Annotated in this window: 47 protein-coding genes; 24 read left to right on the top strand and 23 right to left on the bottom strand. The window is 62.2% G+C overall.

Annotated elements, in window-relative coordinates; translation table 11 throughout:
- Both uvrA and VMR39_RS14325 read left to right on the top strand, forming a co-directional pair.
- On the top strand, positions 1-1,988 hold a 1,988-nt coding region (uvrA, locus tag VMR39_RS14330), incomplete at its 5' end, for an excinuclease ABC subunit UvrA (RefSeq protein ID WP_325416663.1).
- A 45-nt stretch (positions 1,989-2,033) separates the two neighbouring features.
- Positions 2,034-3,284, top strand: coding sequence for a hypothetical protein (locus VMR39_RS14325; protein ID WP_325416662.1), 1,251 nt, complete (start codon positions 2,034-2,036; stop codon positions 3,282-3,284).
- A 58-nt stretch (positions 3,285-3,342) separates the two neighbouring features.
- Here VMR39_RS14325 and VMR39_RS14320 read toward each other — a convergent pair whose 3' ends face one another.
- The gene (locus VMR39_RS14320) at positions 3,343-3,666 is read right to left on the bottom strand and encodes a DUF5615 family PIN-like protein (RefSeq protein ID WP_325416661.1); all 324 of its coding nucleotides are present in this window, start codon (positions 3,664-3,666) and stop codon (positions 3,343-3,345) included.
- The gene (locus tag VMR39_RS14315) at positions 3,663-3,917 is read right to left on the bottom strand and encodes a DUF433 domain-containing protein (RefSeq protein WP_325416660.1); all 255 of its coding nucleotides are present in this window, start codon (positions 3,915-3,917) and stop codon (positions 3,663-3,665) included. Before VMR39_RS14315 ends, VMR39_RS14320 begins: the two co-directional genes overlap by 4 nt.
- Before the next feature lie 25 nt (positions 3,918-3,942).
- Here VMR39_RS14315 and VMR39_RS14310 point away from each other — a divergent pair, with 25 nt between their 5' ends.
- The 7 genes from VMR39_RS14310 to VMR39_RS14280 all read left to right on the top strand — a co-directional run bounded on the left by VMR39_RS14310 (position 3,943) and on the right by VMR39_RS14280 (position 7,745).
- Positions 3,943-4,164 (top strand): addiction module antitoxin, encoded by a 222-nt coding sequence (locus VMR39_RS14310; RefSeq protein WP_325416659.1) that lies wholly within the window; start codon positions 3,943-3,945, stop codon positions 4,162-4,164.
- Complete coding sequence (locus tag VMR39_RS14305) at positions 4,161-4,712, top strand: hypothetical protein (RefSeq protein WP_325416658.1); 552 nt, start codon at positions 4,161-4,163, stop codon at positions 4,710-4,712. Before VMR39_RS14310 ends, VMR39_RS14305 begins: the two co-directional genes overlap by 4 nt.
- Positions 4,713-4,725: 13 nt before the next feature.
- Complete coding sequence (locus VMR39_RS14300; protein ID WP_325416669.1) at positions 4,726-4,881, top strand: hypothetical protein; 156 nt, start codon at positions 4,726-4,728, stop codon at positions 4,879-4,881.
- A gap of 120 nt (positions 4,882-5,001) precedes the next feature.
- Complete coding sequence (locus VMR39_RS14295) at positions 5,002-5,505, top strand: hypothetical protein (protein ID WP_325416657.1); 504 nt, start codon at positions 5,002-5,004, stop codon at positions 5,503-5,505.
- Positions 5,506-5,596: 91 nt separating this feature from the next.
- Positions 5,597-6,652, top strand: a complete 1,056-nt coding sequence (locus VMR39_RS14290) for a hypothetical protein (protein WP_325416656.1) — start codon at positions 5,597-5,599, stop codon at positions 6,650-6,652.
- A 134-nt stretch (positions 6,653-6,786) separates the two neighbouring features.
- A complete protein-coding gene (locus VMR39_RS14285) occupies positions 6,787-7,008 on the top strand; it encodes a hypothetical protein (protein ID WP_325416655.1) in 222 nt (73 codons plus the stop codon).
- A gap of 380 nt (positions 7,009-7,388) precedes the next feature.
- Positions 7,389-7,745: a glycine zipper 2TM domain-containing protein gene (locus VMR39_RS14280; protein ID WP_325416654.1), complete on the top strand. Its 357-nt coding sequence runs from the start codon at positions 7,389-7,391 to the stop codon at positions 7,743-7,745.
- A 66-nt stretch (positions 7,746-7,811) separates the two neighbouring features.
- Here VMR39_RS14280 and VMR39_RS14275 read toward each other — a convergent pair whose 3' ends face one another.
- The 4 genes from VMR39_RS14275 to VMR39_RS14260 form a co-directional block, all read right to left on the bottom strand.
- Positions 7,812-8,744 (bottom strand): electron transfer flavoprotein subunit alpha/FixB family protein, encoded by a 933-nt coding sequence (locus VMR39_RS14275; RefSeq protein ID WP_325416653.1) that lies wholly within the window; start codon positions 8,742-8,744, stop codon positions 7,812-7,814.
- Positions 8,741-9,490: an electron transfer flavoprotein subunit beta/FixA family protein gene (locus VMR39_RS14270; RefSeq protein WP_325416652.1), complete on the bottom strand. Its 750-nt coding sequence runs from the start codon at positions 9,488-9,490 to the stop codon at positions 8,741-8,743. The genes VMR39_RS14275 and VMR39_RS14270 overlap by 4 nt, the downstream gene beginning before the upstream one ends.
- Positions 9,491-9,586: 96 nt before the next feature.
- A complete protein-coding gene (sucC, locus tag VMR39_RS14265) occupies positions 9,587-10,786 on the bottom strand; it encodes an ADP-forming succinate--CoA ligase subunit beta (protein WP_325416651.1) in 1,200 nt (399 codons plus the stop codon).
- A 145-nt stretch (positions 10,787-10,931) separates the two neighbouring features.
- A complete protein-coding gene (locus VMR39_RS14260; RefSeq protein ID WP_325416650.1) occupies positions 10,932-11,258 on the bottom strand; it encodes a hypothetical protein in 327 nt (108 codons plus the stop codon).
- Positions 11,259-11,320: 62 nt separating this feature from the next.
- On the opposite strand from VMR39_RS14260, the gene VMR39_RS14255 reads away from it, so the two are divergent.
- Complete coding sequence (locus VMR39_RS14255; protein ID WP_325416649.1) at positions 11,321-11,719, top strand: low affinity iron permease family protein; 399 nt, start codon at positions 11,321-11,323, stop codon at positions 11,717-11,719.
- 13 nt (positions 11,720-11,732) lie between these two features.
- Here VMR39_RS14255 and VMR39_RS14250 read toward each other — a convergent pair whose 3' ends face one another.
- Positions 11,733-11,912 (bottom strand): hypothetical protein, encoded by a 180-nt coding sequence (locus VMR39_RS14250; protein WP_325416668.1) that lies wholly within the window; start codon positions 11,910-11,912, stop codon positions 11,733-11,735.
- A 115-nt stretch (positions 11,913-12,027) separates the two neighbouring features.
- Positions 12,028-13,233 (bottom strand): Na+/H+ antiporter NhaA, encoded by a 1,206-nt coding sequence (gene nhaA / locus VMR39_RS14245; RefSeq protein ID WP_325416648.1) that lies wholly within the window; start codon positions 13,231-13,233, stop codon positions 12,028-12,030.
- Positions 13,234-13,345: 112 nt separating this feature from the next.
- Here nhaA and VMR39_RS14240 point away from each other — a divergent pair, with 112 nt between their 5' ends.
- From VMR39_RS14240 to VMR39_RS14225, 4 genes are read left to right on the top strand one after another with little or no spacing between them, the layout of a single operon-like run.
- Positions 13,346-14,734: a glycosyl transferase family protein gene (locus VMR39_RS14240; RefSeq protein WP_414712519.1), complete on the top strand. Its 1,389-nt coding sequence runs from the start codon at positions 13,346-13,348 to the stop codon at positions 14,732-14,734.
- Positions 14,731-15,804: a hypothetical protein gene (locus tag VMR39_RS14235; RefSeq protein ID WP_325416646.1), complete on the top strand. Its 1,074-nt coding sequence runs from the start codon at positions 14,731-14,733 to the stop codon at positions 15,802-15,804. Before VMR39_RS14240 ends, VMR39_RS14235 begins: the two co-directional genes overlap by 4 nt.
- 59 nt (positions 15,805-15,863) lie before the next feature.
- The gene (locus VMR39_RS14230; RefSeq protein ID WP_325416645.1) at positions 15,864-16,778 is read left to right on the top strand and encodes a sulfite exporter TauE/SafE family protein; all 915 of its coding nucleotides are present in this window, start codon (positions 15,864-15,866) and stop codon (positions 16,776-16,778) included.
- Entirely contained in the window at positions 16,778-17,530 is a 753-nt protein-coding gene (locus VMR39_RS14225) for a TIGR02186 family protein (protein WP_325416644.1), read from the top strand. The genes VMR39_RS14230 and VMR39_RS14225 overlap by 1 nt, the downstream gene beginning before the upstream one ends.
- On the opposite strand, the gene VMR39_RS14220 is transcribed toward VMR39_RS14225, so the two are convergent.
- The 5 genes from VMR39_RS14220 to VMR39_RS14200 form a co-directional block, all read right to left on the bottom strand.
- Positions 17,527-19,089 (bottom strand): sulfotransferase, encoded by a 1,563-nt coding sequence (locus VMR39_RS14220; RefSeq protein ID WP_325416643.1) that lies wholly within the window; start codon positions 19,087-19,089, stop codon positions 17,527-17,529. The two genes, VMR39_RS14225 and VMR39_RS14220, sit on opposite strands and share 4 nt — an antisense overlap.
- Positions 19,086-20,108: a HupE/UreJ family protein gene (locus tag VMR39_RS14215; protein ID WP_325416642.1), complete on the bottom strand. Its 1,023-nt coding sequence runs from the start codon at positions 20,106-20,108 to the stop codon at positions 19,086-19,088. The genes VMR39_RS14220 and VMR39_RS14215 overlap by 4 nt, the downstream gene beginning before the upstream one ends.
- Positions 20,089-20,880, bottom strand: coding sequence for a peptidylprolyl isomerase (locus VMR39_RS14210; protein WP_325416641.1), 792 nt, complete (start codon positions 20,878-20,880; stop codon positions 20,089-20,091). The genes VMR39_RS14215 and VMR39_RS14210 overlap by 20 nt, the downstream gene beginning before the upstream one ends.
- Before the next feature lie 271 nt (positions 20,881-21,151).
- Entirely contained in the window at positions 21,152-23,293 is a 2,142-nt protein-coding gene (locus VMR39_RS14205) for a TonB-dependent siderophore receptor (protein WP_414712517.1), read from the bottom strand.
- Positions 23,294-23,468: 175 nt separating this feature from the next.
- Positions 23,469-23,774, bottom strand: a complete 306-nt coding sequence (locus VMR39_RS14200) for a plasmid stabilization protein (RefSeq protein WP_325416640.1) — start codon at positions 23,772-23,774, stop codon at positions 23,469-23,471.
- A 117-nt stretch (positions 23,775-23,891) separates the two neighbouring features.
- Between VMR39_RS14200 and VMR39_RS14195 the strand changes: the two genes are divergently transcribed.
- The 5 genes from VMR39_RS14195 (at position 23,892) to VMR39_RS14175 (ending at position 27,447) form a co-directional block, all read left to right on the top strand.
- Positions 23,892-24,224, top strand: coding sequence for a hypothetical protein (locus tag VMR39_RS14195; RefSeq protein WP_325416639.1), 333 nt, complete (start codon positions 23,892-23,894; stop codon positions 24,222-24,224).
- Complete coding sequence (locus VMR39_RS14190; RefSeq protein ID WP_325416638.1) at positions 24,221-24,454, top strand: hypothetical protein; 234 nt, start codon at positions 24,221-24,223, stop codon at positions 24,452-24,454. The genes VMR39_RS14195 and VMR39_RS14190 overlap by 4 nt, the downstream gene beginning before the upstream one ends.
- 163 nt (positions 24,455-24,617) lie before the next feature.
- A complete protein-coding gene (locus tag VMR39_RS14185; protein ID WP_325416637.1) occupies positions 24,618-25,547 on the top strand; it encodes a DUF808 domain-containing protein in 930 nt (309 codons plus the stop codon).
- 177 nt (positions 25,548-25,724) lie between these two features.
- A complete protein-coding gene (locus VMR39_RS14180) occupies positions 25,725-27,035 on the top strand; it encodes an MATE family efflux transporter (RefSeq protein WP_325416666.1) in 1,311 nt (436 codons plus the stop codon).
- 91 nt (positions 27,036-27,126) lie between these two features.
- Entirely contained in the window at positions 27,127-27,447 is a 321-nt protein-coding gene (locus tag VMR39_RS14175; RefSeq protein ID WP_325416636.1) for a hypothetical protein, read from the top strand.
- Between the two features lie 72 nt (positions 27,448-27,519).
- On the opposite strand, the gene VMR39_RS14170 is transcribed toward VMR39_RS14175, so the two are convergent.
- The gene (locus tag VMR39_RS14170) at positions 27,520-28,290 is read right to left on the bottom strand and encodes an ABC transporter permease (protein WP_325416635.1); all 771 of its coding nucleotides are present in this window, start codon (positions 28,288-28,290) and stop codon (positions 27,520-27,522) included.
- Positions 28,287-29,219: an ABC transporter ATP-binding protein gene (locus tag VMR39_RS14165; RefSeq protein WP_325416634.1), complete on the bottom strand. Its 933-nt coding sequence runs from the start codon at positions 29,217-29,219 to the stop codon at positions 28,287-28,289. Before VMR39_RS14165 ends, VMR39_RS14170 begins: the two co-directional genes overlap by 4 nt.
- Positions 29,220-29,347: 128 nt before the next feature.
- On the opposite strand from VMR39_RS14165, the gene VMR39_RS14160 reads away from it, so the two are divergent.
- Positions 29,348-29,878, top strand: coding sequence for an RcnB family protein (locus tag VMR39_RS14160; protein WP_325416633.1), 531 nt, complete (start codon positions 29,348-29,350; stop codon positions 29,876-29,878).
- A gap of 50 nt (positions 29,879-29,928) precedes the next feature.
- On the opposite strand, the gene VMR39_RS14155 is transcribed toward VMR39_RS14160, so the two are convergent.
- Entirely contained in the window at positions 29,929-30,558 is a 630-nt protein-coding gene (locus VMR39_RS14155; RefSeq protein ID WP_325416632.1) for a class I SAM-dependent methyltransferase, read from the bottom strand.
- A 96-nt stretch (positions 30,559-30,654) separates the two neighbouring features.
- Positions 30,655-31,557 carry a LysR family transcriptional regulator gene (locus VMR39_RS14150; protein ID WP_325416631.1) on the bottom strand — a complete coding sequence of 301 codons (903 nt, stop codon included), beginning with the start codon at positions 31,555-31,557 and terminating at the stop codon, positions 30,655-30,657.
- 119 nt (positions 31,558-31,676) lie between these two features.
- On the opposite strand from VMR39_RS14150, the gene VMR39_RS14145 reads away from it, so the two are divergent.
- Positions 31,677-33,176, top strand: coding sequence for a CoA-acylating methylmalonate-semialdehyde dehydrogenase (locus VMR39_RS14145; RefSeq protein WP_325416665.1), 1,500 nt, complete (start codon positions 31,677-31,679; stop codon positions 33,174-33,176).
- 112 nt (positions 33,177-33,288) lie between these two features.
- Here VMR39_RS14145 and VMR39_RS14140 read toward each other — a convergent pair whose 3' ends face one another.
- Positions 33,289-33,591, bottom strand: a complete 303-nt coding sequence (locus tag VMR39_RS14140) for a GIY-YIG nuclease family protein (protein WP_325416664.1) — start codon at positions 33,589-33,591, stop codon at positions 33,289-33,291.
- A gap of 147 nt (positions 33,592-33,738) precedes the next feature.
- Between VMR39_RS14140 and VMR39_RS14135 the strand changes: the two genes are divergently transcribed.
- The 3 genes from VMR39_RS14135 (at position 33,739) to mmsB (ending at position 37,068) form a co-directional block, all read left to right on the top strand.
- On the top strand, positions 33,739-34,881 hold the full coding sequence (locus VMR39_RS14135; protein WP_325416630.1) for an acyl-CoA dehydrogenase family protein: 1,143 nt from the start codon (positions 33,739-33,741) through the stop codon (positions 34,879-34,881).
- Between the two features lie 31 nt (positions 34,882-34,912).
- Positions 34,913-35,977 carry an enoyl-CoA hydratase/isomerase family protein gene (locus tag VMR39_RS14130; protein ID WP_325416629.1) on the top strand — a complete coding sequence of 355 codons (1,065 nt, stop codon included), beginning with the start codon at positions 34,913-34,915 and terminating at the stop codon, positions 35,975-35,977.
- A gap of 206 nt (positions 35,978-36,183) precedes the next feature.
- Complete coding sequence (gene mmsB, locus VMR39_RS14125; protein WP_325416628.1) at positions 36,184-37,068, top strand: 3-hydroxyisobutyrate dehydrogenase; 885 nt, start codon at positions 36,184-36,186, stop codon at positions 37,066-37,068.
- Between the two features lie 91 nt (positions 37,069-37,159).
- On the opposite strand, the gene VMR39_RS14120 is transcribed toward mmsB, so the two are convergent.
- The 5 genes from VMR39_RS14120 to VMR39_RS14100 all read right to left on the bottom strand — a co-directional run.
- Entirely contained in the window at positions 37,160-38,389 is a 1,230-nt protein-coding gene (locus VMR39_RS14120) for a dipeptidase (RefSeq protein WP_325416627.1), read from the bottom strand.
- Entirely contained in the window at positions 38,389-40,773 is a 2,385-nt protein-coding gene (locus tag VMR39_RS14115) for a TonB-dependent receptor (protein ID WP_325416626.1), read from the bottom strand. Before VMR39_RS14115 ends, VMR39_RS14120 begins: the two co-directional genes overlap by 1 nt.
- A gap of 229 nt (positions 40,774-41,002) precedes the next feature.
- The gene (locus tag VMR39_RS14110) at positions 41,003-41,782 is read right to left on the bottom strand and encodes an enoyl-CoA hydratase-related protein (protein WP_325416625.1); all 780 of its coding nucleotides are present in this window, start codon (positions 41,780-41,782) and stop codon (positions 41,003-41,005) included.
- Between the two features lie 146 nt (positions 41,783-41,928).
- Complete coding sequence (locus VMR39_RS14105) at positions 41,929-42,768, bottom strand: SDR family oxidoreductase (RefSeq protein WP_325416624.1); 840 nt, start codon at positions 42,766-42,768, stop codon at positions 41,929-41,931.
- Positions 42,765-42,951, bottom strand: a 187-nt coding sequence (locus tag VMR39_RS14100) for a GTP cyclohydrolase I (RefSeq protein ID WP_325416623.1), incomplete at its 5' end; no start/stop codon positions are given. The genes VMR39_RS14105 and VMR39_RS14100, both read right to left, overlap by 4 nt.

Raw genomic sequence — 42,951 nt, 5'->3', positions numbered from 1 at the left:
TCGACCCCGACCTCGTCGTCCCCAACGAAAGCCTCAGCATCAAGAAGGGCGCCGTCGTCCCCTGGGCCAAGTCCAACCCGCCCAGCCCCTATTATATGCAGGTGCTCGGCTCCCTCGCGAAGGAGTTCGGCTTCTCCCTCGAAACCCCGTGGACCGACCTCCCCGGCGAGGTGAAGCTCATCATCCTCCACGGCACCGGCGGCAAGCCCGTCACCCTGCGCTTCCAGGACGGCAAGAAGAGCTACGAGGTCAAGAAAGCGTTCGAGGGCGTCATCGGCAACCTCAACCGCCGCCTGCTCCAGACCGACAGCGCCTGGATGCGCGAGGAACTGGCCAAGTATCAGACCGCCATGCCGTGCGAGACCTGCCACGGCGCCCGCCTCAAGCCCGAGGCGCTCGCGGTCAAGATCGCGGGCGAGGACATCTCCCTCTCCACCCGCCGCTCGGTGGTGGACGCGCTCGCCTTCTTCACCGCGATGCCGGACGCGCTCAACGACCAGCAGAACCAGATCGCCCGCGCCATCCTCAAGGAAATCGTGGAGCGCCTCGGCTTCCTCAACAATGTCGGCCTCGACTATCTGAACCTCGACCGCACCAGCGGCACCCTGTCGGGCGGCGAGTCCCAGCGCATCCGCCTCGCCTCGCAGATCGGCAGCGGCCTGTCGGGCGTCCTCTACGTCCTCGACGAACCCTCGATCGGCCTGCACCAGCGCGACAATGACCGGCTGCTCGTCACCCTCAAACGCCTGCGCGACCTCGGCAACAGCGTCATCGTCGTGGAGCATGACGAGGATGCGATCCGCGCCGCCGACTATATCGTCGACATGGGGCCGGGCGCGGGCGTCCATGGCGGCACCATCGTCGCGCAGGGCACCCTGCCCGACATCCTGAAACACAAGGACAGTCTGACCGCCGATTATCTGAACGGCACCCGCCGCATCGAAGTCCCCGCGAAACGCCGCAAGGGATCGGGCAAGAAGCTCACCGTCCACAATGCCCGCGCCAACAACCTGACCGGCGTCACCGCGTCGATCCCGCTCGGCACCTTCACCTGCATCACCGGCGTCAGCGGATCGGGCAAATCCAGCTTCACGATAGACACCCTCTATGCGGCATCGGCGCGCGCCCTGAACGGAGCCAGAATCGTCGCGGGGCCGCATGACAAGGTGACGGGTCTCGAACATTGCGACAAGGTGATCGACATCGACCAGTCGCCCATCGGCCGCACCCCGCGCTCCAACCCGGCCACCTATACCGGCGCCTTCACCAACATCCGCGACTGGTTCGCGGGCCTCCCCGAAGCGCAGGCGCGCGGCTACAAGCCCGGCCGCTTCAGCTTCAACGTCAAGGGCGGCCGCTGCGAAGCCTGCCAGGGCGACGGCGTGCTCAAGATCGAGATGCACTTCCTCCCCGACGTCTATGTCACCTGCGACGTCTGCCACGGCGCCCGCTACAATCGCGAAACGCTGGAGGTGAAGTTCAAGGGGATGAGCATAGCCGACGTCCTCGACATGACGGTCGAGGATGCGGTCGAATTCTTCAAGGCCGTCCCGCCGATCCGCGACAAGATGGCGATGCTCGCCGAAGTCGGCCTTGGCTATATCAAGGTCGGCCAGCAAGCCACGACCCTGTCCGGCGGCGAAGCCCAGCGCGTCAAGCTCGCCAAGGAACTCTCGCGTCGAGCCACCGGCAACACGCTCTACATATTGGACGAACCCACCACCGGCCTGCACTTCGAGGACGTCCGCAAGCTATTGGAAGTCCTCCACGCACTGGTGGAGCAGGGCAATAGCGTGGTCGTGATCGAACATAACCTCGACGTCATCAAGACCGCCGACTGGATCATCGATATGGGACCGGAAGGTGGCGTGAAGGGCGGCGAAGTCGTCGCCGAAGGCACGCCGGAGAAGGTGGTGAAGGAGAAGCGCAGCTTTACGGGGCGGTATCTCGCGCCGTTGCTGGGACTGGAGGCTGTGGCGGCGGAGTGAAATCTTAGTTAACGAAATGTTAGCGGGGCAGGGAATCTCTTAACGATGAAAATCAGTCAATCCGATACTAGTACACTGTTAGTTGCCATTACCGAGGCGCTACAAGATGGCAAGATTACTAAGCATGGATCATTCAAAATAGATACCCAATGGGAAAACAAAACCATAAATGCATTAAGCGAAGAATTTTCTAAAATTCTCATAAAATCATTAGATGGAAGCAGTTTATCTTTCTTCTTAAGAGAACGATTAAAATATATTAAGGTAGAATCTCGTCAAGAAAATCCAAATTCAGAAACAAGCATAACGAAATTAGAATGCTTTTCAGATCCCCTTAAGCTTGCACGAAGAATAGTAAGCGATTTATCTCGTATTCCTACATCGTACAGAATGCTTGTGCCAATCTGTCAAGAATTAGCAGATCGGATAGAATGCATCGATATTAACGTGAAAATATCAGACAGATTAACCATATATTCAAGCGATAGAATCCCATCTTCTTTTAAATTTAAGCATGATGATAATGAAATAGATGATATAATAATTAGTTATCATCAAAGATCAGAATTTGAGCTAAAAGACGATCGACTTTTTCTCGAGTTTAGGGGTTCAGGATATCTTTCTGGTCGGAAAAAATCGGGCCTCGTAGAAGAATTTTATGATGAGACTAGATCATTTTACGGAGCCTGCCTTGTATATGGCATCATATCTAGCAACCCCAGCTTTTTTATCGATGAGTTGGAACCATACCTTGTTTCAAATAGCATAATAGATGGCAAAGAAAATCTTGCACACGTCGAAAGAGTTGATGAAGATATAGCACGCTGCGCCAATCTAGCGACGACTTCAGAAACAGATGATATGATTGAAAATGGAATCAGCATTGATGAAATTATGTCCCCAGTTAAATCTGTATTCAATAAGACAAATTCTGAAAAATTGAAAACCGCTTGTGCGTGGAATTTGCGATCCCACTTGAGCTCACGAGAATTAGATAAAATTTTAGAATCAGCCATTACCATAGAAGTACTTATGGGAGATAGAGAAACAAGTGACAGAATTGGATTAACGAAACTAATGGCCAATAGATGCGCTTATGCCATTGGAAAAAATAGCGAAGATAGAGAATCGATCATTAAATTTTTTATAGATTTCTATCGTGTAAGATCCGAGGTAGTTCATAGCGGCAGGACATTTCTGCGCGGCAACGAAAAAAAGATAGTAGATAAAGGATTGGATCTCGCAACTAATATTTTGCGTAATGAAATATCTATTTCAACGGATAGAAAGAGTTAAATTTATTGGTCACGGCTATTGATATAGGCTTATGGTGATATTTATTTAACTCTAAATCTCACCGCACCTCCACCAGCCGCTCTCCATCCTCCAATAACACCTCTATCTGCCTCCACCTCGGCTCCAACCACGCCCCCAAAGCCCGGTTCGTCGCATTCCCGCACCGCAGCCATAACAACGCAAAGCGATCCGGCAGGCGCAGCAGGACAAAATCCTCATCCTTGCTGAACAGCACCGCGCCATCCGCTTCGGCGCGCGCAGCAATCGCGCCGTCACTCGCGGCGATCATCCCAATGTCGGAAACATGCTCCGCCTCATGCCCACGATCGCGTAGCCATCGGCACAGCGCCGGCGGCAATTGCGCATCGATCAGGAATTTCATTCGGCGGCAAGCACCACGGGATGGTCCGCCATGGCAGCCGCATAACCCAACGCTGCCCGAACATCATCCGCACTCAGATACGGAAAATCCTCGACAATCTCGTCCACGCCAGCCCCACCGGCCAGCATCTCCAATATGTCGCTCACCCGCACGCGCGTTCCGGCTATGGTCGGACGCCCACCGCAGATTGCGGGATCGACGGCGATGTGGGGAAAGCCTGCAAGGGTCATGGCAAGGAAGCTATCAGACAATCGGCACCTGCGCTATAGTCCCACCATGCCCGACGATCCGCCAGATTTTGACGGCTTTGACGCCTCGGATTTCGATCCGCCGCCGCATATGCGCGGCCCGGAAGACCCGGTCGCCTATGACGCATGGTTTCGTGCCCAAGTCGAAGCCGCCATCGCCGATCCCCGCCCCGGCATACCGCATGAGGTCGTCATGCGGAAAATGCAGGCGATCTTGGACAGACGCAAAAACCCGTCCCGATCCGCATGACCGCCTACCGCCCTGAATTCGAAGCGGCCCTCCGCCTCCTCGCGCAAATCAGCGATGCCATGGCCGAGCGCGGCCTTTCTCGCCCGATCCTCGTCGGTGGCGCAGCGGCCGAATTTTATTCGGTCAGCGCCCTGACGACTGGCGATTTCGACCTGTGCGCGATTGGGCAATCCGAACTGGAAGAGGAAATGCAGCGCGCCGGTTTCATTCGCCCATCGGGTTCGGGCCAGTCGCTACGCGGCTGGATACATCCCGATTTCAGATTGGGTTTCGAAATCGTCGCCGACGTGCCGATGGACGGCAATGTCGATGCTGCCCATATCCGTCTTGTCCGCCCTATCGGCGAAGCGGCGCTCTTCCGCATCATTTCGGTGGAAGACTTGATCGCCGACCGAATGGGTAAATATGCGTCGGGCACGGCGCGCGACCGACTGGATCAGGCGCGACTGTTGCTCGCCCTTCACCCCGACGCCGATCTGGAGTATCTTGAAAGGCGTATCCGCGAAGAAAGCATAGGCGATTATGGCGTCGAAGACATTACCGGCTGAGCAAGGCGAACCCGTGATCGACATGGCCGAACTCGGCCAGCAGATCACCCGCCGTCGCGCCGAACTCGGCATAACCGACGCCGACATTCCGCGCAACAGCGGCGCCCGTCGCACCGAAAGCAAGAAAGTCCTGCTCAAGGCGATCAAGGATGCCGGTGGTAATTGGTAAATAAGGCCAGCCACGCTTCTACCTCACCCATGATCATTACGCCCAAAGGACATGGCCCTGCCGTTGACACGTTGAGGATAATATAGATTAATAATGCCTGCACCATGGATGGATGACGACATGGCAGGCTATAATTATGAAAAATCTGGCGAAACGGTGACGTTCAATGTGCCATCGACTTTTCAGCCAGCCACTGTCATCGCTGGACTGTTTTTCATCCTCTATTCGAGCAGCATGCCGCCATGGCGGACGATTTTCTGGTGGGTCGCCATCATCGTCGCCATACCGGCAGCGATCGAATGGCTGCTTAATCGCCGCAACCCACCCTTCACCGTGTCGCCGACCGGCGTGAATGCCAAGGGGCAACAGATCGATCGGGACCGGATCAACAGCATCGACGTGCGCAACAGCTTCGCCGGCAGTTCCGACACGTTCCTGGTCGAAGCGAACACCACCAATATCGCCGCTCATGCCAGCGCGAGCTTTGCGCAACGCTATTATTATGTCGTCTCCATCCTCCACGCCGGCGGCCGCCGCACGAAACTGGCCGGTGGCCTCAAGGCCGACACGGCCTACAGCCTCGTAGCGGACATCCAGCGGGCCTTGAATAGCCAGCTGCGCTAACGCGCCAAAAGTTCTCATTTCGTTCTGTCCTACACGCCTTTAATCTGCCTACCCTCCCGGCAAGCATCCCTCTTCATGCAGGAGCCTTGCCATGACCGTGCAATTCCCGCCCCTCCCCACCGCCGCCATCCGCGAAGACGGCTGGTCGCCCGCGCGCCAGCGCCGCTTCCTCGAAACGCTGGCGTCCAGCGGGGTCGTCATGCTCGCCTGCGAATCCGTCCGCATCACCGCGCGCAGCGCCTATAATCTGCGCATCCGCCGCGATGGCGCCGCCTTCCGCCTTGGCTGGGACGCGGCGATCCTCATCGCCCGCGCGCGCCTTGCCGACGATCTGCTCGCGCGCGCCATCACCGGTTGCACCGACACGATCCGCCGCGACGAGGATAATTTCGAAGTCACCCGCCACCGCCACGACAATCGCCTCGCCATGTCGATGCTCGCCCGGCTCGATCGCATGGCCGACTGCCCGGCCGAGGGCAGCGACGCCGCCCTCGCCCGCATCGTGGCGCAGGATTTCGTCGCCTATCTCGACATGATCTGTCCGGAGGAAGCCACGCGCGAGGAGGCCGACCGCTGCAACCTCCCCCGCCCCGGCGCCGAGCCGTCCGCCCGCACTATGGAGGATGCCCGCATGCTCGACGGCGAGATGCCCGATACGCCGGAGCCGGTCGCGCCCGACGCCGCGACCAACGCCGCAATCGAAAGCGCCGCCGCCATCCTCTCCCCCGGCGCGTCCGCGGCGCTGTTCGTCGCCGCCCGCCTCGCCCTTCGGACGGCCGAAAAGCCGCAGATTTCCGACACGCAGGAACGGTGTGAACTTCGCACCCCGCCGGTCGTCCGCGGCACCCTGCCACCCGAAGAGGCTGCGGCCCGGCTGCGTGGCATCTGGTGGGATGAGGATCGGGAAGGCTGGCGCACCGATTATCCCGCCCCGCCCGGCTTCGATGGCGAGGAAAGCGACGAAATCTACGATGTCGATGACTATGAGCGCGACCTGACGCCGCAGGAGGAAGAGGCGCTCGCCATCCGCGACGAGGCCGAGCGCCGTCCCTATGAGGATGCTGCCGCACGCGCTCGCGACGTCTATTTCGGTTTCATCGTGGCGGGCGGGGCGGATGGCGCCATGGCGGGCGCCCCGCTCTCCTGAGCGCCCCGCCTTCCCAAGCGCCCCTCCACCGTCCGTCGCACGCATCGCAATAGCCGTCGCACGCCGCGATCGGCTCGGAACCCTCTGCGCACCCGCCGGTTATCCTGCTCAAGCAGACTTGAAGGAGACCCCCCATGATCCGTACCCTGATCTTCGGCGCCATTGCCGGTTATGTCGGCAAGAAGCTCTATGACGAAGGCAAGCTGACCGAGTTCAAGGATGATCTCGTCACCCGCTATAATGAAGCCAAAACCAAGCTGGAGGATCAGCGAGCCGCGACCGGAAGCGAGTCCGTGACGACCTCGTCCCCGATCGTCTCCCCCGCGACCAGCCCGGCCCATCCACTGCCGAACTGAGCCATGTTCGGGGTCGTTCGGCCTGAGCTTGTCGGGCCGAAGACGCCCGCAGGCCGACGACCTGTTTTCTTCGGGCTATAGCCTCTTCCAGGCAGGTAGAATCTCTGCTGGCTCGGAAAAACGGAAAACAAAAGAAAATTGGATCATCCGGCCCGATATGATCGGATCGGATTATCCTACAGGCAAAGCCCGAAAGCCAATCCCGTTCCCGGCGGCACTCGCGCCCCCCGCTCGCCGCCGGTCTCCGCCCGTCCGATGCCGCACCCCCTCTCACGGCATCGGCGGGCGGTATCTTTTTGGCTCCTGAAAATGTTACCCTTACGCAACCATCGCCCCGCTCCGGGGTTGATCCGGCGACAGGGTTTGACAAGGAGAGCAACATGCAAAAACCCATCCTCGCCGCCGCTATTCTGGCGATGCTGCCGCTTGGCGCCTGCGTTTCGGACAATGGAGGCGGCGGCTACGGCTATAATCGCCCCGATGATCGCCGTGGTCCGCCCCGCCATCACCGCCGCCCGATCCGCGACAATGACCAGATCTATCGCGACCGCGACGGCCGCTATTATTGCAAGCGGGATGACGGCACCACCGGCACGATCGTCGGTGCCATAGCCGGCGGCGTCCTCGGCAACGTCATCGCTCCCGGCGGTTCCAAAACGCTCGGCACCATCCTGGGCGGCGCCGGCGGCGCTCTTGCCGGCCGGGCCATCGACAAGAACGACATCAACTGCGAATGACGCAGGACTGACGAAAAAAGGGCGCGGGGATCACTCCCCACGCCCTTTCTGCATCATAATCCCGAATTACAGCTTTTCGGTAAGTTCCGGCACGACCTTGAACAGATCGCCGACCAGGCCGATGTCCGCGACCTGGAAGATCGGCGCATCCTCGTCCTTGTTGATGGCGATGATGGTCTTGCTGTCCTTCATGCCCGCCAGATGCTGGATCGCCCCGGAAATGCCCACGGCGATATAGACTTCCGGCGCGACGATCTTGCCGGTCTGGCCGACCTGATAGTCGTTCGGCACATAACCGGCATCGACCGCGGCACGGCTCGCACCGACCGCCGCGCCCAGCTTGTCAGCCAGCGGGAAGATGGTCGCCTCGAACGTCTCGCCGTCCTTGAGCGCCCGGCCGCCCGATACGATCACCTTGGCAGAGGTCAGTTCCGGCCGCTCCTGCTTGGCGATCTCGGCGCCGACGAAGGATGACAGTCCCTTGTCACCGGTCGAAGATACGGCTTCCACCGCACCCGAACCGCCGTCACGGGCTGCCTTTTCGAAGGCCGTACCACGAACGGTCAGAACCTTCTTCGCGTCCTTCGACTTGACGGTCGCAATCGCGTTGCCAGCGTAGATCGGGCGCGTGAATGTGTCCTCGCTTTCGACCGACAGGATATCGCTGATCTGCATCACGTCGAGCAGAGCCGCGACACGCGGCGCAATATTCTTGCCGTTGCTGGTGGCCGGCGCGACGAAGGCGTCATGATGGCCCATCAATTCGACGATCAGCGGCGCGACATTTTCCGGCAGCGCATGGCCGAAAGCGGCATCGTCGGCGACATGGACCTTGCCAACGCCAGCAATCTTGGCGGCTTCGGCAGCGACACCGTCGACGCCCGAACCGGCGACCAGCAGATGGACTTCCCCCAGCTTGCCAGCGGCGGTGACGGCGGAGAGGGTCGCGTCCTTGACGGCGCCGCCCTCATGTTCAACCCAAACGAGTGTCTTGCTCATGCGGCAACTCCCAGAGCTTTCAGCTTCGCGACCAGTTCATCGACATCGGCGACCTTGACGCCGGCCGAGCGCTTCGCCGGTTCGGACACCTTGAGCGTTTCCAGGCGCGGCGCGATGTCGACGCCGTAATCGGCGGGCGTCTTGGTGGCGAGCGGCTTGGCCTTCGCCTTCATGATGTTGGGCAGCGACGCATAGCGCGGCTCGTTAAGGCGCAGGTCGGTGGTGACGATCGCCGGAATACTCAGCTTCACCGTCTCCAGACCGCCATCGACTTCGCGGGTCACATTGACGCAGCCATCAGCAACCTCGACCTTCGATGCGAAGGTGCCCTGCGGCAGGTTCAGCAGCGCGGCCAGCATCTGGCCCGTCTGGTTGCTGTCGTCGTCGATCGCCTGCTTGCCCAGGATGATCAGGCCAGCGCCTTCCTCTTCCTGCACCTTGGCCAGCAGTTTGGCCACGCCCAACGGTTCGACCTCGTCATCGCTCTGAATCAGGATGGCACGGTCGGCCCCCATGGCCAGCGCGGTACGCAGCGTTTCCTGCGCCTTGGCCACGCCGATCGACACCGCCACGACTTCGGTCGCCACGCCTTTTTCCTTCAGGCGAATGGCTTCCTCGACCGCGATCTCGTCGAACGGATTCATGCTCATCTTCACGTTCGCCAGATCGACGCCCGTCCCGTCCGCCTTCACGCGAGGCTTCACATTATAATCAATAACCCGCTTTACCGGCACAAGGATCTTCATCTTCAACATCCTCCTTATCAACGCCAACAAGGGCACGGGCGGACCGTTTCCGGTCCCCCCGCACCCTTTGGTGTATCGTTCAGGCGAGGGAGCGGATCAGGCCGCCTTCCTCACTTCCGCCACGATCTTCTTGGCCGCGTCGCCCAGATCGTCCGCCGGGACGATCGGAAGACCCGAATTGGCCAATATGTCCTTGCCCTGCTGGACGTTGGTGCCTTCCAGACGGACGACCAGCGGAACCGACAGGTTTACTTCCTTGGCGGCGGCGACGATGCCGTTGGCAATGATGTCGCACTTCATGATGCCGCCGAAGATGTTGACCAGAATGCCCTTCACTGCCGGGTCCTTCAGGATGATCTTGAAGGCAGCCGTCACCTTTTCGGTGGTGGCGCCGCCACCCACGTCCAGGAAGTTGGCAGGAAATTCGCCGTTCAGCTTGATGATGTCCATCGTCGCCATGGCCAGGCCAGCGCCGTTCACCATGCAGCCGATGTTACCGTCCAGCTTGATGTAGGCGAGGTCGTACTTCGATGCTTCGACTTCGGCCGCGTCTTCCTCGGTCAGGTCGCGCAGTTCGGCGATGTCCTTGTGACGGAACATGGCGTTGCCGTCGAAACCGACCTTGGCGTCCAGAACCAGCAGGTTGCCCTGCTCGGTCAGCGCCAGCGGGTTGACTTCGATCTGCTCGGCATCGGTGTCGAGGAATGCGGCGTAGAGCGACGAAGCGACCTTGGCGGCCTGCTTGGCCAGATCACCGGTCAGGCCCAGGGCGTTGGCGACGGCGCGGCCGTGGTGCGGCTGGAAGCCCGAAGCGGGATCGACCGAGAAGCTGTGGATCTTTTCCGGGGTCGAATGGGCGACCTCTTCAATGTCCATGCCGCCTTCAGTCGACACGACGAAGGCGATGCGGCTGGTGGCGCGGTCGACCAGCAGCGCCAGGTAGAATTCCTTGGCGATGTCGGCGCCGTCGGTGATGTACAGACGGTTGACCTGCTTGCCCGCGTCGCCGGTCTGGATGGTGACCAGCGTGTTGCCCAGCATGTCGGCCGAGTGGGCCTTCACTTCGTCGAGGTTGAAGGCGAGGCGGACGCCGCCCTTGGCTTCGGGAGCGAGTTCCTTGAACTTGCCCTTGCCGCGGCCACCAGCGTGGATCTGCGACTTCACGACATAAAGCGGCCCAGGCAGCTTCTTGGCGGCTTCGACGGCTTCTTCGACCGTGAACGCGGCGTAACCGGCGGCGATCGGCGCGCCATACTTGGCCAGCAGTTCCTTGGCCTGATATTCGTGAATATTCATGGGCTCGCCCGTCCTTTTGCGTTGAACCTGATAGGCAACGGCTAAGCACAGGCGAAAAAGACGCGCCAGAAGATTTTGCAAAATCACTTTGCAAAATTGCAAAACCGGCGGGCGGGCCGACGACGATTTTATTGCGAAATTCCGCCTAAAATGCGCAGTTGAAGGCCGCTTTGCTGGTGACGGCAATGATCTCCGGATCCTGCAAAGCGCGGACCTTATGAATGAATCGATCGACCGTCATTTCCTCTGTGTGAGACTTGCGGAGCGAGGCGATCGACTGGAGCTTGCGAAGTTGCGCGATACTCAGCCGGTCAGCCATGCGCTCGGCCATACAGCCGGCCATTTTCGGCGACAGACCTGCGTCGATCAGCCCGGATCTCAACCGTGATTCGGGAGAAAGGCCGGTACAAGAGGATAGAAGCGAGCCCACAAGAACAAGATGGCCAAGCGAACGGAAAGCGGTGGCGGTCATGGCTGGGTCATGGCAACAAATGCCTGAATGTGGGATAAACGGACGCCCTGCGGGAGATAAGCATGGACCGAATTTTTGCCGCTCTTTCGCATCGCGTCGCCGGCTGGGCGGGACAACCTGTTTCCTTCATCCTCGCCAGCCTGGTCGTCCTGCTCTGGCTGATCACCGGTCCGATCTTCCATTATTCGGACACTTGGCAACTCGTCATCAATACCGGCACGACCATCGTCACCTTCTTGATGGTGTTCCTGATCCAGAATGCACAGAATCGCGACGGCTCGGCCATTCAGGCCAAGCTGGATGAACTCATCAGGGCCATCGACAGCGCGCGCAACGACTTTATCGGCATCGAGCATCTGACCGAAGCCGAACTGGAACGCATCAAGCATATTCTCGAAAAGGAATGCGGTGATGATGAAAGCCATCGCCGCGCCATCGAGCGCCTGATCCAACGGCGCTGATCGTCCACGCCCGTCAATGGGCGTGGACGATCAGCCGCTCATTTTCCCTGCGGTAGGCCTCGACCTGATCGGTGTAGCTGCGCGCCAGACTTTCATAAGCCACACGCCCCTCTCGCGACGCGCTGGCCTGCGCGCGGATCAGTGACATCTGCTGGCGATGCAGCAGATAATTGACATCCGTCTCCATGCTCATCCTCGCCCTCCTCGCTGTGAGATTGATCGATGAGCCGACCATGCGAGTCCCGCAAAGATCGGCAGTCCGATGATAGCATGCCCTTACCCCAGCGCGAACCTGCTCGTCCTTCCTCCTATTCGGAATAACGCGACTTGGGGGCGATCCAACGCAACAACACATAGCCTGCGAAGGCGGAAAGCAGCGATCCCATGAGAATGCCGCCTTTGGCTTCCTCCACAAGCGAAGGCTGGTCAGGGAAGGCAAGGGCGCCGATGAAGAGGCTCATCGTGAAACCGATCCCGCAAAGCATCGCCATGCCATAGACCTGCCCCCAACTCGCCTCGGACGGACGTTGGGCTATACCCAGCCGCACCGCGCCCCAAATCGCCCCGAAAACTCCGATCTGCTTGCCCAGAAACAGTCCCAATCCCACGCCAAGCGGCAGCGGCGCCAACAGGCTGCGAAGCATGTCGCCATTGAGCGTGAGCCCGCTGTTCACGAAACCGAAAAGCGGCACGATCGCATAAGCGCTCCAAGGATGCGCATGATGTTCCAGTCGATGCAACGGGCTGTCCGCAACATCGGGAGTGCCGGGCGTGCTGCGGATCGGTACGGTCATGGCAGCAAGCACGCCTGCGACCGTGGCATGCACACCCGACAATAGGGTCAGGTACCAGAGAAGAACGAAGCCGGTCAGATAAGGCGCGAGTGTCCGAACTCCGGCTCGGTTCATTCCATACATGACCGCGAGTACCGTCGCGCCGCCCGCGAGCGCGGCAATATCCAGGCCATCGGTATAGAACAGGGCGATGATGGCCACCGCGCCCATGTCGTCAACGATCGCAACCGCCGTCAGGAACAGCTTGAGCGAAGTCGGCGCACGATCGCCCAGCAGCGCCAGTACGCCGATCGCAAAGGCGATGTCGGTTGCCGCGGGAATCGCCCAGCCATTGGCCAGTTCCGACCGCGAAATCGTGACTGTCAGATAGACGAGGGCCGGTGCGATCATACCAGCGCCGGCGGCCAGGATCGGCAGCCGCCGCCGCTCCCATGTCGACAGGCCGCCGTCCAGAAATTCGCGCTTTATTTCCAGCCCGACCACCAGGAAAAAGATCGCCATCAACCCGTCATTGACCCACGAATGGACCGTCATCGTTCCCAATTTTGGCGACAGTGCTGGGCCCAATTCGGCATGGACCAGATGATGGTAGAAATGGGCTCCGTGTCCCGGCAGATTCGCCAGCAACATCGCCAGCGCCGCCGCGACGATCAACAGGATCGCGCCACCCGCTTCGCCAGTCAGAAAATCGCGAAGCGCGGACTGGGGGCGGGATGACATATGGGCGAATCCTTCTTTTGGACAGGTGCCATCCGCCAAAAGGCTTGGAAGCAGCGCGGGATGATGGCATCATCTCCTCCGACAAGGCATGGGGGTCAAGCCTTTGGGGGACATGTCGGTAGCGGCGCTGGTCGCACTGCATCATGAATTGCTGCTGTTCGCCGCAGTCGGCTTCGCCATTGGCGGGCTGGACGATCTGTTCGTAGATATCCTCTTCATTACCCGCAAGCTATGGCGCGAGTTGACCGTTTACGCACGGCACCAGCGCATGACCACCGCCAGTCTACCGCCCTCCTTTCGCACTGGAAAGATCGCTATATTCGTGCCTGCGTGGCAGGAATCGGTCGTGATCGGGCCGATGCTGCGCAATGCACTGAAGCAGTGGGGTAATGCTCACTATCGCATTTTCGTCGGCACCTATCCGAACGACCCGACCACGGTCGATGTCGTAGCTGCTCTCGCACAAGATGATCCGCGCCTGTTGCTTGCCGTCAATCACCGCCTCGGCCCAACTACCAAGGCCGATTGCCTGAACCTGTTGTGGCGCGCCATGCGGAAGGAGGAAGAGTCGGAAGGTTTCCGCTACAAGGCGGTCGTGCTGCACGATGCCGAAGATGTCGTCCATGCCGACGAGATTCGCCTCTACGACTTCATGATTGATCGTTTCGATCTGGTCCAACTGCCGGTCTTGCCACTGCCCGGTCGCGGCGGCTGGTTTGCGCGCGCCATCGCCAACCATTATGGCGATGAGTTCGCAGAGAGCCACGGAAAATTGCTGACCGTCCGCGAGGCGCTTGGCGCATCCGTTCCCTCGGCCGGCGTCGCCTGCGCCTTCGAACGGGACATGCTGGAGGCGCTGGCCCACGATCCTGCCCATGGCCCGTTCGACCCTTCATCCCTGACCGAAGATTATGAGGCAGGGCTGCGCATCCGTGACATGGGCGGGCGCAGCGTCTTCATCCGCATACGCGATTCCGCTGGAGAGTTGGTGGCGACGCGCGAATATTTTCCTGACAGCATCCCGGCCGCCGTGAAGCAGAAGGCGCGCTGGATGATTGGCATCTCGCTTGCGGGTTGGGATCGCATGGGCTGGCGCGGTGGCCCATCCGAATGGTGGATGCGCCTGCGCGACCGGCGATCGGCGATGGCCGCGCTGATTCTGTTCGCCGCCTATCTGACCCTGCTGCTCTGGGTCGTCCTTTGGCTCATAGACCTGTTTTACCCCATTCCATCGCCGCCGATGTCACCGTTTCTGAATCACCTCCTCTGGCTCAATATCGCATTGATGTCGTGGCGCGGTATCATGCGTGCGCTGTTCGTAGGCAGCACCTATGGCTGGCGCTATGGCCTGGGCGCAATCCCGCGTACTCTGATCGCCAATATCATTGCCATCCTCGCCGCGCGCCGCGCCATATCGCTCTATGTCCGTTCGCTGATGGGCACACCGCTGACCTGGGACAAGACCCAGCATCATTTCCCAGACCTCCAGACTGATCCGTGACGACAGCAGCCGGTCGCCCCCTGCGCTTCTTCGCACTGCTGATGATCGGATGGGTCACAGTCCGAGTGGCGGCGCATTACGGACCTTCGGACGCACCGCTTCCCGACATCGCCCATGGCCGGCCCGCCATGGCATCCAGCCCGGCACCGCTCCCGCCTGCGCTGTGGAGTCCTCCACCCGCCTTCATGCCGACAAGCGCACAATGGGTCATGCGAAACTCCAGTCCGATACCGCTGCCCGCCCGTCAGTTCTTGCCGGTCGCTAACGCTCCTTATTCCTCCAATCAGGGCACGCCTGTCGATCTGCTCGAATTTATCCGCTTCACTACTGCCTTCGCCAACCGGCATCATGCCAGCGACGACATGAACGCATCTCCCACTGCGATACCTCGCCCGCGACAAGAGCTAAAACCCCGGCGGCAGCAGCGTGCAGATCGCTGGCGCGGCAGCGCCTGGCTGCTGTGGCGGCCGGGCGACGCCAGGCGCGCGGATATCGCGACTGTAGGGCGGTTGGGCGGATCGCAGGCCGGGCTCCGCATCGACCATATATTCGCACCCGGCTCGACCCGCCATCCTTCCGCCTATGCCCGCGTCACCGGAGCACTGGACAAGCCGGCTGCGCCGGAGGCCGCCATCGGCCTTGCCGTCCAGCCCTTTCCCGCCCTGCCCGTCAGCCTTGCCGTGGAACGACGCATCAAACTGGGGGAAGGCGCACGCAATGCCATGGCGGTCCTCGCCGCAGGCGGCTTCGGGCCGACCCGCATCGCGCCGAGCGTCGAGGTCGAAGCCTATGCTCAGGCGGGACTTGTCGGGTTCCGCCGTCGCGACGCTTTCATCGACGGCAAATTCTCGCTGTTTTCGCCCCTTGCGAACACACCGCTGCGCATTGGCGCCGCGATTTCCGGTGGCGCACAGCCTGGCGTCGAGCGTCTCGACATCGGCCCGGAAATCCAGCTTCGCCTGCCCCTGCCCCAGATTGCCGCTCGCCTCTCCATGGAATGGCGCGAGCGTGTAGCAGGGAAGGCCACGCCTGCATCGGGTCTCGCCGTGACGCTGGCAGCGGATTTTTAACCGACGGCGCCCAAGCAGCCTTTATATCGCCGCGCTTTGCGACTAGGCGTTGAATAGCCATGGATCTTTACCTGCCCATCGCCAATCTGTCGGTGAACGCACTGGTCATCATCGGCCTTGGCGGCGTGGTCGGCCTGCTGTCGGGCATGTTTGGCGTAGGTGGCGGTTTCCTCACTACACCGTTGCTGATCTTCTATGGCATTCCCCCGACCGTCGCCGCCGCCTCGGCCGCATCGCAGGTGACAGGTGCCAGCGTATCCGGCGTCGTCACCCATATGTCGCGCGGTACGGTGGATTTCCGCATGGGTGGCGTTCTGATCGCCGGCGGCGTGGTCGGTGCGGGCCTTGGCGTCCTGATCTTCCGCCTGCTCCAATATCTGGGGCAGATCGATACGGTTATCGGTATCCTCTATGTGCTGATGCTCGGCGGCATCGGCGCACTGATGGCAAAGGAATCGATTCAGGCGCTGGTCGCGCTCAAGACCGGACAGAAGCAGCAGGCGCGCAAGCGTCGCCACCATCCGCTGGTTGCAGCGCTGCCGATGCGCTGGCGCTTCTATCGGTCGGGCCTTTATATCTCGCCGCTCGCACCGCTGCTGCTCGGCATGGCGACCGGCATCCTCACCATGTTGCTGGGCGTGGGCGGCGGCTTCATACTGGTGCCGGCGATGCTGTATCTGCTCGGCATGACCACCCAGTCGGTAGTCGGCACGTCGCTGTTCCAGATCCTGTTCGTCACCATGGCGACGACGATGATGCATGCCATGACGACCAAAGCGGTCGATCTCGTCCTCGCCATGCTGCTGCTGATCGGCAGCGTCACGGGCGCGCAGGTCGGAACGCGCCTGTCGATGACGATCCGCCCGGAATATCTGCGCATCCTGCTCGCCGCTATCGTGTTGCTGGTCGCGGCGCGCATGGCGCTGGGGCTGAGTTTTCGCCCCGACGAAATCTACACGATCGAGGTGCGCTGATGCGGCGCATCGCACTGATGACCACGGCGCTGCTGCTTGTCGCCGCAGATGAGCCGCAATTGGTTCCGGACGTTTCGCAACGCAATGTCGAAATCCAATACAGCTTTACCGGGGCAGACCTGCTGCTGTTCGGGGCGATCGTCTATCCGGGCGGCATCCGGCCGGAAAAGCCTGCTGACGTAGTGGTCGTGCTGAAGGGACCGGACCAGTCGATCCTGATGCGCGAAAAGCAGAAAGTTGCCGGCATCTGGGTGAACGCCGATCGGGCGCGCTTCCAGTCGGCGCCCAGCTTCTACGCCATGGCCTCCTCGCGACCGATCGATCGTATCGTCGATGAACGCACCGCCGCCATCTACGAATTGGGCGTCGACAAGCTGCAACTTTCCCCCTCTTCGCTCAACGAGAGTTCGGAACTGGACCGGTTCCAGGCCGGGCTGGTCGACCTGCGGCAGCGGTCGGGCCTGTTTGTCGAGCGACCGGGCACGGTGGAGATCACCGATGGCGTCCTCTACCGCGCCCGCCTGCCCTTGTCGGCGCGCGTGATCGTCGGCGACTATACTGCGGAAACCTTCCTGGTGCAGGATGGCCGGGTCGTGGCCGCCGCCGTCCGCGACATTACCGTGCGAAAGTCGGGATTTGAACAGTTCATGGCGGTGGCGGCTGAAAACTGGTCCTTCCTCTATGGCCTGACCGCCATTGCGCTTGCGGTCGGCATGGGCTGGGCCGCCGGCGCTATAGCAAAGCGCATCTAGTCCAAAGAAATTCCCTGCGCCGATAACCAGTCGCGCACGGACGCCAGTTGGGCCTCATGCCGCAGCCAACGCCCCACGGCATCGGCATTGAGGGGATGCCGAACTTGTGCCGCACTGGGTGTCGCCACCGCTGCCTTGTTCTTGTGGAAGGACAGGCAGGCCTCATCCCAATCCAATCCGCAATGGGCCAGCAATCGCCGCGTTTCACCTTCCTGATCGGCAACCAGCGCTTCGTAGGAAAGTTGCAGCACCCGGTCCGGAAACAGCCGCCCCCACATCGCCATCAAGCGATCGAAACGCGCATAATAGCGGGCCGTATCCATCAGGTCGTAGCTATAGGCATAGTAAGCCGACTGACTGGCGAAGAGATTCTTGTAATTGCTCCAGATCGTATCCATCGGATTACGGCGCAAGCAGACGATCTGTGCCTGCGGCAAAGCGCTCAAGATATGGCCGGCATAGAGAAAATTGGCCGGCAATTTGTCGATGAAGCGCGCCCGGTCTTCAGGCCGGTGATGGCTGGCACGCGCCATATAAGCCTGCCCCATGGCGCGCATGTCCGCGGTCTCGCTGGCTGCGATCGTTTCTGGATCGATGACAAGACGGGACCGGGTGTCCGCAAGTTGCTTCACTGCAAGCGGCATCGCTTGAAGTTCGCCCGCCGATCCGACGTCGCGGTGGGATGACAGGATACGGTCGACCAGCGTGGTTCCCGTGCGCGGCATACCCACGACGAAGATCGGCGCAGGCTCATCCAATCCCTTGCCCCAGGCCTTCGGCAATCCATCCGCGAACAGCCGCTCTATCGCGTCGAAGATCGCCTTGTCCTGCGCGAAGTTATAGCCGATCGCCTGTTTCTGCGCGGAATTGGCGGCGGACAGATGGGCAAAGGCCGCCGTGCCATTGCCCAGATCCTCATGACTCTTGGCCAGCGCATAACGGATACGCAGTTCGTCCTCTGGTCGGGCAGCCGCCAGCGCCGCTTCCAGACGCGGCACATGGTTCGACTCCGCCGTCTGGCGGGACAGGATGGCCAGTGCATAATGGACCCGCCCATCGCCGGGATTTACTCGCAGTATCGCTTCATAATGACCCCGTGCCGTTCCAACCCGCCCGGTAAAGCCGCAGGCCGCCGCCAGATTGTAACGATAGCCCGCATTGCCCGGCTCCGCCGCCACCGCCTTCTTGAAAGGGGCGACCGATCCATCATGATCGCCCAGCCGCGCAAGGACGCAGCCTATGGTGTCAAGCGTCAAGGCATCGACCGGTCCTGCGGCCAGAGCGTCTCGCGCCGCTTTCATCGCTTCGCCATCCCGTCGCAACAGGATCAGCAATTTCGCATAGTGCGCCAGGTGTTCCGCCACACCGCCCCGCGCCACCGCCTGCTCCAGCATGGGCAGCGCCTTTGCAAGCTGTCCGGCCTCCGCAGCAGTCATGCCGAGAAGAAAGAAGCCATCGGGCCTATCCGGTTCCATCATGGCCAGCCGTTGCGCGGCCTGCGCGGCTGCTGGCAGGTCGCCGCGCGCCAGCGCTGCGCGTGCCACTGCCGCCAGCTTCATGCCATCCCCAGCGTGAAGCCCGCGACCCGCTCGATCAGCCAGAAGCAGCCGACAATGCCTGCGCTATAGAGGGCGGCCTGACGCACCCATTGGTCGCGATCGAAGATGCCCGCCAGCTTCATGACAGCAAGAACGCAGGCGACGAAGATCAACTGCCCCAATTCTACCCCGCCATTGAAGAAGAGCAGGCCAGACAATCGCTCCTGCGGCGCGACGCCCAGTTCACGCAAGACTGTCGCAAAGCCCAGCCCATGGAGCAGACCGAAGCCCGCAACCACGGCCAATTGCCGCCGGCGCTTACCCGGATCGGTCATGTCGTCTTCCCTGGCTCGGATCGCTTCGCGCGCCATGAAGGTGATCGAGAGCGCGATCACCGCTTCCACCGGCGGCACCGGAACCTTGATGATATCGAAAAAGGCCAGCGCCAGGCTCAGCGAATGACCGATGGTGAAGGTCGTGACCAGCGCCAGCAGAAAACGTCCGCGCGCCAGCAGGCAAAGGCACAGGACGAAGGCCAGATGATCCCAGCCGCCCAGAATATGGACTATCCCCTGCCATGTATATTCGACCGCCACCTCCGGCAGTGCGCGCGTCCGTGCCGCCGTTTCGCCGATCGGCAGCGACAGCGTTTCGCCATCGGGCTGGAGCGCCTGCTGCACCCGCGCGCCCATCGCGGTCGACAGGAAGGTGCCGCCATCAACGGCCCAAGGCGTAACGATCGCATCGTCCACTTCCAGCGCCCGATCGCAACCGATACCGATCGAATAGCGGGTCATCACCGTTTCGGTCAGCTTTTCCCGGCTCGTCTCGCGGCATCCCTCCGGCAGGCCCAGCGACTTGTCGCTCGCAAGGACGGAAGGGATGGAGGCGCTGAGTTCGAAGCTGCCGGGATCGATGCCCGGCTGGATGCTGAAGTCACCGACGCGAAACACATCAGCCTGCGCTGGGGCGGCGAAACCGACAAACAGCAGTAGAATGAGAAGCGCGCGGTGGAGCATATTACTGCTCGACCCGGACATTATAGCCTGCCTCCAGTCGCTGCACTTCCTTTTCCACCAAGGCGCCGGTCTGGGCCGCCAGATAATCCTGTTTCACCTGATCGCGGACATCGGTGTAGCGCAGCATGGCGGAGGCGCCACGATCGCGGACGCGGGCGAAATGCCAGCCGCGAGTCGATCGGAGCGGCCCGATCCATTGGCCAGCCGGCGCCTTTTTCAATGTGTCGAGAAAAGACTGGCCGAACATGCCGCGCAGCATGGATTCGCCATAATCCTTGAGGTCATGGCCCATCCAGAAATCGTCGCCTTTCACCACACCGCCCGATCGCAGCGTCGCCAGCAGCACCGGCGCATTGCCCGGCTTGCCCTCGAAGAAGACATGGTCGACCGACATGCGCGGTTCGGCCCGATAAAGGTCGCGATGGGTGGCGTAATAGCCTATCAACTGGTCCTCGCTCGGGTCGGCCGGCGCACCGGCGATCATGAAACGAACCCGGTCGATCAGCCGCTGCTTGGTGGTCTTGTCGGTCATTTGCATGCCCCGCTCCACCGCTGCCCGGAACAGCAGTTCGTCGGCGACATAATCGTGGATCAGCTTCGCCCGCGCCTGCGCGTCGGGCTTCTTGCCCGCCATCATCTCATAATCGTCGGACAGGCTTTTCTGCACGGAAAGCGGTACATCGATCACTTCATGCCGGGCACTGACCATCCAATAGAGCGCGAAGATGGCGGCGGCCACCGCCAGAAAGACGAGAAACGGATCGCGGTTCGCCAGACCACGAAGCGGAGCCATCACATGGCGCATCTGCGCAAACCTTTCGCTTTCGTCCGGCAGGCCGGTCGTCCTGCCAGATTATGACGATCCACGGGACGCGGCCCTCTACGTCAAATGACGCATGGGTCGGCATGTCAGGGGCCACCGGCCTGTTCGACACCAAAGTTCACACCGTCGCAGGGCAATATTTTTCGGGCTTGTTCGCAACATCTGCGCCAGCGATGCGATGGGACCATGAAAAAGACCGGAGGATTGCTCCCCCGGCCCTTGTTTCCGTCAGATCGTGCGATCAGAACTTGTAATTGGCGCTGATCGTGAAGTTGCGCGGTGCGCCGTAGCGATATTGGCTGAACGACCCGATCTGGCTGTAATATTTCTTGTCGAACAGATTTTCGACGTTCGCTTGCAATTGCAATCGCTCGCTGACCGCATAGCGGGCCATCAGGCTGACCAGCGTGAAACCATCCTGCTGGAAACGGAAGGGCGCGGCGGTATAGGGATTGTCGCCATCCGAATAGGATTTGCTGCGATAATTGATGCCGCCGCCTACGGTCAGGCCGGTCAGCACGCCCGGCAGATCATAGGTGGTGAAGATCTTCAGAAGCTTGCGCGGTTGTTCCGTGTTCGCCGCCACGCCTTCGCCATCTTCTGCCTTGAACTGGCTGTAGCTGGCATTGACGTTCCAGCCCGGCAGCGGCTGGCCGGTGGCCTCCAGTTCGAAGCCCTTGCTGACCACGCCCTGAGCCGCGCGATAGGGCTGGAAGGTCTGGCCATTGACGATGATTTCCGGCCCGTCCGTCTGCCCGACATTGTCCTGCTCGATGCGGAACAGCGCGATCGAGGTTTGCAGCGCATCGCCGAAGAAGCTGCTCTTCAGGCCGATTTCATAGGCGTTGCCGTCGAGCGGATCGAGCAGTCGCTGATTGCGGTCATACAGGTTCTGCGGCTGGAAGATCTTGGTATAGCTCGCATAGACGCGGTGGTTCGACGAAATGTCATAGAGCGCGCCGACATAGGGGATGAACACATTGTCGTCGCCATAGTCGCTGGTGCCGGACCAGGCAAAGCCGGTCTGGTTCCAGCTGGCCAGACGACCACCCAGAATGATCTTGAACGGATCGGCAACGTTCAGGCGGAATGCGCCGTAATAGCCGGTCTGCTTGATCCGTTCCTGCTCGTTACGGGTCGGCGTGGTGCCCCATACCGGTTCAGGATAGGGCACGCCTTCCTGACCGATCACCGGCAGGTCCGTCAGCCACGGCAAGGGCGCCGTGTAATTGTCGGTATGCCGCTTGAGGATGCTGTGCAGGGCGCCCAGCACGACCTCATGGTCGCGGCCGAACAGGGACACCTCGCCCTTCAACTGCGCATCGAAGCTGTTCTGGATGCTCTGCCCCTTGGACTTGTAGGGATTGGTGCCGTCCATCGTGCCCGTGGCCTTGTCGACGCCGCCATAGAGATACAGCAATTGCGTATCCCCGGTGGTCTTCAGGCGGTTATAGTTGACGGTCAGGTTCCAGCGGTCGCCAAATTCCTGACGGACCGTGGCGAAGATATTCTGGTTGGTCGTGTTCCAATAGGTCCAGTCCGCCGCCGTGGTCTGCGACCGGGACAGGTCGGTCAGCGTGCCGTCGGTGTAGAAGGTCGGCAGCGCGCCCCAGGTCGCGCCCTTGGGCTTGCTGTCCTGATGGCTCATGCCGACACGGACGAGCGTGGAATCGGTCAGGTCTCCTTCGACCACACCGTAAAGCACCCACTTCTTCTTGTCCTGAATGTCGATATAGCTTTCACCCTCTTCATAACGGCCGACCAGGCGCGCGCGAAACCGACCATCGGACGTCAGCGCACCGCCGATGTCGGCTGACACCCGCCAGGTGTTCCAGCTGCCGATGCTGGCGTTGACATAGCCGGTCAGTTCAGTGGCGTCGGCATGTTTACGGACGAGATTGACCGAAGCGGATGGGTCGCCCGCACCCGACAGCAAGCCGGTCGCGCCGCGCACGATTTCCACGCGCTCATAGATCGATACGTCAATGCTGGTTTCGCCATTGCCACCCGCCAGAGTCCAGGCGGCAGGGACGCCATCCACCTGCGTATTGCGGATCTGGAAGCCACGCGCATAGAAGTTGTTACGGACGTCATCGACTTCGTTGACCGAGACGCCGACGCCGTTCTGGATCACATCCTTCACGCTGATCAGATTCTGGTCGAGGATGCGCTGGGCGGTCATGACGCTGACAGACTGCGGCGTTTCCTGAATGGTGAGGCCAAGGCCCGTGGCAGTGTCGATCTTGTTGGGCAGCGTGTAGGTACCGGTGACGATGATCTCGTCGTCTGCCGGCGCGTTGTCGGCAGGCGCCTGCGCCACCGCCGGCATAGCGACAAAGGCAGCCGCCGACGCAGTCAAGAGGAGAGAAAATTTCCGAACCATGATGATGCCCCCGATGAGAATGGAATTGGTGCCACCATCAAGCCGGGTCTCAAATCCTCGCTTGCGGCGGCGTCTCTATCGAGAGGCCGTTACTGGTAATAATAATAATTCGCAATATTAACTGGAGTGAAAATCGTACTAATTTGCAATAGCGTCGCAGTCGCTCCGCGAGCGCCTAATGTTTCGCGCGGCGGCGCCGGGTTTCCCAGCCCTTCTTAGCGGCGGCAGACCGATCCGCCGCAGATCTTTGCGCGGATGCCGCGCCGCCGATCTTGCCGCCTTTGCGCGACGAGACATGCGTATCGGGCTCGCCTCGGCCCGATCCCGACAGATTTCCACCACCCGATTCCTTGTTGACCGTCGCCCAGGCGCGCTTTTCCGCCTCTTCATGGCTGACACCGTGATCCTCATAACCCTGTTCGATATGCCGCGCCTTGCGCTTTTGCTTGTCGGTATAGCTGCTCTTGTCGCCCTGGGGCATGGCCGGTCTCCTGCATTCCCCGCTCTCCTCCAACCCGCCGATCGCAAGCTGGTTCATATCGATGCGATATCGTTACGAGGACGCGGAACAGCGGCGCGGGACGCGCGTTCGCTACATATGGAAGACCGTTCCCTGATCGAACGACTGGCCCGCCATCTGGCGGCGGCGGAGCCGGACGACTGGCCCGCCAGGGTGGAGGATGCAGCCAGCATTCTGGCCCTGTTGAAAGAGCCTGACACCGCCATGCGCACGGCCGGCGACGCGGCTGTCTGGCATTCGATGATTGAAGCGGCGCTGCGCGAGCGTTGGAGCGTCGGGCGGCTTGGCGCCGAAGAGGACGCACCGTCAGGATCGGATGAGGAAGGCGAGATTCGCCTGACCCCCGATGCCGTGCGGGGCGATCGTGCCGACTGGGTTCATCTTCATCCTGGGCAGGAGAAGCAATCATGAAGGGGCTGTTGAAACTTGCGGTCGTCACCGGCCTGGGCGCGATCGCGATCAAGGGATGGCGGGAGTGGATGGGCGACGGCCGCGAACCGGACGATCGTGGGCCGGTCGGATCGTCGGGTGTGGTGCGCGACGCCGGACCGCAAAATGGCGTTACGTCCGACCAGTGGGACAAGGTCGACGAACAGTCCGACGAAAGCTTCCCCGCCAGCGACCCGCCCGGAAACTACTGACCGCCTGATGGACGCCGCCTGATGGACAATGCGCCGTTCGGCGCTTTGCCGCACCGGCCCGGCTCCGATTTTCAAACCGATACAGTCCATTGCCCCCCCGATGCGCGCCCTCTATGAGGCTGACGCACGGGCGTTTTCACCCGCAACAGGGGAATCAAAAACTATGCCTTCGGGTCTGATCGCGCTGCTCGACGATGTGGCGGGCATTGCCAAGCTCGCTGCGACCTCGCTGGACGATGTCGCCGCCGCAGCCGGCAAGGCCGGGACCAAGGCCGCCGGTGTCGTGATCGACGATGCCGCCGTCACGCCCAAATATGTGATGGGCCTGACCCCAGACCGCGAACTGCCGATCATCTGGAAGATCGCCAAGGGGTCGCTGCGCAACAAGCTGCTCTTCCTGCTGCCCGCCTGTCTGTTGATGAGCGCCTTCGCGCCCTGGCTGCTGCCGCCACTGCTGATGCTGGGCGGCGCCTTCCTCTGTTTCGAGGCAGTAGAAAAGCTGCTGGAGGCGATTCAGGGCGGCCATGACGTCGCCGAGGAAGCGGTCAAGGCGCACAGTTCCGCCGAGCTGGAAAATCAGAAGGTGTCGAGCGCCATCCGCACCGACTTCATCCTGTCGGGCGAGATCATGGCGATCGCATTGGGCACGGTCGCGACCGAACCGGTATGGGAGCAGGCGATCATCCTGGTGGTCGTCGCCATCCTGATCACCGCGGGCGTCTATGGCGTGGTGGGCCTGATCGTGAAGATGGACGATATCGGCCTGCACCTTGCCGAAAAGGACGGCGCGGGCACGCAGGCTTTTGGCCGCACGCTGGTGAGGGCGATGCCGGTTCTGATGTCGATCCTGGCGGTGGTCGGCACCGCCGCCATGCTGTGGGTCGGCGGCGGGCTGATTGTTCATGGCCTGCATGAATTTCACCTCGACCTGATCCCCGGCGCGATCCACCATGTGGCGGAAGGGGCCGCCCGTGCGGTGCCCGCGATCGGCGGCTTCCTCGACTGGCTGGTCAACGCCATTGGCGGCGCGATCGTCGGGCTGGTGGTCGGCGGCGTCATCGTCGGCGTGCTGCATCTGTTCAAGAAGCACTGACGCCTTTATGAACGCCGTGCTCCTGCGAACGCAGGAGCCCAGGGCGTCGATAAGCGCCCAGCATCCTGGGCTCCTGCGTTCGCAGGAGCACCATGTCTTCTTGTCTGGACCATCAACGTGACCCACCCTTCCCCCTGGCGCATCGAGGCCGGCGCACTGATCGCGCTCGCCCTGCCGATGATCGCGGGCAATATCGCCTGGTCGGCGATCGCCGCGACCGATCTGCTGCTGCTCGGCCGCCGGGGCGCGGAAAGTGTGGCGGCGGGTGCGCTCGCCATCAATCTGTTCCATGCGTTGCTGATCTTCGGCATGGGCCTCGTCACCGCCGCCTCGCCACTGATCGCCACCGAACGGGGGCGCCGCCGCCATAGCGTTCGCGACGTGCGCCGCACCGTCCAGCAGACGCTGCGCGCCGCCGTCTTCTTCGTGCTGCCTGCCTGGGCGGTCCTGTGGGAATGCGAGACGATCCTGCTCGCCATGGGACAGCAGCCGGACCTCGCCCATGAGGCCGGCCAGTTGATGCGCGGACTGCAATGGGCGCTGCTGCCCTTCCTCTGCTTCACCACCTTGCGCAACTTCATCGCAGCGCTCGAACGGCCAGTCTGGGGGCTGATCGTGATGCTGCTGGCCATCCCGATCAACGTACTGATGGGCTGGGCGCTGATCTTCGGGCATTTCGGCCTGCCCGAACTGGGCCTGTTCGGCGCCGGCTTGGCCAGCACCCTCTCCTCCTGCTTCCTCTTCTTGGGGCTGCTGGCCGTCATCCTCGTCGATCGGCGCTTCCGCCGCTACAGCCTGATGGGCCGTTTCTGGACGCGCGATCGCGAACGCCATCGACAGGTCTGGGCGCTGGGCCTGCCGATCGCCATCACCCTGGGGTTCGAGACGACGGTGTTCAACGCCTCCGCCTTCCTCATGGGGCTGATCGGGCGGGACTCGCTCGCCGCCCATGCGGTCGCGATCCAGATCGCCGCGCTCGTCTTCATGGTGCCGATGGGCATAGGTCAGGCCGCGACGGTACGCGTCGGCATCGCCTATGGGCGCAGGGACCGCGCCGGCATCGGTCGCGCCGGCTGGCTCGCCCTGCTGATCGGCACCGGCTTCGCCATCTGCTCCGGCGCGCTGCTGATCCTGATGCCGCGCACGCTGGTGTCCGCCTTCCTGGATCTCAGCAATCCCGCCAACGCGCGTACCGCCAGCCTTGCCGTCAGCTTCCTCGCCGTCGCCGCGCTGTTCCAGCTGGTCGATGCCGCGCAGGCGGTCGGCGCGGGCGTGCTGCGCGGCGTGCAGGATACCAAGGTGCCGATGATATTCGCCCTGATCGGCTATTGGGTCGTGGGCATCGGCGTCGGCACCCTGCTCGCCTTCCCGCTGCGCATGGCGGGTGTCGGCATCTGGCTGGGACTCGCGAGCGGACTCGGCGCGGTCGCCGTCCTGCTCATCGCCCGCTGGAGCCTGCGCGAACGGCTGGGATTGATGCCGGCCTGATCCATTCGTCCCGACGATTGCACGGGAGGAATATGGTGCAGCGCACAAAGCAATTGAAAGAATCGGCAAAATCCGTCAGGGAGAGCCAATCATGCAAGCCCCGACCGAGATTTTTGAAGCGATCGCGCTCCAGAAGTGCCTGAAGGTGACCTATAACAAGATGGTCGTCACGCTGGCGCCGCACATCCTCTACACGCGTCATGACGAGATGTATATCGACGCCGTGACCACGGACCGCAACGGCACGCCGCCGCGCGAGCTGAAGCTCGGCACGTTCAAGCTGGCCGGCCTGTCCGACCTGCAAGTGCTGGATGAAGCGTTCGAGGCGATGTATGGCCTCTACAATGACGGCGACGACAAATATAAGGGTGTGACCCTGTTCGCCGTGACGCCGGAAAGCCAGGCGGCCTGAAGAAGCTACGCCTGACCAGTGGAGTATATGGGGCGGCCATGGGCCGCCCTTTTCATTTCTTCAGTCGCCTTTTCACTTCTTCAAGCGATAGCCGGTCCGGAACATCCAGCCGATGATGCCCAGGCACAGCGTCAGCATCGCCGCGACGAACAGCAGGCTATATTCGATCCCCACATCGCCCCGGCCGAAGAAGGTCCAGCGAAAGCCGGAGATCAGATAGACGATCGGGTTGAACAGGGTCATGGTCCGCCACGGATCGGCCAGCATGTGCACCGAATAGAAGGCGCCACCCAGGAAGGTGAGCGGCGTCACGACCAGCAGCGGGATCACCTGCAACTGTTCGAACCCCTGCGCCCAGATGCCCAGGATGAACCCGAACAGGCAGAAGCTGATCGCGATCAGGACCATGAAGCCCGCCATGGCGAAAGGATGGGCCACCTGGATGTCGACGAACAGATGCGCGGTCAGGAAGATGATGGTGCCCACGATCAGCGACTTGGTCGCCGCCGCGCCGACATAGGCGATCACCGTTTCCGTGGCGGAGATGGGCGCCGACAGCAGTTCATAGATGGTGCCGGTGAATTTGGGCATGTAGATGCCGAAGCTGGCGTTGAAGATGCTTTCGGTCAGCATCGACATCATGATCAGGCCCGGCACGATGAAGGCGGCATAGGGAATGCCGTCCACCTGCGTCATGCGCGATCCGATCGCCCCGCCGAACACCACGAAATAGAGCGTGGTGGTGATGACCGGGACCAGCAGTCCGGTCAGCCAGGTGCGGCGAAAGCGATGCAGTTCGAACTTGTAGATGGACGCGATCGCCCGGAAATTCTGGAGGCTCATGCGGCCTTCTCCTGATGGACGAGGCTCACGAAAATATCTTCCAGGCTGCTCTGCTTGGTGTTGAGATCCTTGTAGGCGATGCCGAGATCGCCCAGCCTGCGCAGCAGCGACGACACGCCGGTCCGCTCCGCCTGGGTATCGAAGATATAGTCGATCTCATGACCGTCTGCGCCCAGCGTGACGTTCCAGTCCGCCAGTTCCGCCGGAACCGCCTCGATCGGGTCGGCCAGCACCACGGTCAGCGCCTTCTTGCCGAGCTTTTTCATGAGCGCGGTCTTTTCCTCGACCAGCACCAGTTCGCCCCTGTTGATCACGCCCACCCGGTCGGCCATTTCCTCCGCCTCCTCGATATAGTGGGTGGTCAGGATGATGGTCACGCCGGTCTGGCGCAGTTCGCCGATCAGCTTCCACATGTCGCGGCGCAGTTCGACGTCGACGCCGGCGGTCGGTTCGTCGAGGAACAGGACGCGCGGTTCGTGGGACAACGCCTTGGCGATCATCACGCGGCGCTTCATGCCGCCCGACAGTTCAAGGATCTTGTTGTGGCGCTTGTCCCACAGCGACAGGTCGCGCAGGATCTTCTCGACATAGGCGTCGTTGCGGGGCTTGCCGAAGATGCCGCGGCTCAGCGCCACCGTGTCGATCACCCGCTCGAACTGGTCGGTGCTCAGTTCCTGCGGCACGAGGCCGATCGCCGTACGCGCGCCGCGATAGTCGCGGACGATGTCATGCCCGGCCACGGTTACGCTGCCGCCGGTCGCGCGGGCGATGCCGCAGATGATGGAGATCATCGTCGTCTTGCCGGCGCCGTTCGGGCCCAGCAGCGCGAATATCTCGCCTTCCTCGATCGTCAGGTCGACGCCCTTCAGCGCCTCGAAACCCGACGCATAGCGTTTTGTCAGGCCGTTGATTTCAATGATGGATGCCATGGATGGCTCTGCCCCCCTTTGCCTAGCCGGAAAGATAGGGCTGCGACGCCGCGATACAACCGTCTGAAAAACATTGCTCCAGCAATATGACGGGCTTAGATTCCGTTTCCCATAAGCGGAGATGGCCCATGAAAAAGGCAGTGCTCTTTCTCTCGATCGCGCTGATCGTCGCCCCCGACATCGCGTTGGCCCAGCAGCAACAGGACCGGATGCAAAGGCCGTCCCAGCCGCAACCGCCCCGGCCCCAACCTCCGAAACCCCAGCCGCCCAAACCGCAACCGCCAAGGCCAGGCGGGCCATCGGTCCAGCCGCTCCGCCCAGGCACCGGTGGGCCGGCGATCCAGCCGCCGCGACCCGGCACTCGCCCGGTCAAGCCGCTGCCGCAGCACCGCCCCGGCGCGGGCCGTCCGCCGCAATTCAGGCCGATCCACCGACCGGGCTTCCTCTACCCGCACGGTTATCGCTACCGCCGCTGGACCATCGGCCTGCTGCTGCCGACGATCTTCCTGTCGACCCAATATTATTATGACGACTATGCTCATCTGGGCGTCGGCGCGCCGCCGCGCGGTTATCGCTGGGTCCGCTATGGACCCGACTTGCTGCTGGTCCGCAGCCGCGACCGCAAGATCGTCGACGTGATCTACGGGGCCTTCTACTGACAGACCAAAAGGGCCGCATCACACGATGCGGCCCTTTTACGTGGCTCTCGCTATTCGCCCCGGCGGAAGAAGCGGAAGACGGTCGCCGGCGGGAAATTGCGCACCGTCTGACCGGCACGCACCACATCCAGGTCCAGCGCCTCCAGCAACTCGCGATTAACCGGCGGGCGCATCGAATAGGTGAACTGCACGAAACTGCCGCCCGGCTTCAACATGCGGAAGGCTTCCGACAATATGTCGACATGCATGCGCCGGTCCATCGCCAGCAGCGGCAGGCCGCTCACCACCGTCTGATAGTCGCCCGGCTCGCCCGCGGTCGCAGTCGACACGATCTGCGCCGGCGTTTCCAGCACGGACACATGGGGGAAATGCCGGCGCAGGCCTCGCGCGAAGGCGGGATTGATCTCCACCACCTCCAGCTTTTCGGGCGGCAGGCCGGTTTCCAGGATCGCGCGGGTGAACACGCCGGTCCCCCCGCCCAGTTCCAGCACGCGGCCGTCCTGCGGATCGATCTGCGCGACCATCAGGCGCGCAAGATAGCGGCTCGACGGAACGACCGACGCGGTCTGACGCGGCTTCTTCACCCAGGCGGCGAGGAAGTCCAGATATTCGGTCGCGCGCGCGCGAAACTCGCTGCTTTGCAGGGCCATGGCCCGGCTGCGCTTGGGCTTATACTGCATGGGCGAAATGCGAATGCTCTCTATCCATCGCGACTCCCTTAGCGAGCCGGACGGGCCACGTCGATTGACTTTCTGGCGAATTCGCGCCGGATCGCCTCAAGCGGCGCCCCGGACGTCGCGGAAACCGGACAATATGTCGACCCTGTCCTGCAACCAGTCGGCGACGGCCCCGATCCGGGCCAGACGCCGCATGTCGTCCTGCATCACCAGCCAGAAGCTGCGCGTGATTTCAACACGGTCGGCCATCAAGGGCATCAGGCCGGGATCGCGCCGGCCGATGAAGTCGGGCAGCACGCCGATCCCCGCCCCCTCCGCGATCATCCTCTGCTGCATGGTGATGCTGGTCGATCGCAGATTGGCCTCCAGCCCCGCCTCCACCTCGTCCAGATAGTCGAGTTCGGGGGAAAAGATGAACTCCGGCACATAGCCGACCAGCGTGCAATCGCGCAGGTCTGCGGGCTTGCCCGGCCGCCCGACCCGCTCCAGATAGGCGGGCGACGCGTAGAGGTGCAGCCGATAGTCGCCCAGCCGCCGCACCGTCAGTCGCCCGCGCTGCGGCCGCGCCAGCATCACCGCCATGTCGGCTTCCCGCTTGGAGGGATTGAGGAAACCCGATGCGGTGATGAGATCCAGCCTGATCCCCGGATGCCGCCGATTGAAATCCCCCATGCCCGGCGCCAGCACCCAGGTGCCGAACCCCTCCGCCACCGACAGCCGCACCTGTCCGCTCAGCTTGCGTTCCTGCCCGCTCATCTGCTCGACCGCCGCCAGCGCCGCGCTTTCGGCCGCCTCGGCATGGCCCAGCAATTCCTGACCGCGCGAGGTCAGCGACCGATCGCCTGCGCCGACCTCGAACAGGTCAGCGTCCAGCGCCTTTTCCAGCCGGGCGATCCGCCGCGCGATGGTCGTCGCGTCGATCCCCAGCGCCCGCGCCGCCGGCGCAACCTTGCGCGCGCGCGCCACGGCGAGAAATACCCTGAGGTCGTCCCAATCGAACATGCCGCCCCTTGTCGCTGCATTATTGCAGCATCGTCATGCGATATTCCGCTGTTGCTTGCAATAACGCCGCAGCGCTACAAGGCGGCAACCAAGGAGAGGCCAAGAACATGACAACCCCAATGCGTGAGATTTCGCACAAGCTCGCCTTCGCCCATGACGTCGCGCCGACGCGCTACAGCGACGTGTTCGATCCCAATAATGGCAGCGTGCAGGCGCGTGTAGCGCTGGGCGATGCCGCCCTGCTCGACAAGGCGGTCGAGGCCGCGAAGAAGGCGCAGCCCGCCTGGGCCGCCGTCAATCCGCAGCGCCGCGCCCGCGTCATGTTCAACTTCAAGGCGCTGGTCGAAAAGCATATGGACGAGCTGGCGCATCTGCTCAGTTCCGAACATGGCAAGGTGATCGCCGACGCCAAGGGTGACATTCAACGCGGTCTGGAAGTCATCGAATTCTGCTGCGGCATCCCTCATGTCCTGAAGGGCGAATATACCCAGGGCGCAGGGCCGGGCATCGACGTCTACAGCTTCCGCCAGCCGATCGGCATCGGCGCTGGCATCACGCCCTTCAACTTCCCCGGCATGATCCCGCTGTGGATGTCGGGCGTCGCCATCGCGACCGGCAATGCCTTCATCATGAAGCCATCCGAACGCGATCCGTCGGTGCCCGTGCGTCTTTGCGAACTCTTCCTGGAAGCCGGCCTGCCCGAAGGCATCCTTCAGGTCGTGCAGGGCGACAAGGAAATGGTCGACGCCATTCTCGACCATCCGGATATCGGCGCGATCAGCTTCGTCGGATCGTCGGACATCGCCCATTATGTCTACAAGCGCGGCGTCGACAACGGCAAGCGCGTGCAGGCCATGGGCGGCGCGAAGAATCACGGCATCGTCATGCCGGACGCGGACCTCGACCAGGTGGTGAATGACCTCTCCGGCGCCGCCTTCGGGTCGGCGGGTGAGCGCTGCATGGCGCTCCCCGTCGTAACCCCGGTGGGCGAGAAGACGGCCAACGCGCTCCGCGAAAAGCTGATCCCCGCGATCGAGGCACTGCGCGTCGGCGTCTCCACCGATCCCGAAGCCCATTATGGCCCGGTCGTCACCGCCGCGCACAAGGCGAAGATCGAAAGCTATATCCAGATGGGCGTCGACGAAGGCGCTGAACTGGTGGTCGACGGTCGCGGCTTCACGCTCCAGGGACATGAGGAAGGCTTCTTCGTCGGGCCGACGCTCTTCGACCATGTGAAGCCGACCATGCGCTCCTACAAGGAAGAAATCTTCGGCCCCGTGCTCCAGATGGTGCGCGCGGAGAGCTTCGAGGAAGCGCTCGCCCTCCCCAGCCAGCATCAATATGGCAATGGCGTCGCCATCTTCACCCGCAACGGCCATGCGGCGCGCGAATTCGCTGCCCGCGTCAATGTTGGCATGGTCGGCATCAACGTACCCATCCCGGTGCCGGTCGCCTATCACACCTTCGGCGGCTGGAAGCGCTCGGCCTTCGGCGACACCAACCAGCACGGCATGGAAGGCGTGAAGTTCTGGACGAAGGTCAAGACCATCACCCAGCGCTGGCCCGACGGCGGGGTGGGCGACGCGGCCAACGCCTTCGTCATCCCGACCATGGGGTGATTTTGGGGATGCTCCTCCTTTCCGTCATCCTGACGAAAGTCAGGATCCAGGTTTCCAGGCGCAATGCGAGGGACTCTGGATGCCGGATCAAGTCCGGCATCCAGAGTGGGGTTCAGAGTGGATCGAAGCCCAAATGCTCCGCCAGATCGAGCCAACGGGGATTGTCCGCCTCGATAAGGTCCAGCTTCCATTTCCGCCGCCAGTTCTTCAATTGCTTTTCCCGCACGATGGCCACTTCCATGGTGTCGCACATTTGGAACCAGACGAGCCGATTGACATCATATCGCGCGGTGAAACCATCCATCGCCTTGGCGCGATGCTGATGGATGCGCCCCATCAGGTCGAATGTGATGCCAATATAGAGCGTGCCATTGCGCTCACTGGCCATGATGTACACTGCGGGTTGACGGTCCATCAAATGATGCTGCGATGAGGAATTTCTTGAATCAAGTTGATCATCATCATCCTGACGAAAGTCAGGATCCAGAGGTTCAGATACAATGTCCAGCACTCTGGATGCCGGAGCAAGTCCGGCATGACGCCGTTGAGGAATGAAGCTGCCATGACCCAATTCGACCTGACCGACGACCAGCGCGCGATCCAGGAGATGGCGCAGCGCTTTACCGCCGATGCCATCACGCCGTACGCCGCCGAGTGGGACGAGAAGCATATCTTCCCCCGCGACACGATCCGCGCCGCCGCCGAACTGGGCTTTGGCGGCATCTATGTGTCGGAGGAAGCGGGCGGCATCGGCCTGGGGCGCCTGGAAGCCGCGCTGATCATGGAGGCGCTGGCTTATGGCTGCCCGTCCACCAGCGCTTTCATCTCCATCCACAATATGTCGGCCTGGATGATCGATCGTTTCGGCGGTCAGGCGGTGAAGGACAAATATCTCCCCGACCTCGTCCCGATGGCGCGCATGGCGAGCTATTGCCTGACCGAGGCGGGCGCAGGCTCCGACGCGGCCAGCCTCAAGACCCGCGCGGTTCGGGACGGCGACCATTATGTCGTCACCGGCTCCAAGCAGTTCATCTCCGGCGGCGGCGAGAATGAAGTCTATGTCGTCATGGTCCGTACGGGCGAGGACGGCCCCAAGGGGATCAGTTGCCTCGTCATCGAAAAGGACATGGAAGGCGTCAGTTTCGGCGCGCAGGAACGCAAGCTCGGCTGGCATTCCCAGCCCACCGCGCAGGTCAATTTCGACGGCGTGCGCGTGCCGGCGGAAAATCTGGTCGGCGGCGAAGGCGAAGGCTTCCGCATCGCGATGATGGGTCTGGACGGCGGCCGCCTTAACATCGGCGCCTGTTCGCTGGGCGGCGCACAACGCTGCATCGACGAGGCGGTGCAATATACCAAGGACCGCAAGCAGTTCGGCCAGTCGATCGCCGACTTCCAGAACACCCAGTTCACGCTTGCCGACATGCAGACGGAATTGGAGGCGGCGCGCACCCTGCTCTACGCCGCCGCGGTAAAGGTGACGGAGAATGCGCCCGACAAGACCCGCTTCGCCGCGATGGCGAAACGGCTGGCCACCGACACGGGATCGTCCGTGGCCGATCGCGCGCTGCAACTCCATGGCGGCTATGGCTATCTGATGGATTATCCGATCGAGCGCTTCTGGCGCGATCTGCGCGTGCATTCCATATTGGAAGGCACCAATCAGGTCATGCGGATGATCGTCGCGCGGGACATGCTGCGGCAATAGTCGCCTCCCCCACCGGATTTGAGGAGCAGATATGACGGACCAGGTTCTGACCTTCATCGAAAATGGCGTCGGCCGCATCCGGCTCAACCGGCCCAAGGCGATCCATGCGCTGACGCCGGAGATGTGCGAAGCGATCAACGACGCGCTGCTGGAATGGGCGCAGGACGACAGCGTGCTGGCGGTCATCATCGATCATACGGAAGGTCGCGGCTTCTGCGCTGGCGGCGACATTGCGCTGATCGCCAACAGCGCCAAGGCGGACTGCATCGAGGCGGAGCGCTTCTTTCACGTCGAATATCGGATGAACCATCTGCTGTTCGTTTATCCCAAGCCGATCGCCGCCTTCATCGACGGCATCGTCATGGGCGGCGGCGTCGGCATCTCGCTCCCCGCCCGCTTCCGCATCGCGACCGAACGCACGACCTTCGCCATGCCCGAAACCGGCATCGGCCTGTTCCCGGACGTGGGCGGCGGCTGGTTCCTGCCGCGCCTGCCCGGCCGCGTCGGCGCCTGGCTGGCGGCGACCGGATCGCGGATCGACGGGGCGGACTGCGCCGCGATCGGCATCGCTACCCACTATATCCATTCCGACAAGCTGGACTCGATCAAGGCCCGCATCATGGCCGATCCGCTGGGCATGGGCGAGATACTGGACGAGAATGCGGAAGTGCCCCCCTCCTCGAAACTGGAGGCGAACCGCGCCGATATCGACCGCCTCTTCGCATCCGACAAGGCCGAGGAGATCGTCGCCGCACTCAAGGACGATGGCGGCGACTGGGCAGCGAAGCAGCTGAGCGTGCTGGCTACCAAGTCCCCCCAGACGATCAAGGTCGCGCTGCGCCAGCTGGTCGAGGGTGGCAGGAAGACCGACTTCGCCGACAATATGGCGATGGAGTTCGGCCTCGCCTGCGCGATCATCCGCCGTCCCGATTTCGTCGAGGGCGTGCGCGCGGTGATCTTCGACAAGGATAATGCACCGAACTGGAGCCCGGCGACGCTGGAGGACGCGAGCGATGCGATGATCGATGCGATCTTTGCCCCGCTGCCGTCGGAAAAACAGTGGACGCCGCTGCCGCAACTGGCGGAGGTGGGCTGATCCTGTCCTACAGGGCCGGTGGCTGCTAGACTGATGTCCAGCCTCCTCCAGCCCGTCGCGCCCGACTTTCCGATAGGATCACAACGGCGTAACAAAATGTCAGAATTTGCGGGAAATGTGCGAAGTTAAGAGCATCGCGCGAAAAAGTGGGAACCGGTTTTTCGCGGCTGGCGATGCGGCAACATCAAGCTGGAGAGGATAGGAAATTGACCCAGACGATCGCCTTTATCGGCCTTGGCAATATGGGCGGCGGCATGGCCGCCAACCTGCTGAAGAATGGCTATGCGGTGCGCGCCTTCGACCTGTCGGAAGAGGCGCTGGCCAAGGCGGAAGGCCATGGCGCGGTCCGCGCGACCAGCGCCGCCGACGCCGTGGCCGGCGCCGACGCGGTCGTGACGATGCTGCCCGCCGGCAAGCATGTCGAAGGCGTCTATGGTGGTGAGGTCTTTGGCGTAGCGAAGCCCGGTGCGCTCTTCCTCGATTGCTCGACGATCGACGTCGCCACCGCCCGCCGTGTGGTCGAGGCCGCGACGGCAAAGGGTTTCGAGATGGTCGACGCCCCGGTGTCCGGCGGCATCGCGGCCGCCAATGGCGGCACGCTGACCTTCATGGTCGGCGGCACGGACGCGGCCTTCGCCAAGGCCAAGCCGATCCTGTCCGCCATGGGCAAGGCCGTGATCCATGCCGGCGGCGCGGGCAATGGTCAGGCGGCCAAGATATGCAATAACATGCTGCTGGGCGCGACCATGGTCGCCACCTGCGAGACGTTCGCCATGGCGAAGAAGCTCGGCCTCGACCCGCAGACCTTCTACGACATCAGCAGCGTCTCTTCGGGCCAGAGCTGGTCTATGACCAGCTATTGCCCCCTTCCCGGCGTCGGCCCGCAGACGCCCGCCGACAATGGCTATCAGGGCGGTTTCGCCGTCGGCCTGATGCTCAAGGATCTGAAGCTGGCGACCGAGGCCGCCGCCTCGGTCAGCGCATCGGTACCGATGGGCAATGCCGCCGAAGCGCTTTACCAGATGCTCGCCAACCAGGGAGAAGCCGGCCGCGACTTCTCCCTGATGATCGAGATGCTGGAGGGGAAATAGCAACATCCGTTCGTTTCGAGCGTGTCGAGAAACGTCAAGCATTGCGCTAACCGCTTCTCGACTTCGCTCGACGCGAACGGATGTGGGGACTTTACTTACCCTTCGCCGCGTCCGCCGCCGCCAGCACCCGCAGCACATTGCCGGACCAGATCTTCTGGAGATCAGCTTCGCTATAGCCGGCCTTCAGCAAGGCGGCGGTGATCTTCGGCAGGTCGACCACATCCTCCATGCCGACAACGCCGCCGCCGCCGTCCCAGTCGAGGCCGATGCCGACATGGTCCGGCCCCACGACCTTCAGCGCATGGAGCATGTGCGCCATGAAATCGTCGAAGGTCGGCCGATCGGTGTCGGGATAGAGGCGATCTATTTCCTGCCGTTTCGCCAGCAGTTCGGCGCGCTTTTCCGGCGACAGCTTGGCGTCCTCGCGCATCTGGCCGTAGAGCGCCTGCAAGGCCTTCTGCCGTTCGGGATTGGGCTTTGATGCGCGCAGATAGGCGCCATAGGCGTTCATCTGGATCACGCCGCCCTTAGCCGCCAGCGCCTTCAGATGCGCGTCGTCGATGTTGCGCGGATGATCATAGACCGCCTTGCAGCCCGAGTGGGTCAGCAGCACTGGCGAGGTGGACAGCGCCAGCAGATCGTCCAGCACCTGATCGCTGCTGTGCGAGGCGTCGGGAACCACGCCCAGCCGGTTCATTTCCTTGAGCAGTTCCTTGCCCAGCGGACTGAGGCCACCATAGCGCGGCTTCTTCGACGGATCGGTCGAACTGTCGGCGAACTGGTTGTGCGCGAAATGGGCAAAGCCGGACACCCGCACGCCCATGTCGTAGAAGGTCTTGAGCAGGGACACGTCCTCGCCCAGCGGATAGGCGTTTTCGATCGACATGTAGACGACCCGCTTGCCCGCCGCAGCGATCGGCGCAGCATCCTTCGCCTCCGTCGCCAGCGCGAAATTGTCCGGGTCGGCCGCGACCATCGACCGGATCGACATGCCGCGCAGCAGCGCGAAGTCGCGCGCCTTGCGGAAGCCTTCGATCGTCAGCGGCCCCTGTCCCGTATAGATCGCCCAGAAGCCGCCATCGAGGCCGCCCTTCTTCATGCGCGGCAGGTCGACCTGGGTAAAGTCGCTATGATAGCCATGTTCCTCCTCGATCGACCAGCCGGGCAGGTCGAGCGAGGCAGGCGTGTCGAGATGGCTGTCGAGCGTCAGCAGCCGCTGGTGCAGCGACAAGTCCTTCTTCGTGACGGCCGGCGCCTCCGCCTGTGCGGTCAGCGGGAGCAGCGCGGCGAGCGCCGCTCCCATCAGCAGAACAGCCCGCATCAGATTTCGCCCGAGATGGTGAACTGGAAGGTGCGCGGGGACAGCGGACGGAAATTGCCGTCGCCCGTCACCGCCGGCGAAATGTAGGACAGCGTGTCCTTGTCGAAGATATTGTCGATGTTGAACCGCGCCTTCACGCCCTTGACCGGACCCAGGCTGATGCCGTCGCCGATATCCACATAGGCGCTGAACACGGTGAAGCCCTTGACGCTAGACCCGGCCGAATTGTCGAAGGTCGACCAGCGCCGCGAGGTATATTTGCCGCTGAAATTGCCCACCAGCCAACTCGCCGGCTCGATGGTCACGCCGCCATTGACGATCCACTTGGCGCTGTCGGGGATATATTTGCCGTCGGTCTGATAGGTAAGCGTCGCGGTAGCGATATCGTCCTTGAACTTGGCGATATTGTAGGTCGCGTTGAGATTGAAATAGGCAAGGCCGTTCAGATAGCCCGGCTTGTAGGTGCCGCTGAATTCCGCGCCATAGGCCGTCACCCGGCCGACATTCTGGTAGAAAGTCTCGATGACGTTGGTGGTGCCGGGCAGGATCGATCCGATCGACTGGATGCGGTTCTTGAACTTGGTATAATAGACTGCGTAGGAAGCGTAGAATTCACCCTGATTGGTGCGGATGCCCGCTTCGAAATTCTGCGATCGTTCGGGCGCCGGAGCGGGCACGCCGACTGCGCTGCTGTTGAGCGAAACCGAGAAGACGTCGTCCAGTCCTTTGGGCAACGCCATATTCTCCGCATAGGAAGCGAAGACCTGGCTCTGGTTGTCGAGCTTGTAGAGCACGCCCGCCATCGGCAGGAAACCGTCGCTATAGCTGGTGCGCAGCGTCTGCGGTCCCCAGCCCGCAACCCAACGGGGCGCGGCGGTCGTCCCGGCGTTGCGATAATAGTCGTTGAAATCGCGATAGCCGCTGTAGCGATAATCGATGTTCAGCGCCTTGATGCCGAGGTCGAAGATCAGCCTGTCGTCCAGCAGGGCGATCCGGTCCTTCACGAATGCCTGCGTCGTATTGCGCTGGCTCTGATAGTCGCGGCGAACATAGACGAGTTCATCGAGGTTCGGCGCGCTGGCAGGCGAGCCGTCGGTCGTGTTGTAACGCGCCTGGGTGCGGTTATAGGTGTCGACCTCGCCCCAGAGGCCCGCCTCCAGCGTGTGCGCACCGATCTCCCAATGCAGCTTGGTGGTCAGACCATAACGGTCGCCGCCCACGGTCGACAGGCCATATTGCGTGCCCTTGGGCGCAGTGAGCGCGATGCCGGCCGCCGTTTCGCGCTGGTAGATGGTCAGGCTGTTGGCATAGGTGTCGGGCGACACGCCATAACCGCCCTTGTCTTCATAATAGGCGGTCGCTTCGGCCCAGACGCCATCGGCGATGCCGGCATGAACGGTGCCACCATAGAGCTTGTCGTCGCGGACGTTGATGGCGAGCGTATTGGTATAGGCATAGTTGGCGTTGCTGTAGGCCGGCCCGCCCGCGACCGGCGCGAAACCGGGCGTCGTATTGGGTACGACGGAGATATAGCCGCGATCCCGGCCGCTCTTCCCGCCGACATCGGTGCCGGTCAGATATTGGCTGCGGCTGAGCGATGGGGAATCGAAGTCATTGAACTTGTTCGATACGAACTTGAACCGCGCCCAGCTGTCGCCGCCCAGATCGGCGTGCAGCATCCCTTCCCAATGTTCGCGATCGACCGTGCCGTCGCCGCGCCACAGATCGGTGTCCAGCTTGGTCCGGCTGACATAGGCGCGGAACGGCCCGACCTGTCCGGTGCTGGCACGGATGAAGGTGCGCTTCATGTTGAAGTCGCCGAAGCTCTGGGACACGAACAGGCCCATCTCTTCCTGCGGCTTGATGCTGTTATACTGCACCACAGGGCCGAGCGTCGAATAGCTGGGTAGGCCAACGTCGCCTGCGCCGACCGCGGCTTCGACCACGCCCAGATTTTCATTGTCGACATAACGGAAGACCGGACTGCCGCCGAAAGCGTCGCTGCGGCCGGTCGGGATGCCGTCGACCACGAAGCCGATCTGGTCGAGGTTGAAGGCGCGCGTCTGGACGCTGTTGCCAAACTCGTAGAGGCCGAGCGCGCCGTCGGTCTGCACGTTGAAGCCGGGCAGCTGCTCGAGCATCTTGAGGCCCGAAATGCCCGACGGCGCGGACAGCAGCGCCTCGCGCGTCACTGCCACGACATTGCTGACCTTGTCCTCGCCGATCGCCTCGGCCGATTGCGAGATACGGCGGCCGGTGACGGTGATCATGCCTTCATCGCCGTCCACCGGCTCCTGCGCATGGGCGGCGCTCAGCGCCCCGGCGGCGCAGGCAAGCAGCAGTGCGGCGCGCGTGGAAAAGCGGATGGACGGAGTAACGGACATGCAAGTGGCTCCCTGTTTCACAACGAGCCAATCAGGGGGCGCTTTGCTGCGCCTCACCTCTCCCCGGACGATGAAGGCGGACGCATCGCTGCGCCCGCCGTCGTTTCTGCGTTTTCTTGTGAAACGAGAGTGTCGGGGAACTCCACCATGGGCCAACGAGAATTTCTCAGCCCATGGCAGGATAATCAATATGTTACGGGATATTTCAAAGATATGCCCGCGATAATGGTCAGCGGCCCTGCCAGACGCCCGCCCGCTTTTCGACAAAGGCGGTCATGCCTTCCTTCTTGTCTTCGGTCGCGGTCAGGATCTGGAACAAGCGACGCTCGGTCAGCAAACCCTGGGCCAGCCCCGTCTCGAACGCGATATTGACCATTTCCTTGTTCATGATGCTCGCCATCGGCGGCATGGCGGCAATCGCGGCGGCTGTCTTCAACGCTTCATCCAGCAGTTCGGCGGCGGGGACGATCCGGCTGACGAGGCCCGAACGCTCTGCCTCCGCCGCATCCATCATGCGGCCGGTCAGGCACATTTCCATAGCCTTGGCCTTGCCCACGGCGCGGGTCAGGCGCTGCGATCCGCCCATGCCCGGCGCAACGCCCAGCTTGATTTCGGGCTGGCCGAACCTGGCCGTATCGCCCGCGATGATGAAGTCCGCCATCATCGCCAGTTCGCAACCACCGCCCAGCGCAAAGCCTTGCACTGCCGCGATCCAAGGCTTGCGAGTGGCGACGACACCAGTCTGCCAGCCGGAGAAGAAATCCTCCAGGAAGAAGTCGGCCGAACTCTTGTCGACCATTTCCTTGATGTCGGCGCCCGCCGCAAAGGCCTTTTCGCCGCTACCGGTCAGGACGGCGCAAAGCTGGGTCGGATCGGCATCATAGGCGGCAAAGGCAGCGCTCAAATCCTTGAGTACCTGGCTGTTCAGCGCATTCAGCGCCTGCGGCCGGTTGAGCGTGATCAGCGTTACCGCGTCGCGCTGTTCGACCAGGATCGTTTCATAGGTCATCGCCATCTCCTTTTAGCGTTTTCTAAGCAGGGGGTACCACCGGCTGACTCGGGAAACGCGGACAACAGAAAGTCTTGATTTGGAGACCGGTCTATTGCCCCTGAAGGTGCTTCACCAGCCCCCATGTCCTCGCATTTGTGCCAGTGCTATCGGCACAGATGCATGAAGTCGCGGTCATAGCTTTTCAGATGGGCGCCGCCATCGACATAGATCGTCTGGCCGGTCACCGCGCTTGCGTCGACTAGATAGAGGACCGCCTGCGCAATCTCCTCCGCCAGCGGCAAGCGAGCGAGCGGCATCATCGCCCCCAGCCGCTCCATCTGCGCCTCGTCATAATCAGGTGTCGCTATGGTCAGGCCCGGCGCCACCGCATTGACTCTGACCTTGGGCGCCAGGCTGTGTGCGCTGGTGCGGGTCAGGCCGGCGAGCGCAAGCTTGGACAGGGTATAGGCCAGCTGGTCGGCATGAGGGTGGTCGATCCGCTGATCGAGAATGTTGATGATGCAGCGATCGCCGACGCCCGCCGGCACGGTCGCGAACGCCTTGGTCAGCATCGTCGGTGCGGCGCAGTTCACCGCATAATGACGCATCAGGTCATCCGCGCTCACCGTGTCGAGCCGGTCCTGGCCGAACATGGCGGCGCTGTTGACGAGGATATCGGGCGGGCGACCGAAGCGGGCCGCGACCATGCCGACCAGTTCCTCGGCCCCTTCGGGATCGGCGAAATCGACGACGAAGCCGTCCCATTCCGTCCCCTGCTCCTCGAAGGTCAGCGCGAGATGGGAATCGAGCCGTGTGTCATGGCTGCCGTGGATGGCGAGTGAATGGCCCGCCTTCGCCAGCGTCGCCGCGATGATGCCGCCCAACCGCCGGTGCCCGCCGGTGACGAGCGCCAACCGCTTCTGCGCCAGCGGCGCGCCGACGGGCGGGGCGTCGTTACGCGCCTTGCCGAGCGGACGATAGGCAGGCTCTTCCGTGTCACTCATGAGGCGATGAGCTTCAGCACTTCCTCGCGCGACTTTTCATCGTCGCGGAATACGCCGAGCATCCGGCTGGTCTTCATCATGACGTTGGGCGTGCGCACGCCGCGCCCGGTCATACAGCCATGGGTCGCCTCGATCACCACGGCGACGCCCTGGGGCTTGAGATTTTCCCAAATGCAGTTGGCG

This window comes from Sphingobium sp. (assembly GCF_035511395.1).
Classification (GTDB): domain Bacteria; phylum Pseudomonadota; class Alphaproteobacteria; order Sphingomonadales; family Sphingomonadaceae; genus Sphingobium.
Note: the sequence above shows the minus strand (reverse complement) of the source record. Positions and strands in the feature narration are given on the sequence as shown.

Excerpts from the sequence above, each read along its gene's own strand:
- VMR39_RS14325 (WP_325416662.1), top strand. The coding sequence starts at position 2,034 with ATGAAAATCAGTCAATCCGATACTAGTACACTGTTAGTTGCCATTACC.
- VMR39_RS14320 (WP_325416661.1), bottom strand. The coding sequence starts at position 3,666 with ATGAAATTCCTGATCGATGCGCAATTGCCGCCGGCGCTGTGCCGATGG.
- VMR39_RS14310 (WP_325416659.1), top strand. The coding sequence starts at position 3,943 with ATGCCCGACGATCCGCCAGATTTTGACGGCTTTGACGCCTCGGATTTC.
- VMR39_RS14305 (WP_325416658.1), top strand. The coding sequence starts at position 4,161 with ATGACCGCCTACCGCCCTGAATTCGAAGCGGCCCTCCGCCTCCTCGCG.
- VMR39_RS14295 (WP_325416657.1), top strand. The coding sequence starts at position 5,002 with ATGGCAGGCTATAATTATGAAAAATCTGGCGAAACGGTGACGTTCAAT.
- VMR39_RS14290 (WP_325416656.1), top strand. The coding sequence starts at position 5,597 with ATGACCGTGCAATTCCCGCCCCTCCCCACCGCCGCCATCCGCGAAGAC.
- VMR39_RS14285 (WP_325416655.1), top strand. The coding sequence starts at position 6,787 with ATGATCCGTACCCTGATCTTCGGCGCCATTGCCGGTTATGTCGGCAAG.
- VMR39_RS14280 (WP_325416654.1), top strand. The coding sequence starts at position 7,389 with ATGCAAAAACCCATCCTCGCCGCCGCTATTCTGGCGATGCTGCCGCTT.
- VMR39_RS14275 (WP_325416653.1), bottom strand. The coding sequence starts at position 8,744 with ATGAGCAAGACACTCGTTTGGGTTGAACATGAGGGCGGCGCCGTCAAG.
- VMR39_RS14270 (WP_325416652.1), bottom strand. The coding sequence starts at position 9,490 with ATGAAGATCCTTGTGCCGGTAAAGCGGGTTATTGATTATAATGTGAAG.
- sucC (WP_325416651.1), bottom strand. The coding sequence starts at position 10,786 with ATGAATATTCACGAATATCAGGCCAAGGAACTGCTGGCCAAGTATGGC.
- VMR39_RS14260 (WP_325416650.1), bottom strand. The coding sequence starts at position 11,258 with ATGACCGCCACCGCTTTCCGTTCGCTTGGCCATCTTGTTCTTGTGGGC.
- VMR39_RS14255 (WP_325416649.1), top strand. The coding sequence starts at position 11,321 with ATGGACCGAATTTTTGCCGCTCTTTCGCATCGCGTCGCCGGCTGGGCG.
- VMR39_RS14250 (WP_325416668.1), bottom strand. The coding sequence starts at position 11,912 with ATGAGCATGGAGACGGATGTCAATTATCTGCTGCATCGCCAGCAGATG.
- nhaA (WP_325416648.1), bottom strand. The coding sequence starts at position 13,233 with ATGTCATCCCGCCCCCAGTCCGCGCTTCGCGATTTTCTGACTGGCGAA.
- VMR39_RS14240 (WP_414712519.1), top strand. The coding sequence starts at position 13,346 with ATGTCGGTAGCGGCGCTGGTCGCACTGCATCATGAATTGCTGCTGTTC.
- VMR39_RS14230 (WP_325416645.1), top strand. The coding sequence starts at position 15,864 with ATGGATCTTTACCTGCCCATCGCCAATCTGTCGGTGAACGCACTGGTC.
- VMR39_RS14225 (WP_325416644.1), top strand. The coding sequence starts at position 16,778 with ATGCGGCGCATCGCACTGATGACCACGGCGCTGCTGCTTGTCGCCGCA.
- VMR39_RS14220 (WP_325416643.1), bottom strand. The coding sequence starts at position 19,089 with ATGAAGCTGGCGGCAGTGGCACGCGCAGCGCTGGCGCGCGGCGACCTG.
- VMR39_RS14215 (WP_325416642.1), bottom strand. The coding sequence starts at position 20,108 with ATGTCCGGGTCGAGCAGTAATATGCTCCACCGCGCGCTTCTCATTCTA.
- VMR39_RS14210 (WP_325416641.1), bottom strand. The coding sequence starts at position 20,880 with ATGGCTCCGCTTCGTGGTCTGGCGAACCGCGATCCGTTTCTCGTCTTT.
- VMR39_RS14205 (WP_414712517.1), bottom strand. The coding sequence starts at position 23,293 with ATGGTTCGGAAATTTTCTCTCCTCTTGACTGCGTCGGCGGCTGCCTTT.
- VMR39_RS14200 (WP_325416640.1), bottom strand. The coding sequence starts at position 23,774 with ATGCCCCAGGGCGACAAGAGCAGCTATACCGACAAGCAAAAGCGCAAG.
- VMR39_RS14195 (WP_325416639.1), top strand. The coding sequence starts at position 23,892 with ATGGAAGACCGTTCCCTGATCGAACGACTGGCCCGCCATCTGGCGGCG.
- VMR39_RS14190 (WP_325416638.1), top strand. The coding sequence starts at position 24,221 with ATGAAGGGGCTGTTGAAACTTGCGGTCGTCACCGGCCTGGGCGCGATC.
- VMR39_RS14185 (WP_325416637.1), top strand. The coding sequence starts at position 24,618 with ATGCCTTCGGGTCTGATCGCGCTGCTCGACGATGTGGCGGGCATTGCC.
- VMR39_RS14180 (WP_325416666.1), top strand. The coding sequence starts at position 25,725 with ATGATCGCGGGCAATATCGCCTGGTCGGCGATCGCCGCGACCGATCTG.
- VMR39_RS14175 (WP_325416636.1), top strand. The coding sequence starts at position 27,127 with ATGCAAGCCCCGACCGAGATTTTTGAAGCGATCGCGCTCCAGAAGTGC.
- VMR39_RS14170 (WP_325416635.1), bottom strand. The coding sequence starts at position 28,290 with ATGAGCCTCCAGAATTTCCGGGCGATCGCGTCCATCTACAAGTTCGAA.
- VMR39_RS14165 (WP_325416634.1), bottom strand. The coding sequence starts at position 29,219 with ATGGCATCCATCATTGAAATCAACGGCCTGACAAAACGCTATGCGTCG.
- VMR39_RS14160 (WP_325416633.1), top strand. The coding sequence starts at position 29,348 with ATGAAAAAGGCAGTGCTCTTTCTCTCGATCGCGCTGATCGTCGCCCCC.
- VMR39_RS14155 (WP_325416632.1), bottom strand. The coding sequence starts at position 30,558 with ATGCAGTATAAGCCCAAGCGCAGCCGGGCCATGGCCCTGCAAAGCAGC.
- VMR39_RS14150 (WP_325416631.1), bottom strand. The coding sequence starts at position 31,557 with ATGTTCGATTGGGACGACCTCAGGGTATTTCTCGCCGTGGCGCGCGCG.
- VMR39_RS14145 (WP_325416665.1), top strand. The coding sequence starts at position 31,677 with ATGCGTGAGATTTCGCACAAGCTCGCCTTCGCCCATGACGTCGCGCCG.
- VMR39_RS14140 (WP_325416664.1), bottom strand. The coding sequence starts at position 33,591 with ATGGACCGTCAACCCGCAGTGTACATCATGGCCAGTGAGCGCAATGGC.
- VMR39_RS14135 (WP_325416630.1), top strand. The coding sequence starts at position 33,739 with ATGACCCAATTCGACCTGACCGACGACCAGCGCGCGATCCAGGAGATG.
- VMR39_RS14130 (WP_325416629.1), top strand. The coding sequence starts at position 34,913 with ATGACGGACCAGGTTCTGACCTTCATCGAAAATGGCGTCGGCCGCATC.
- VMR39_RS14120 (WP_325416627.1), bottom strand. The coding sequence starts at position 38,389 with ATGCGGGCTGTTCTGCTGATGGGAGCGGCGCTCGCCGCGCTGCTCCCG.
- VMR39_RS14115 (WP_325416626.1), bottom strand. The coding sequence starts at position 40,773 with ATGTCCGTTACTCCGTCCATCCGCTTTTCCACGCGCGCCGCACTGCTG.
- VMR39_RS14110 (WP_325416625.1), bottom strand. The coding sequence starts at position 41,782 with ATGACCTATGAAACGATCCTGGTCGAACAGCGCGACGCGGTAACGCTG.
- VMR39_RS14105 (WP_325416624.1), bottom strand. The coding sequence starts at position 42,768 with ATGAGTGACACGGAAGAGCCTGCCTATCGTCCGCTCGGCAAGGCGCGT.